This is a genomic window from Microcoleus sp. S28C3 (genome assembly GCF_036700785.1).
Classification (GTDB): Bacteria; Cyanobacteriota; Cyanobacteriia; order Cyanobacteriales; family Microcoleaceae; genus Microcoleus; species Microcoleus asticus.
Map to the genome: position 1 here is coordinate 1 of NZ_JAUBPO010000001.1, position 57,671 is coordinate 57,671.

Consider the following 57,671-nt stretch of genomic DNA (forward strand, 5'->3'; position numbering starts at 1 on the left):
AATACGTGAATACCACGTTTTCTATAGTTGTTTTTTTGTCAAGTACAATTTATACCAAATTAGATGAGCTTACCCTGCCTCTGCTTTGAGATTCGCATCGTCAGCAATAATGACTCTCAGACCTTTGCCGTTAATAGCTTTGGCTTCGATCGAGCTTTGACCGGGAAAGTTTTGATTCCTCTCAGTAGCAGCGATTAATCCTAAATTAACTTCGGTTTGGGCTTGGGCAACGCCGCGCAAAAGTTCTTTTGCCGAATCAGCATTAACGGCAGAACCTGACTGATTTTTCAGGATTGGAACGGCAACAGCAATTGTGTAATAATCAGCATTTTTGTTTTTCAAAAAAGCATTGTTCATGTAAATTAAAGTTTCTGGATCGATGCTGTCTTCTTCGTTCCAGGATTTTTTGAATAAATCAAAAGCAGATTGATAATTTGATTTAGCAAACTCCTCAACTCCCTTTTGCTTTAACCGAGGTGAAGAAGTTTTGACGAGGATTTCTTCGCCGCAACTCAAAGCATCTCCCTGGATTAAAGGACAAGTTTTAGGTGTAATTGTGTGTAAAAAAATAGGGGCTGCCAGTCCCGCTGTCATTCCCGCAACTGCCAATGGTAACAAGCTAAAGATCGATCGAGAAAACAGCCTGCGTTTCGGCGGTGGTGAGTGCAACGCTGTTAGCGAACTCAAATCCTGCAACACTTCAGCAACAGATTGGTAGCGGTCGTTAAAGTGGTAGCGCACCATCTTATTTAAAACTTTTTCCAGTTGGTCGCTAATTTGTACCATCGGGCGATCGTCACTTGAGTAGCGCCAGATGAGTTCGCCAGTTTTTTTATCATTAAAAAAGTCTTCAATATCTAACCCTGCGATCGCTTGAATGCCGATGATTCCCGCAGCATAGATATCGCTGTTCAATCTGGGCTGATTTTTCCACTGTTCGGCTGGCATATAACCGTCTGTACCAACCGCGCGAGTTTGAGTTATTTGACCGTTCTCGATCGGCAAAGTGCCGATCGCTTTTACTGCCCCAAAGTCAATTAACACAATTTTGCCGTCAAGCTTGCGCCGGATTAAGTTTGACGGTTTCAGATCGCGGTGAATAATACCTTGAGAGTGGACGCAATCTAAAACTGACAAAATATCTTGCAATAAATCAATAACTTCTGACTCCTGAAACTGCCTGAGAGATGCGAGTTCTTTGTTGAGCGGATTTCCTTCGATGTATTCTTGAATTAAGTAAAATTTTCCATTTTCCAGAAAGCGATCGATCAACTTGGGAATCTGCGGACACTTATCGAGATACTTCAGAGTTTTAGCTTCTTTTTCAAATTGGTGCTGTGCTTCCTCCAACAGCCGCCCATCGTTAGATTCAGGAGGCGGAATTTCCTTGACGACGCACACGGGATTTCCAGGGCTGCCCAAAGCGTCGTTAGCCGTATAGGTTCTGGCAAACCCTCCCTCACCTAATTGACCGATTATTTGGTAGCGATCGCGCAGAATATCCCCTGGCTGTAGGCACATAGATTCTCCCATTCACCGACTCGATCTGTTAGTTAATATTGATTTTGCCGCATATTTGGTTACTCTCTATGAAGATTTGGGCGAAATCAAGACTTGCGTTGCCAATTTTATGAAATTGGCAACGCAAGTCTACTCTTTGCAACATATTTTTACACATATGAATTTTATGAACTCAAGGTTATAAATTTTATGAAATCAATCCAATGAATATATGAATTGACTTTCTAAGTCGCTTATTTAATCATGTTGACATCCGAGATTTTACGGAGAAAATATTTTATGGCTTTACAAACAGATCCATCAGGAGTACCCCGATTAATTGGCGAAAACACCTCCGAATACAGTGACTTACGGTTCGGAAGTGTCGGTATTTCCTCTGGGGGAGTTTTGATGCTGGGAGGTGACGATACAGTCGATGGCGCACAAACCAACGATTTGATCTTTGGCAATGAAGGGGAAGATATTCTCAGAGGGAATTTTGGTAACGATTCTTTATTGGGGGGAAAAGGGAAAGACGCAATATTGGGAGGGGACGGAAATGACTCTATCAACGGCGGTCAAGATGGAGATGTGATTTTTGGTGATGGTGGAAATGATATTTTAGTAGGCGGTAAAGGCAATGATTTTTTAGTTAGCGGTAGCGGAAATGACACTCTAGTGGGAGGTGTTGGTCGAGACTTTTTAGCAGGTTTTGATGATAATAATTACCTCAAAATCGGGGGCAGCAACTTGTACGTCCTCCAAGCAGAACCCGGAGTTACAGATGTCAATAATGCCGATATCATTGTAAATTTCCGACCTGCTTTCGATAAAATTGGATTAGCAGACGGTTTGACGATTAACGATGTAGTTTTGGAAAGCTTGACAAATGTGTCCATTACAGTACAGTTTGAATTTCCGCAAGCTGCGGGCTCTTTTATCCCGCCAGATCAATTAAGACCCCTATCGGCCGTGACTTCAGGGACTGCGATCAAACTCAGGAATTCAGGAGAATTCATCGGTTTTGTGGAGGCTGTAACGCCTGCTCAACTGCAAAACAGCATTCTCAACAGCATTATCTCGGTTCAGGGATTCTAAGCTGTAGGATGCGCTGCAATGCCTCCTGCAAAAGCTTAAATCGAAGATTGGATAGAGAAATGGTAATCTGCAACCAGCGGTACAAAAATACTAATTATCGATCGCTAGCTGCTGTTTCCAATTTCTCCCCAATCCTCGGTTCAGTACCATTCAACAGCCGCTGAATATTGCTCCGATGCCGCACAATTACAAATACCCCGCCCGCAATTCCAAACAATACATAAGCTAGTGGCTGATCTAAAGCAAACATCAATCCCGCCACGCTAATTGCTCCGATAATCGAGCTTAAAGAAACAATTCGCGACACCGCAAACACGATTCCGAAAATTCCGAAAGTTCCCAAACCAACAGGCCAGTACAAACCGAGCAAAACTCCCAAACTCGTAGCCACAGATTTACCGCCGGTAAACCCCAGCCAGATTGATTTGCTGTGGCCCAAAATAGCAGAAAAACCAGCCAAAGTTGCCATCCAAGGGATGACTGTTGCAGTATTTTCTAAACCTGCGGCGGTTGCTAGCTGCTGGGTAAAATTGAGCGAGTAAATGTAACGAATCAGGACGATCGCACTTACCCCCTTCAACACGTCAACCAGCAACACCCCCAACCCCGGCCACTTCCCCAAAGTCCTCAGTACGTTAGTCGCACCCGTCGAACCCGAACCAACCTCTCGAATATCAATTCCCAGCATCCATTTCCCCAAGGCGTACCCAGTAGGAATCGATCCCAGCAGATAAGCTGCTATTAACAGTGCGCCATTTAAAATTATCCAGCTAGCCATTTTTTAATTTGATATTTTGTGTACTTTTAAAATTTGCCACCTTTCTACTAGCATAATTAGCAATTAGCAATTAGCAATTACCGATTACCAATTACCAATTACCAATTACCCAATCAAAAATCCTTAGCAGTCGTCAAAGTTTGCGGGTCAGAAGCAAAGGCCAACCACAGCGGAAATTGCAGCATTGACAAACTAATTAAATCCTCAGTTTCATCAATGACAATTAGCGGCAATTTGCCATCTTTCACCAGTCGATCGGCTTTTTGAGCCAAAGCTTCCGCCGACTCAAACATAATAATCCCCCTTTCCGGGCCAAAATCGCTGCGAGTAATGCCCAAACAGTCCTGCAAACCCCGGCGCCACTCTCCCAAACGTTCGGGACTGTTGGCGAGCACCAAAGTCCGCACCCGTCCACCGTAGACGCTTCTGAGTACAGAAATAATTGTCGAAGTAATCAAGATATTTTGTAAGCGCGAACCCATAGTCCGCAAAGCGCCCCTTCCTCCTTGGGTGAAAAACCAGTTAGAAACTCGTTCCGCGTGGATGGGTTCAAAAGTGCGGCGGAGTTGCCAGGGCGGGCCGTAGTAGTCCGGGAGAGTGCGGTATTGATCGAGGGTGCGCCGAATTTGTTTGGCTTGTTCTTGAAATCCCTGTTCAGAAAATCTGGGATTTATCGGTGCTGAGGATTGAGACTCCTCAGCAGGAATTTGCTTGGGCGTTTCTTGCACCGGCGGGGTTAAATCTAAGAGTTCGGCGGTAGCCGCCAAATCCTGCAAACTGCCTACTAGATAGTCTTTGAAACCCTGGACTCGAATTGCTAAATCTTGGGAAACGCCGGCAAAAGTTGTGCGCATTTCCTTTTGAATTCGATCGCGCCGGCGTTCGAGTTTTTCTACTTCGATTTGCAGCGCTTGTTTGCGCTGATCTAGTTGAATCAAGCCGTCTTGTACCAAACGCCCGATCGATGCTTGAGCCTCGCCCAACGCTTCTATAGCATTGGCTTTGTCGGCTTCCAAGGCGGCAATTCTTTCTGTCAAATTTTGTTCTTGCTGCTGCAATTGTTTGACTCTCTCTGCCAACTGTTCGGTAACATTTTCTGGGATGGGAGTTACCGTTTCTGCGGTTGCTGTTGGCTGGGAGTCGGTTGGAGGGTCGATTTGAGCGATCGGACTTTCTGATTCGCCATCGTCGGTGTTGAGCGGGATTTGGGCCTGGGCGCCTGCTTCGTCCACGAATTCGGCGATTTCAGCATCTTCCCCGCCCAGCGGCGGGTCTGTTTCTGGCGGGAGTTGGGCTGGCAGTTCATTTTCGTCGATCCACAAATCCCGTGTTTGAGATAAAAGTTGGTACTCCCTCTCATTCACGGGTAAATCGACTTCGCCTTCACCGGTTGGTGCGGCTGGTTGTGCTTGCGGTTCTTGGGTTGGAGATTCGTCTGAATTCATGGGAAATTTTGTTCGGCGTGGGGCACGGAAAAGTTAAAAATTTAAAATTAACAACTTTTTTAGTCTTGACGGGGACAGCGCTGTTCTAAGCAGGTCTGTAGCATTTTACGATCGAACAGAACCGGCAGAAAGTGAATGCTGTTAATTTCTTTGAAATAGAACAAAATCGGCACCGCGGGCCAAAATATCCGCCAATTTTGCCATTCGCGGTAAGGAAAGCGGCGGATTAAATTGGACGATCGATAAATGTCCAAATCGGTTGGGGTAAATTGCAGCCGGATGGTGGCGGCTTGGTACATCAGAAACAAGCCGAACAGCGAAAGCGACAAACTCGCCCACTTCTGCACGAACAGCAGCGGTACGCCCGCCAGTACCAAAGCTAGGGGAAGCGCATAACTCGGAGCGAGTTCGATCGTACTTGTCGGCGCAGTTGAAGAGGCAGTTGTAGTCACGGGTTTAAGTTAAACGAATTTTGTCAATACTTTATATTTTACCGTTTCCTAGCTTACAAGCCTTTGAGTACGCTAGAGCCCGTCCCCTGAAACATCAGCCAAGTCAGGAAAAAGTTCACAATAAAAATAGCCAGTAAAGCCGTCACCACCGCCGTAGTAGTCGATTGACCGACGCCTTTTGCCCCGCCGGTGGTGGTCAAACCCCAGCTAGTGCCGATTACAGCAATCAAACCACCGAATACAAAAGCCTTAATTGCCGCGCTGCAAATATCCCACAGACTCAGGAAATTGCGGACTGATTCTAAAAACACGCTTTGAGAAATGCCGTACATCGCCGTAGCAATCAGCAGTCCGCCGAGGATGCCGGTGACGAGACACATGATGGTTAAAATTGGCAGCATCAAGCAGCAAGCAAGGACGCGGGGAATTACTAAATAGTCGATCGGGTCTGTTCTGAGCATCAGCAGGGCATCTATCTGCTCTGTTACCTGCATCGTGCCGATTTCCGCTGCAAAAGCCGAACCTACCCGTCCCGTCACGATCACGGCTGTTAAGACGGGGCCGAGTTCGCGAGTCAAAGACAAAGCCAAAACGCCGCCGACGACATTGCCGGCCCCGAGGTTAATAAACTCCCTCGCTACCTGAATAGTAAATACCATGCCGACAAAACCCGCTGTCAGCAAAGCAATCAGCAGAGATTCCGGGCCGACTGCTGCCATTTGGTCGAGCGTGTTGCGGCGGTGAATTTTGCCCTTCAGCAAGTGCAGCATGACTTGACCGCCCAATAAAATTGCTGCCAGCAACCGCTGACTCCACAAACTGAGGCTCGAAGATGTAGTGGTACTCAAGGGGATTTCGAGTATAGAACAACTGCCAAAAATGAAATCTATCTACAAATCTTAAACAAGTTTTTTCTATAACATTTAAGATTTCTGACAGAACCGACCACTGAGGGCGATCGCTGCCTATCGTAGAAAAGGACAAGTTTTGTTTACTTGCACCTTTCGGCAGTTTAGCTGAATTTACTGACTCTTATGAGCATTTTCCCCAATTTTCTTCGCTCTGTACTGCTGACCAGCCTGTTGAGCTTTGTCGCCCCCTTATTGTTAATCGGTGGGGGATTGACTAGCTTTTCGCTGCTCGGCCTCGTGCCTGCTCTCCAAGGAGTTGGTCGTTCTGGAGAAGACCTGATTTTGCAGTTTTTAACTACTTTCGGCAGCGGCTGTCCCCTCCAGGGTTTTTTCGTAATCGGCTTAACTTTTAGTTTGGTGGGTGTTTTGTTTGATACCTACGCTTCTTATCAGCATTCGCGGTGGAGTTAATTTTGTTTCGTTATATGTGGGATTTGAGATTTTAGGTTGGGAATTCTAAATTCAATCTAAAATCTCAAATTGTTGCGTTGCGGTGCGATCGAATAGCGCCACCTGCAATGACTTCGCCGAAAAACAGATACTTGCTAGCAGACAGGAGTGGTGGCGAGCAAAAAATTTTAGACTGAGGTTCAAACTTCCAGATTCATCTGTGGAGTCAATCTCAAATCTCAAATCTCAAATCTTAAACATCAAATCGACTGACTCAACATTATCGATCGCGAATGTTCGGAAAAGCGATCGCCCTTTTTTCGGAAAACCGAATCCCCCAATTTCGGGAGCTGGAATATATTAAATACAGGTTGAGTCAAGTGTTTCTCAACCTAAAAACTTCAGATAGTCGAGGTATTAGTTATGGCACTTATTCGTTGGGAACCTTTGCGGGAAATGGACTCCTTGCAGCGAGAAATGAATCGGTTGTTTGATAGCTTGACACCGGCAACCGATCGCGCATCTAACGGTGTTGCTTTTGTACCCCCCGCCGAACTCGATGAAACTCCCGAAGCCATCCACCTTAAGTTAGAAATTCCGGGCATGGAAGCTAAGGATTTGGACGTACAAGTAACCGCAGAAGCTGTTGCTATCAGTGGTGAACGCCGTCACGAAACTAAGAGTGAATATAAAGGCATGACTCGCTCTGAGTTCCGCTACGGTTCGTTCCGCCGGGTGATTCCCCTACCCGCACGGGTTCAAAATGACAGCGTAGAAGCTGAGTACAAAAATGGGGTTTTAAACCTGAATTTGCCCAAAGCAGAAGCCGAAAAAAATCGCGTGGTTAAAGTTCAACTCGGCTAAGAAATAATTGTTGGCTAATTGCTGATAGATAGGGCGTGCGGTGCGCGCCCTATTTGTTTTGGGAATTGCGAATTGGTAATTGCTAATTGGGTCGAAAAGCATTGGGCATTGGTAATTAGCCATTGCGAGTTTGAGGAATGATTCTTCCTTTTTCCTTCTTCCTTCTTCCATCCATCCATCCATCCGTTACATCCTCAGAAAGCGAATCCGTTGCCGAACTTCCTTGTTCCGATTCTTCAACCGTGCTAAACTCCAATAAGCAATGGTTGGTGAGGAGACTTGCGTGCCGAGTCAGGGAGTGGGAGGAAATGGAATTGCATCTGAGTTTGGAGACTTAACCGGGATGACTCGCCAAGAAGTCGATGACTTCTTGCGCGGACTGGGTGCTAAGGTAAAAAGTTCTTCAGGAAATTATGTTGAATACAAATTTTCTGACAGGTCAAAAGTCATAATCCGCACTAATAGTGAAGTTGTTCGCCTGCCAGCACCGCGATATGGCTCAGATGGTAGAAGAATAAACTGGGGTTTGCGTCTTGACAAAGATGGTAGCGTACTCCAAACACGCGATGAATTTGGCAATCAGATTCCTGATACGCACATTACTGGAGAAAAAGTGAGTAATTAATATGCCTGATGACTACAACTTGCTTAATTTAGGTGGACTTACATCCCTAGTGAAAAATGTCAATGTGTCTTTGTGGGGGAATGAAGTATTACTGGAATGTATCTACGATCCTACAGGCGATAAATTGCCTTACTCTTTAGTTTTTCAAGACTGCCGAGAAATTATGTGGGAGGTGCATGATGAAGAGGAAGTAAAAGAACCATTAGCTGATTTGATTGGCATTCATTTGGGTGAAAACGCGCACCGGAAAGCGGCTTTGATTCATACGGATATTTTTGAAATTTCAATTTTGTACGGCAGTTTTAGCATTCACAAGGGAGAAAACCTAAATGCTGAAGTAGCAGATTTAGAAACAGAGGTTTTGGTATCACAATCGCCAGCAGTCTTGTAGCAATTTCAAAGCACCGCGCGGTTAAATTGCCAAGCGGTTCATAATATTATATCTGCTAAAATAACTATTACAGGACTTGCGCACTCCGACTCCTCGAAACAGGGTTTTTTACCTAATATGCGGGTTTTCGTAAAAAACCCGGTTTCTGGGCCCCCATATGTAAGTCCTATATTATTAGCTTTGTAGTGACGACTGAAGTCCTCATCAAAAATCTGAGGATTGAAGTCTTCACTACAAAAGAATTACCAATTTTTCAAAAAAGAGAGTAGGTATTGTTGCCCGCCTCAGTTTACGATACTTAATAGAACTTTTTTCCCAGATGAGGTAAAACACAATGCCTGATATTGTTGATATTGCCGTAGGTGCGGGTTCGTTCCAAACCCTCGTAACAGCCGTGCAAGTAGCTAATTTAGTAGACGCGCTCAAAAGTCCGGGCCCTTTTACTGTCTTTGCACCCAATGACGATGCTTTTGCGAAATTGCCGCCAGGAACTATCACAACCCTAGTGCAGAACGTTCCCCAATTGACCAGGATTTTGATGTTTCACGTTGTCTCTGGCAAATTTATGAAAGCTGATTTGGCAAAACTCGGTTTTGTTACTTCCTTGGAAGGTTCGCCGATTAAAATTGATTGTTCTGAAGGTTTTGAGGTGAAAAATGCTACTGTTGTCGCTGCGGATATCGAAGCTGATAACGGCGTCATCCATGTAATCGATAACGTGATTTTAATGGGGTAGTTTCACCGTCCATCGATTTTCGATTTTCAATTTTCGATTGACTCTAAAGATGAATTTGAGGCTTTGAACTTTGGTCTAAAATTTTCTAAATTTTACCACGAAAGTCGGGAGCTTGCATCTGTCTTTGGGTGTAAGGTTAAGTCGGGCAATGGGAGCGAAAGCTTGCATAGAGCAGTGTCTCTTTGCTCCCGATCGCGCCCTTGTTTTTTAGCGGTTGAAGGTAATATCAATATAAATAACGTTGTCTTTTCGCCGCATATCTTTTAGAATCATTGTTTACAAAAGTTTGAAAATCAATAATTATAATATAAGCAAACCAGTGTGGTGAGCACTATGCAAATCCTAGCCGCCAGCCTCAAAGCAAAAGTCCGCCAGCGTACCTTGGAACTGCAAGTTCTCAACGAACTTACTGCGAAATTACAACTCGCCACTTGCGCTGATGAAATTTGGTCTGCGTGTTTGACACATCTCGATCGCCTGATTCCGGGCGCGGCGATCGCAATTTTGACGCCACCGGACGATCGACTATACCTGCAACACTTACAGCCCTTAACTGCTAGCGCCAGAGCCGAAATTGAAGGCCGATTGCAGGCAGCTCGCGTTGAATGGCTCGCTGGAAATCGAGACTGGGCAGATCACATCGATCCGCCACCAATTGCTCAGTTTCAGTCGGTCTTGATGGCACCCGCTAACCCGGATGAAAGTGAAGAATTGTTGGGAGTAGTTTTCATTGGTGCAGAGCAAGCAACGGCTTTTAATTTGGAACACCTTTGTTTGCTCCACACAGTCGCTCAAATTTGTGCCAAATCGTTAATTAGCCTAGCAGCAAAAACGACCAATGTCAAGGGGAAAGGTCAAAATAATTTGGCTCTGGATGCGGAAAGTCAAGAACTGTTGTTGCGGGCTTTAATGGACGGTGCGCCGGACAGAGTTTTTGCGAAAGATAGAAACTTTAGATACATTTTAGTAAATCAAAGTTTTGCGGCATATTTGGGGAAAAATGTTGAGGAAATTATCGGCAAAGATGATATTGAATTAGGGTTTTCAGCCGAATTAGTATTTGGCGATCGCAACGGCCGGGTTAGGGGCATCCGCGATGAGGATCGAGCTGTGCTGGCCGGAGAGATTGTTCGCAATCCCTACCAGACGATCGCCTTTGGAGGCGGCAAAGAGCACATCTTTGACACGCAAAAACTGCCGCTGTGCGATGCCGAGGGCAATATATTTGCGGTTTTGGGTTTTTCTCGGGAGATTGGTCAATTGCAGGCCACAGATGAAGCCAGGAATCAAAGCCAAGCCAAACTGCAAAAAATTACTGCTAGCGTACCCGGTACGGTATATCAAATTGACTTGCATCCAGACGGCTCAATGGCTTTCTCGTTTGTCAGCGCCGGCTGCCGAGAATTGTATGAAATAGAACCAGAGGCTGCTCAGCAGGATTTTAATGTAATTGTTGACATGATTCATCCCGAAGATCGAGATGATTTTCTCAACTCGGTCACGCTTTCTGCTGAAAATTTGCAGCCTTGGCGCTGGGAAGGAAGAATTGTCACTCCGTCAGGAAAACTTAAATGGGTGCAAGGAGCTTCTCAGCCAGAATTGCAAGCATCGGGGGAGATAGTTTACTACGGCTTGTTCACGGATATTAGCGCCCGGAAACAAGCGGAATTGAAGCTGCAACTTTATCAACAAATCTTTTTGAAATCCAACGATGCGATCGCCATTTTAGACCCCCAAGGCTATTACTTAGAAACAAATCAAGCTCACACAGCTTTGCTGGGTTACAGTTCGTCGAAATTGTGGGGGAAAACGCCTGCAACTGGGATGGGAGAACAGGCATTTGCGTCGGTACTGCAAAGCTTGGCAGAAACTGGGAGTTACCGAGGCGAAATGACCTTTATTAAGGCTTTGCAAGGGGGAACAGTTGAGGTGGAGCTTTCGGCTTTTGCGGTTCTCAATGATGCTGGGGATGTAGTCTGTTACGTAAACGTCAAAAGGGACATCACCGAACGCAAGCGAGCTGAGGAAAAACTCAAACTTTACCGAGAAATATTTTTAAACTCCAACGATGCGATCGTCATTATCAATGCTGACGGGTTTTTCCTCGAACAAAATCGCGCTCACCAATCGCTTCTAGAATACACAGACGCGGAATTACAAGCAGAAGCGTCGCCGCTAGTTGCGGGGGAGCGCTTTTCGGCAATTGCCAAAAGTTTAGCGAAAACAGGAAATTTTCGGGGCGAAATTACTAACTCCACTAAAAATGGTCGCACGCTGGCGATCGACGTTGCGGCATACTCTGTGATTAACAACGCCGACGATGTAATTTGTCATGTCTGCGTCAAGCGCGACATTACCGAACGGATAAAAGGAGAAGAAGAACGCCAAAAATTTGTGTCGCTGATTGAAAACAGCAGTGATTTTATCGGTATGGCTACCCTAAAAGGCAAAACGCTGTTTGTGAACGAAGCCGGACGAAAACTGGTGGGCTTAGAAAATATTTCGGAACAGCTTTATACGGAGATATGGGATTATTTCGCCCCAACTTTTAAACAGGAATTTAGTCAAGAGATTTTGCCAATAATTATCAGTCAGGGTCAGTGGCAAGGAGAAGGTCAAATGCAGCACTTGCACACCGGAAGAAGCATTGATGTTGTGATGAATGCTTTTCTGGTCAAGCACCCTCAAAGCAGCGAACCGCTGTGCTTGGCTGCGGTAATTCGCAATGTCACCCAACGCAAGCAAGCTGAGAAAAGGCTGCGGGAACAAGCAGAACAAGAACGGCTGGTTTCGGCGATCGCCCAGCGAGTCCGGCAGTCTCTCAACCTCACTCAAACTCTGAGCACTGCCGTACAAGAAGTGCGGCAGTTGCTGGCAACTGACCGCGCGGTAATTTATCGTTTTGATTCCGAGGAAACAGCGAGTGTTGTTGTGGAATCTGTAGGGGATGATTGGATTCCGTTGCTGGGCATAAAAGTTCCAGAAATATCTTTTGGCGAAAATGATCTATCGCTATACCGCGCCGGAAAAATTCAAGCAAGGGCAGATATTTATACGGCCAGTTTGAGCGACATCCACCGAGATTTCCTTGTTAGTTTCCAAGTAAGGGCTAATTTAGTTGTACCAATTTTTATCGGCGATGAAAGTCAGGAGTTGGCAACAGAATATTCGCCGGAAACTCCCGGAATTGAGTCGCCTATGGGGAGTTTGGAAGCGAGTCAAAATCGATTGTGGGGATTGCTGGTTGCCCACCAGTGCAGCGCTCCGCGTGTTTGGACTGATTCTGAGATTGATTTGCTGGGAAGGTTGAGCGTGCAGTTGGCGATCGCCATTCAGCAATCTACTTTGTTTGAACAAGCGCAGCAAGCCCGAGAAGCGGCCCTAGAAGCATCTCGAATGAAGTCGCTATTTTTAGCAAATATGAGTCACGAAATCCGCACTCCGATGAATGGAGTGATGGGGATGACTGATTTGCTCCTGAAAACGAATCTTACTCCCGAACAACTCGACTTTGTGCAGACGCTAAAACTCAGCGGCCAAAATTTGCTATCCATCATTAACGATATTCTCGACCTCTCCAAACTGGAAGCAGGAGAAATGCGCTTAGAAACAATCGAATTTAACCTCAGTATCTGTGTGGATGATGTGCTAGATTTGTTGGCAACTCCCGCCCAAGAAAAAGGTATAGAATTGGTAGCGCTGATTGACAGCGACGTGCCACTGCAAATTAAAGGAGATGCAGCGCGGTTGCGGCAAATACTCACTAATTTGATTAACAATGCAATTAAGTTTACAGAAGCTGGAGAAGTGGTAATTGAGGTTTCTCTTGGCACGGCTCAGGGGTTATTGGCAGACAGCGACGAGCAGAAAGTTGTAGAGAATATCCAACCGTTAGAACTCGGAAGTAATGGCTCGACATTCCTGCTTTTTAAAGTCACAGATACAGGAATAGGGATTTCTCAAGAAGACCAAAAAAAGCTATTTCAATCTTTTACTCAAGTTGATGCTTCTACGACGAGAAAGTACGGTGGCACAGGTTTGGGTCTGGCTATTTGTAAGCAGTTAGTAGAGTTAATTGGGGGTCAAATCGGTGCGGAAAGTACCCCTGGCAGAGGCTCGACTTTTTGGTTTACTGTGCCGGCAGTCGAGGAAAATTTAACTGCTGTAGGAACGGCGTGCAAAGTGAATTTGCAAACGGTGCTGGCGGGGCGAAAAATGTTAGTTGCTAGCGATAAGCCGACAGTGCGAAAAGTGCTGCTGAGAATGGCTGTTTTGTGGGGAATGGAAGTTGAGGAGGTTGAGAACGGTTGGATGGCGATCGCATCTCTGTACAAAGCTGTCAGCGTTAATTGCCCTTACGATATTGTTTTGGTTGATATTCAGTTGCCGGAAATGGTGGCGGGAAGCCTGGAACGGTTGATGGTTTCTGAGCCGACAATGCAGCATACAAAGTGGGTGGTGCTGACTTCAATTACTCAGATATCGGAGGCGAAACGTTTGGTAAATAGCGGTTTTAGCGGTTATTTAACTAAACCTGTGAAAGCTCATCGGCTGTTTGATTGCTTGGTGAAGGCGATCGCCCCGGGTGCGGCTATGGATCGGCAGGTGGCAAATCCCAAGTCCAATGGAGCCTCAGCTATGGACAACCGGGAGTTAGCCAACTTAAAGATTTTGTTAGTTGAAGATACCCCGATCAATCAAAAAGTTGGTCTGAATCAACTCAGAGTTTTGGGATGCACGGCGGATGTCGCGAATAACGGCGCAGAGGCGCTATCGATGGTTGCTATCAAAAAGTATGACATTGTGTTGATGGACTGTCAGATGCCGGTTTTGGACGGTTACGAAGCGACGCAGGAATTGCGCCGCCTGGAAGCGGCAAATGCTGCTGCTGGTTCGATCGAGCCACATCAAAAGACGGTGGTGATTGCGATGACGGCGAGTGCTTTGAAGGGCGATCGCGAAAAGTGTCTGGCGGCGGGCATGGACGATTATATTAGCAAACCTATTTCGATCGAAAAGTTAAAATCAGTCCTAGAAAATTGGTCTGGCCAGTTAAAAATTGAAAGTCCAAAGTTTAATGGCGAGGAACTCAAAAACTCTTCAGAGGATATTCAATCTTTAGTGGATATGCCGCGTTTGCGCGAAATTGCTGGTGCTGATTTAGAGTTTGAGCGGGAAATACTGCAAGCTTTTGTGGTTGATACTGGCAGTTATTTAGAAGCGGCTAAGGTAGCGATCGCCTCGGCAGATGTCCAGACATTGGCCCGCCGCGCGCATCAAATTAAAGGTGTCAGTGCTACGGCGGCGGTGCGGTTAATGCCCGAGATGGCAGATCGGCTTCAAAGTCTTGGCGAATCAAACGATTGGGAGGAGGCCACGAAAATCATCGCTGAATTAGAAATAATTCTCGCGGGGGTTCAAAAGTGGGTGGCCCCTGAGTAAGCTGCTGCTATGTTCGAGAGGGAGAAGGTGAGAGGGGGACAAAATTTGATGACTTTTTGGGGAATACGGCATTGAAATATACAATTTAAATGCGCAACAGCTTAATTAATTTTCTGGCGAACCGGGCAGGAGTGCCCGATCCCGGACAGATCCTGGCAGCCCCCACGAGCTATAGTATGTAAAGATTTTTAATTTTTTATCAAGATTTTTATCTCAATGTGACAGAATTCGGAACTCTTATAACATCTTGTGTGTTGTAGCTTGTGACACTACTTTATTGAGTTATTGTGGTCAAATATAAAAAAATCATTAAGCCGATGGCTATGACGGTGCTTTTCGTCTATCGGCTTGAGAGACAAAGACCAAGTTTTCGCCCAGTCCGCCCATTAACTGCGTCTTTACGCTCCAGGAGGTTTTATGACTCCCATCATGTTACGTCAACTTTGGTCGTTAATTGAGACCACCCAAGCTACTCTGTTAGTGAATTTGGACGATGCCACCCTGGTACAGTGGCTGCTGAAGCAGTTGAAGATGAACTCTGCGCTTAATGGCAAAGAAGCAGATTTGTTGAACGAGTACATCGAGTCTCGGCTGTCCCTAATCCGCGATTTAGCTGAGCAGCGCCTAGCACCATAGGTACAGTGAGCGCATTCAATCAAAATCGGATAAATATTCCAGGGAAGGGCGATCGCCGCGGGCAAAAATAGCCGCAAACAAACCGGGTTTCTATGATAAATCTTGGGTTGGACGGCGGCGCCTCCAGCCACAAACCGGGTTTCTCGCTCTCCGCGCCCTGCTTGCTGAAAAAAACACAGGCGGGTAGCTGATGCAGTTGCCACAGTGCAGCACCGGATGCAAAACGGCTAATTTGAAGCCGGAGGCTGTTGTGCGCCACAGTTCTCGACATCTACAAGGTAGGATGATCAGGAAAGCGTTCTACTAAAATCTATGCGTAAATGGGGATTTCTGCTGCTAGCAAGCGTGTTATTTGCGGCACCGTTGGCATCTTGTAGGGATCGATCTGCACAAATCGGACAAACACCAGCAACAAATGCTGCGGGTGGCAACTCGCAACAAGGTTCGAGCCGGATAGATACAATTGTCAGCCGCGGCAAACTGATTTGTGGTGTCAGCGGCGAACTGCCGGGTTTTAGCTTTGTAGACGAAAAAGGCAAATATTCGGGACTGGATGTGGATGTGTGCAGGGCTGTCGCGGCGGCAATATTTGACGATCCCGAAAAAGTCGAGTACCGAAAGCTCAATGCTAAAGATAGATTTACAGTTTTGCAGGCTGGAGAAATCGACATTCTCAGCCGAAATACCACCTACACGGCAAGTCGCGACAGCACTACCGGACTGGAATTTGCCCCGGTGATCTTTTATGACTCTCAAAGCATCATGGTCAAAAAAGACAGCGGCATCAAAACTTTAAAAGATTTTGCGGGCAAATCTATCTGCGTGCAGACAGGTACGAGCACCGAACAAAATTTGTCCGACCAAATGCGAAAATTAGGAATTAAATACACTCCTGTGGTGTTTGAAGATGTGAATACTACCTTTGCTACCTATCAAGAAGGTCGCTGTCAAGGTATTACTGCCGATCGATCGCAACTTGTTTCTAAGCGGACAACTCTGCCGAATTCCGAGAATAATGTTGTTTTGCCGGTAGTGATGTCAAAAGAACCTTTAGCCCCAGCGGTGAAAAGCGGCGATCCTAAATGGTCGGACGCCGTGAAATGGATTATTTTCGCGGCGATTGAAGCTGAGGATTTGGGAATTAATTCGGGAAATGTAGACAAAATTGTGGCAAGCACTACAGACCCGAATGTCAAACGTTTGCTAGGAACAGAAGGAGATTTAGGTAAAGGTTTGGGACTCCCGAACGACTACGCAGTCCGCGTTGTTAAGAAAGTGGGGAATTACGGAGAAATGTACGATCGCAACCTCGGCCCCAAAAGTACACTTAAGTTAGAACGGGGTCAAAACAGACTCTGGAAAGATGGCGGTTTGCTTTATTCGCCGCCGTTCCGCTAATTTTAGTTAACTGTTGACTGTTAACTGTTGACCGTTGAGTGTTAACAGTTAACCAACCAGATATTTTAGACAGCAAGGTACTCCGCGCTTACCCGACTTGTAAGGTGCTTGCTAGGTGCACCCTACAAGATATTTTAGGCAGGCTAAAGTTAGGTATAGTTCGATCTACATTAAACAGTTATGAACCCAGAACCTCAACCGGGCAAATCGCAGAAATTTCCCAAATTTAAAGATCTATCAAAACTGCTGCGGGACGATCGCTTCTGGAAAATAGCCGGACAGGCGATCGCCCTAATTTTAGTAATAGTTGTTATCGCGATTCTCTGGGACAATCTCAGTGCCAATTACTCGCAACTGGGGATTGCCTTTGGATTTGATTTTCTCAATTCCCAAGCATCTTTTGATATCGGCGAAAGTGTCATTCCCTACAGTCCCGAAAACAGTTACAGACAAGCTTATTTTGTCGGTTTAATCAACTCGCTGCGGGTAATGGGTATCGGCATTGTTTTCGCAACAGTTGCGGGTTTGACTGTAGGAATTGCGCGCCTTTCCGACAATTGGTTGCTGCGGAGTTTGGCTGGTTTGTATGTAGAAATTCTGCGAAATACACCTTTATTGCTGCAATTATTTTTCTGGTATTTTGCAGTTTTCATTTCCCTGCCAAAACTGGAAGACAATCAGCAGGTGAGGGGGCCGATTTACTTGACAAATCGCGGCATTGCTGTACCTTGGCCTGTGGCTTTGCCGGGTTTTGAGATTTGGTTGATTTTGCTAACTATCGGAGTTTTGGCGGCTGCGGGGCTGTGGATGTGGCGGGCGCGAGTGATGTTGGAAGAAGCTAAGCCGGGAAGACAGTTGTTTTGGGCTGTAGGTGCGATCGGGCTGAGTGTAATCTTAGCTTTGATTATTACCAAAAATCTGCCTTTTCGTCTAGATTTCCCCCGCCTGACACCAGCATTGCAACTAGAAGGAGGATTAAAAGTTACTCCAGAATTTGCAGCCTTGGTGACAGGGCTCAGCTTGTATACTGGCAGTTACATTGCAGAAATTGTCCGGGCCGGAATTCAGTCAGTATCGAGAGGCCAGTGGGAAGCCGGAAAGTCTTTAGGGCTGAAGTCTGGAACAATGATGCGGATGGTAATTTTGCCGCAAGCTTTGCGGGTGATTGTGCCGCCTTTAACCAGTCAGTATTTGAATTTAGCTAAGAATTCGAGTTTAGCGGTTGCGGTTGCTTATCCCGATGTTTATTTTGTGGTGGGAGCTCCGACGTTGAATCAGACCGGTCGGGCGATCGAAGCAATGTTAATTATCATGGTAACATATCTAACAATTAGTTTGATAGTTTCTCTGTTCATGAATTGGTACAATAAAACCGTACAAATCAAGGAAAGGTAACTGCTGAATATTGGAGATTTTTGATTTAGGATTAAAGGAGAATAAATGGCATACAGTGATTTTAGTTTAGCAAAAGTATCTAAAACTTTTGAACTTAAAATTTTAGATGCAGTTAATATGTTTTCTGCTATTCCAGAGTTAGAAAGTAGTAACTTTTTAGAAGAAACCCTTCTATATACTGTGCCATTAGCTATTAGCAGTAATACAGAAAAAGCTCGCTCCGAAATGATTATTGCACCAATTTTGATCGAACTGAGAAAACAGTTAAATTCTGAAATTAGCTTTTTTTCAGGAATAGACTTTACAATCGATCCCGAAAAAGGATTAAATGGAAATTGCGATTTTCTGATTAGTCGTTCTCCAGAATTATTAATTCTTACCGCACCAGTAATTATCATTGTAGAAGCCAAAAAGGAAAATATCAATGGCGGATTGGGACAGTGCGTAGCAGAAATGCTAGGCGCTAGAATATTTAATGAACGTGAAGGCAACGATATTCCTGCGATTTTTGGCGCTGTCACTAGCGGGACTAACTGGAGATTTCTAAAATTAAAAGACCAAGTAATTGAAATAGATTTAACAGAGTATTACCTCAGAGATGTTAATAAAATTTTAGGAATATTAGCGAACAGTATTAGAAATTAATAATAACTAAAAACTGATGGAAACAATACCTGTATTACCGCCCCCAGCCACCGAATCGCCTACCCCTTGGAATTGGGCGCGCAAAAATTTATTTAGTACCTGGTACAACAGCATTCTGACAGTAGTTTGCCTAATTATCACCTTCCAAGCGATTAGAGGAATTATCGTTTGGGCAACAACAAAAGCTCAATGGCACGTGTTAGAAGCCAACTTGCCGCTATTTTTCGCAGGCAGATTTCCCCGCGACTCCTACTGGAGGCTGTGGATAGTAACGGGGATAATTGCCTTGTTGGGAGGATTAACTTGGGGAAACATTCAGCGGCAAGAACGTCTTTGGAATCCGCCTTTACTAATTATACTCGGTGCTGCGGTTGTGGGTGCGGTCATTTCGCCGATCGACCTCACCTCTCGCCTCTACCTCTTAGGAATTATTATCGCAGCCGCCGCCAGCTATGTGATAGGAAGGCAAATTAACTCAAAAATTATGGACTGGATGCCGGCAATTTGGGCTCTTTCCTTCCCCATAATTTTGTGGCTAATTAAAGGCGGGTTGGGTTTGACAGAAGTGTCAACAAATGATTGGGGTGGTTTAGTATTGACGCTGTTTTTAGCAGTTATTAGTATTGTGCTTTCCTTTCCTTTGGGAGTATTGCTAGCACTCGGCAGGCAAAGTTCTTTGCCAGTTGTAAGACTGTTATCAACATTATACATTGAAATTATTCGCGGTTTACCATTAATTGGCATTTTGTTTTTAGGTCAAGTGATGCTGCAACTCTTCTTGCCGCCCGAATATCCGAAATTGGATAGAGTGATTAGAGCCATTGCTGGATTAACGTTATTTAGTGCGGCATACTTGGCGGAAAACGTGCGCGGTGGCTTGCAGGCCGTGCCCAGGGGACAGATAGAAGCAGCGAGGTCGATCGGGCTAAATACACCCCTACTCACAATTCTCATTGTACTGCCTCAAGCACTGCGAATAGTCATTCCGGCGATCGGCGGTCAATTCATCGGATTATTTATGGATACATCCCTACTGTCTCTATTCGGAATGTTAGAATTAATCGGAATATCCCGCGCAGTTTTAGCAAATCCATCCTATATCGGTAGATACGCCGAAGTTTACATATTCGTCGGGATAATTTATTGGATATTTTGCTACTCAATGTCCCTAGCAAGCCGCAAAATAGAGCGAACTTTAGGCGTAGGTCAAAGGTAAAAAAAATCTGCGTTCATCCGCGTTCATCAGCGGTTTAAAAACAAAAAAATATGGAAACTAAACCCACAATCTCAGAAAAAGTAATCGTAGCAGAAAACGTCCACAAATGGTACGGACAATTTCACGTACTGCGCGGCGTCAGCATGACCGTCAACCGTGGCGAAGTCGTGGTCGTGATGGGGCCATCTGGTTCGGGAAAATCGACGTTTATTCGCACATTCAACGCATTAGAAGAATATCAACAAGGTAAAATTACGATCGACGGAATCGAACTTTCCCACGACTTGCGCAACATCGAGACAATTCGGCGCGAAGTAGGAATGGTGTTTCAGCAATTCAACCTGTTTCCCCACTTATCTGTGTTGCAAAATGTCATGCTAGCGCCAGTATGGGTGCGCCGCTGGCCGAAGAAAAAAGCTGAAGAAGTGGCGATGCAACTGTTAGAAAGAGTGGGAATTTTGGAACAAGCACAAAAATATCCCGGACAGTTGTCTGGGGGACAGCAGCAGCGGGTCGCTATTGCACGTTCTCTAGCCATGCAGCCTAAAATCATGCTGTTTGATGAACCGACATCAGCATTAGACCCGGAGATGGTGCGGGAAGTTTTAGATGTAATGCGAAATTTGGCTCAAACAGGAATTACAATGGTGGTGGTGACTCACGAAGTCGGGTTTGCGCGCGAAGTTGCCGATCGCATTGTATTGATGGATGGCGGCGTTTTAGTTGAAGAAGCGAAGCCGGAACAGTTTTTTCAGCACCCGAAGGAAGAACGCACGCGCAAGTTTTTATCTCAAATATTGTAACTGATTTTCAAGTTTAGTCCGTGGGTTTGCGACGGTAGCCGCCGTAAAAGTCCGCACAATTAAGGTAAAATAAAAGAGTGTACAATAACTCTCTATTTTGCTGAGATAGCTTGCAATGCCATCCACAAAAACTCTGCCGTTAGTTAAAGACTCGGAACGCCTAGAAAGTCGCCTCAAAGAAATTCCGGCGGTTCCTGGTGTATATTTAATGCGCGATGAGAGCGATCGCATCCTTTACATCGGCAAATCCAAAAAACTCCGAAACCGCGTCCGTTCCTACTTCCGCGAAAGCCAAAATCTCAGTCCCCGCATCGCGATGATGGTGCAGCAAGTGCGCGAAATTGAATTCATCGCCACCGACACAGAAGCAGAAGCTTTAGCCTTAGAAGCAAACCTCGTAAAACAGCACCAACCTTACTTTAATGTACTCCTCAAAGATGATAAAAAATATCCTTATTTGTGCATAACTTGGTCGGAAGAATACCCGCGCATTTTTATCACCCGCAAACGCCGCGCAGGAAGTGCAAAAGACCGCTATTACGGCCCTTACGTCGATACAGGGGCGCTGCGGAGTACGCTGCATTTAATTAAGCGAATTTTCCCGCTGCGGCAGCGCCCTCAACCGCTGTTTAAAGACCGTCCGTGTTTGAACTACGACATCGGGCGCTGCGTTGGCGTTTGTCAAGGGTTAACTTCGCCTGAAGAATATCGAAAAATCATCCAAAAAGTAGCGATGATTTTCCAGGGAAGGACTCAGGAATTGCTCGATATCCTGGAGCCGCAAATGCAACAAGCTGCCGAAGATTTAAACTTTGAAACTGCGGCGCGCCTTCGCGATCAAATTAAGGGTTTGGAGTCTTTGAGTGCGGGTCAAAAAGTGTCTTTGCCCGACGATACGGTTTCCAGAGATGCGATCGCACTTGCGGCCGATAGTCAGCACGCTTGCGTTCAATTGTTCCAAATTCGCGCCGGTCAATTGGTCGGAAGATTGGGATTTATGGCGGAAATACCCTCCCAACCCAGGGCGGGCACGGAGGCACCGCCCCTACAATCGGGGGAGCAACAGTTATCTCAACTTTCTCTTTCCTCCACACCTTGGCAAGGGGGGGTAGAGGCCGGAGCGATTTTGCAGCGCGTGTTGGAAGAACATTATCAAAATGTCGAATCTGTAGAAATTCCCAGCGAAATTTCAGTGCAGTACGAATTGCCAGAAGCGGAAATATTAGCAGATTGGTTGAGCAATCGTAAGGGGCGAAAAGTTACCATTTTGACCCCGCAACGGCAAACTAAGGCTGAATTGATTGAGATGGTGGAACGCAACGCTGAGTATGAATTGGCGAGAATGCAAAGATTGAGCGATCGCAATTCTCAAGCAATGGAAGATTTAGCAGAAATTCTCGATTTGCCTGAAGTTCCTCGCCGCATTGAAGGTTACGATATTTCTCATATTCAAGGTTCTGACGCCGTAGCTTCCCGCGTCGTATTTATTGACGGTTTGCCGGCTAATCAACACTACCGCCATTACAAAATTAAAAATCCTGAAATTAAATCAGGGCATTCTGATGATTTTGCTAGTTTAGCAGAAGTTATCGGTCGCCGATTCCGAGGATTGAAGGAAGAAGAAAGAGGGAAGATGGAAGATGGGTTTAGCGATTTAGAAGAACCGAAAGAACTCAGCAATTTATCCTCAGATTCTCCTACTATTTCCGACAAACCAGACTTAATTATGATAGATGGCGGCAAAGGTCAACTGTCAGCAGTTGTGGCTGTTTTGCGGGAGATGAATTTGCTAGAAGAGTTGCGCGTTGTCAGTTTGGCCAAGCAGCGAGAGGAGATATTTTTGCCGGGGGAATCTTTGCCGCTGCCAACTAATTCTGAGCAGCCTGGGGTACAATTATTGCGCCGGGTGCGGGATGAGGCGCACAGGTTTGCTGTGAGTTTTCACCGGGATCGAAGAAGCGAGAGAATGAAGCGATCGCGCCTTGATGAAATTCCCGGATTGGGACACCACCGACAAAAACAATTGTTGGCACATTTTCGGTCGATCGACTACCTGCGTTTAGCAACTCCCGAACAGTTGGCAGAAGTTTCTGGAATTGGCCCGCGTCTGGCGCAGCAAATTTACGATTATTTCCACCCGTAAAGTCTTACGCAGCATGGGAGACGGGGATTTTTTGGGCGAGGGGGCGATCGGGCCGCAAGTCGCGATTGAGCCACTGTGAGGGAGGTATTCAAAAATTTTGCACAGGCCTATTGCAATCCCCAGAGACTTGTGGTATGTTTAGTTTCTGTGCGCGGGCATAGTTTAGTGGTAAAACTTTAGCCTTCCAAGCTAACTATGCGGGTTCGATTCCCGCTGCCCGCTTGCGCCTACAAAAACCTCAAACCAACGATAAGTCAACGGTTTGAGGTTTTTTATTGCCCAGAATAGGGGTGAGTCGGGGCTCCAAGTGACTAGAAATTGACTACGATTTGACTACGGAATGACTATCAAATGACCTTTTTGGATACAATTTGGAGACAATGTGACTAGAATTTGACTAGAAATATGCAGCCCATACTCAATAGCGGTAAGGTGCGCGGCAGAAGAGCACCCAACCTAATTAGGTTCTGTGTAAGTCCTGTATCTGCAAGAATAATTGGTTAACATAGAGTTCCCTGATTTGACAAGCTTGCCGAGCACACTCAGCTTGAGTTATGACTGATTCGGAGTCGCATCAGTCACAAGGAGATCCCGTGAAATATTTTTCAGTAGTAATGTATTTGCTGCGGGAACGGCAACAGTTTCTCGAAGAAATTCGCCAAGGTGTCAAGCTCAAATCTAAAATTTTCGGTTTGTTGATTTCTAGTACCATATTTTTTGGCATTTACGGAGCGATATTAGGTGCATCGAGTACGTGGATGCAATGTCTAGTTTCAGCAATTAAGCTGCCAGCACTTTACTTGCTGACGCTGATTATCTGCTTTCCCACACTGTACTTTTTTAATGTCATGTTTGGTTCAAAACGAACTTTTGAGCAGTATTTGACATTGTTGATGACAGCGATGGCGATGATTAGCGTTTTGCTATTTGGATTTGCACCGGTCAGTCTGTTTTTTCTCCTAAGCAGTACCAATTACAATTTTTATCTGGTGTTGAATGTTGCTATTATGGCAATCACAGGATTTTTGGGCGTAAGTTTCATTTATCAAGGAATGCACTTTCTGTCCGAACAAGATGCGGAAGGCAAAGACCTCAGGCTAAATATTTTGCGCTTTTGGTTGGGACTTTATGCGTTTGTAGGCAGTCAGTTGGGATGGACGCTGAGACCGTTTTTTGGCGCACCTGGACAAGCTTTTCAACTGTTCAGAAACCGAGAAAGCAATTTTTATCTGAGTCTGTGGGATTCAATTAGGTCGATTGGAGGGTTTTAATTAATGTCAAGTTAAGGAGATTTGAAATAGTGATACAAGCGGATTTGGATGAGTTGACAATTCCGGAAAGAGAGTTAGAGGATTTGAGCGGAATAGCTTTGAGCGACGGTTTTGCAGCCGACTTTTACCGATCTGCGGCACTCCTGAACGGGAAAAAGCTGTTCTCTCTTTTGTTGAATGAGTTGCTGATATTTTGCGTGACATTAGTTGTTTCACTGCCTGTTGCTTTACTGGCTAATCAACATAATGTTGGTTCATTTAGCGATGCTGAGATATTTGTCCGGGTTTTACAAATAACTTTGGGTTTATCGCTGGCGATTACTGTTGCTTGGAATATCTATAAATGGGTTAAGGCAAAGCCTCTGGCAACGCTGGCGGGTCTGCTAGATGAAGTTGAGAAGTATCATGAGGTGATTCAGGCTTTAGATATTATCGATCGCCTAACGGCTGCTGGCAATTTACAAGCCAATTTAATTAACCGAGCAGATGCAATTGAGGCATTAAAAATTACTAGAGAAAGTTTAGTCTGTGCTTTGAAAACAGAAAGGATTCTCAGGGAAAATCAGCAATTTATCGGCCGCCGTTACGAGTTATTTGCTAATATTGAAAGTAATTTGGCTGCTTTGATGGCGGTGGATGTGAGCGATCGGGCGACTGAATACGGGCGGTTGTTGAATGAGGCTTTGGAAATTGGGATGAGCGTGCACAAAGAGGTAAGAAAGTTGCAAAATGGGCGTTAGAGTTGCTGGTTTGTAGTAAAAGTAGTAACTTCTATATTGCACCATGCTCAAGAACAGGCAGGATGCCTGTTCCACAAAAATTAAATTTTATTGTGGGGCGGGCAGGATGCCCGCCCCTGAAAGGCTTATTGAAAATGGTGCAATATAGAAGTTACTACAATTTTTTTTACACCGCAAATTTCAATCCTCAAAAATATCCAACTGTTCGCCCTCCGACTCTTTTTTACCATCTTTTTTAACACCCTTTCGGAGCCCGATCGCAATTTTGCTATGTTTCTCAATCTGCTTCATCACCTGTCTCGCCCTGTCAATCACCGAGGGCGGTAAACCAGCTAATCTGCCCGCTTCAATTCCGTAAGATTTGTCAGCACCTCCCGGCTGAACTTGGTGCAAAAATACGATTTGATCCGGCAATTCTTTGACTGTCACCTGATAATTTGCGACATTATCCAAAATAGAAGCTAACTCATTCAATTCGTGATAGTGAGTAGCAAAAATTGTCCGCGCCCGAATCTCAGTTGCTAAATATTCCGCTACAGACCAAGCAATCGACAGTCCGTCAAACGTCGCCGTTCCCCTGCCAATTTCATCTAACAACACCAATGATTGCGGCGTCGCGTGATTGAGAATATTTGCAGTTTCGTTCATTTCCACCATAAACGTAGATTGACCGGTTGCCAAATCATCTACTGCGCCGACGCGGGTAAAAATGCGATCGCAAATTCCCAAACTCGCAGCTTTCGCGGGCACAAAACTGCCCATTTGCGCCATTAACTGGATCAAACCCACCTGCCGCAAATAACAACTCTTCCCGCTAGCATTCGGGCCGGTTAAAATAATTAAATCTGGGCGGTTTAACGATTCTTCCCGGCCCAAAAAAGCAGAATTAGGTACAAAGAATCCCGGCGGCAAAGACTTTTCCACCACAGGATGACAACCTTCAATAATTTTAATTTCCCGACTTTCTGTCATAGTCGGGCGACAGTAATTCTGGTAAACTGCTACTTCTGACAAACCGCACAAAACATCGGCCGCCGCCACGGCGCGGGAAACATTGCGAATAATTTCGGCGTGTTCTCCTACCTCCGATCGCACTTTAGCAAAAATATCGTATTCCAATTGATTTAAATCTTCCCGCGCCGTCAGAATTCGCACTTCCCTTTCTTTTAATTCTTCAGTGCTGTAGCGTTCTTCATTGGTGAGAGTTTGCTTGCGGGTGTAGTCGTTCGGCACTTGGTCTACTTTCGACTTGGTAATGCTGATGTAATAGCCGAAAGCTTTATTGTAGCCAACTTTTAAATTAGAAATTCCCGTGCGTTTTCTCTCAGTTGCTTCTAAATTTGCAATCCATTCTTGGTCGGCTGATGCAGTGTGGCGCATTTCATCTAGCATGGGATTGATTCCCGAGCGAATCAAACCTCCTTCTTTTAAATGAATCGGCGGTTCATCAACTAAATGAGCGTGAATCTTAGTTGATAATTCTTCTAAAATTGGCGGTACATTTTGCAGCGCTTTCAAATAGGGCGATCGCCCTTGGGCTGCGATCGAGGCTAATGCCGGCAGTTTTCCCAGAGAATCAGCTAAAGCGACCAAATCCCGCGCGCTAGCTGTTCCAGAACCGGCGCGGCCTGTCAGTCTTTCGATGTCGTAAATTTGGCGCAGCAACTGCTGCAAATCTTGGCGCAGGGCGTTATTTTCTACTAATTCTTGAATCGTGTCGTGTCGGGCGCCAATGCCTTTAATGTTGAGCAAAGGTTGCAGCACCCAGCGGCGCAAAGCGCGGCCTCCCATTGCGGTGCTGGTTTTGTCTATAGCCCACAGCAGCGAACCGTGAAAAACCCCATCTCTGACTGTTTGAGTAATTTCGAGATTGCGGCGGGTTTGGTAGTCGAGTACGAGAAAATCGGTGAGAGTGTAAGTGTGCAATCTTTGCAAAGAAACTGCTTTTTCCTTTTGAGTTTCTTCGAGATATTGCAGCAAACCGCCGGCGGCGCGCACTGCTAGGGAAAGGTGTCCGCATCCCATACCTTCGAGCGATCGCACTTTGAACTTTTGCAGGATTCTCTGTTTCGCTTCGGACAAAGTAAACGGAACTTGCGATCGCAAAGAATAGCAAAACGAATTCGGCAAACAATCGGGTAAATGCTCGGATTTCTCTCCGGGCCTTAACATAGTCACCAAATCCGGCGCATTAGTCGGTACCAAGACTTCCGAAGGTTGCAAGCGCAGCAATTCTAAGGTTAATTGTTCTAAACTGTCTGCTTGGGTAGTGACGAATTCTCCCGTAGAAATATCTGTATAAGCCAATCCCCAATGTTCCCCAGCGATGACGACTGCTGCTAAAAAATTATTTTGTCTGGGTTTGAGCATTCCGTCATCAGTCAAAGTTCCGGGAGTGAGAATGCGGGTAATTTCGCGCTTGACTTGGCGGCCTTCTTTAGCAGCAATCGACGCATCTTCCACTTGGTCGCAAACTACTACAGCATAGCCTTTTTCTACTAACATTGAGGTGTAGCGGTCGACGGCGTGGTGCGGCACTCCTGTCATCGGCACTCTGCCAATTTCCTTGCCGCTTTCTTTGCTAGTACAAACAAGTTCTAATTCCTGCGAAATAGTAACTGCATCTTGGAAAAAACACTCAAAAAAATCTCCGACTCGAAACAATAAAAGTGCGTGGGGATACTGTTCTTTCACTTCCACATACCGCTGCATCATCGGCGTTAGCTTGGTGAATTCTAATAGGCGGTGGTCGGCATTGCGGATGTTGGGTTGATTGGGGTCTGTTGGGGTAGATGCAGTGTAAGGCATAAAAGGCGATCGATAAATTTTAATCTTTAACAACTTTAGCGCAAGCTCGGCTTTTAGCTATAACTAATATACAATATTTGACGATTAATCCTTCTTAAGCAGGGTGCGTGATTCTCAATATTGGGGCATGGTGTTGAGCTATACAAAAGTCACGCACCCTACTTAATAATCGATAAACCCGCTTTTAGTTGAGAAGTTTTCGGTCGCTATTTATCTAATGTGAGCTTAAGCCTCCGCTATAGTGAGATTAAGTGCGAAGGTTTTATTTATTGTGAGAGAAGAGCGATCGCCGATCGACAAAAACAATCTCAGCTATGTAGTTCTTAGCTGTTATAGCAGATGTTGAAGGAAGAAAGAACAAGGAAAAACGAAAAAGGAAAAAGGCTTTAGTTATCTAGAAGAGAAGGAATAAGGCTTTAGTTATCTAGTAGAGAAGAAAGAAGCAATTTTCGGCAACGGTTTCAGCAATTAAGAACGTTCTAACCGTCGGGCGCGGTTGCTATAACTGTTGGGGCTTAACAGAAGAATGTGAAATCTCCCGCACTTTAGCTGGAGGATAAGCTTTACATTTTTGTTATTGAAAACAGCCGGAAGATAGATTTATAAATTATACCTACGATAGAGATAAAATTTATTTTATCGGGTTAAAGTAAAAATTATCCAAGTAAGTGATTTATCAGCGTAGTAAATTTAAGATTTACATCAAAAATCTACTAGCTAGTAGTTAACTAGAGGAAAAAAATAATGAAAGCTCTTTGCTGGCACGGAGCAAATGATGTGCGAGTTGATAATGTACCAGACCCAACAATTATCAATCCGCGCGATGCAATAGTTAAAATCACGTCTACAGCAATCTGCGGCTCAGATTTGCACCTCTACGATGGCTTCATCCCGACAATGCAATCGGGCGACATCATGGGGCACGAATTCATGGGGGAAGTAGTCGAACTCGGCAGCCAAGTCAAGAACTTAAAAAAGGGCGATCGCGTCGTCATTCCTTTTACTATTTCTTGCGGCAGTTGCTTCTTTTGCAACCGCGATTTGTGGTCGCTGTGCGACAACTCCAACCCCAATGCTGGGCTGGCTGAAAAAATCTACGGTCATTCGCCGGCGGGACTGTTTGGCTACTCGCATTTAACGGGTGGCTATGCAGGAGGCCAAGCAGAATACGCGCGGGTTCCGTTTGCAGATGTCGGCCCTTTAAAAATTCCCGACGGACTTTCTGACGAACAAGTATTGTTCCTCACCGATATCTTTCCTACCGGTTACATGGCCGCCGAAAACTGCGACATTCAGCCGGGGGATACTGTAGCAGTTTGGGGATGCGGGCCGGTCGGACAATTTGCGATCAGAAGCGCGTTTATGCTGGGGGCCGATCGAGTAATTGCGATCGACCGCGTACCGGAACGCTTGCAAATGGCGGCCGCGGCAAAAGCTGAAATCATCAATTACGAAGAAATGGACGCCGGGGAAGCCGTCACCGAAATGACCGGGGGACGCGGGCCCGACTCTTGCATCGACGCGGTGGGAATGGAAGCCCACGGCACCGGTCTCGACGCTTTGTACGACAAAGCCAAGCAAGCCGTGCGGTTGGAGAGCGATCGACCTACGGCCCTGCGACAAGTGATCCTCGCGTGTCGCAAGGGTGGTACAGTGTCAATTCCCGGCGTTTACGGCGGCTTCGTTGACAAAGTGCCATTAGGTGCAGCTTTCAACAAAGGTTTGACCATGAAAATGGGACAGACGCACGTTCACCGCTATTTGCGGCCTTTGCTCGATCGCGTTCAAAAAGGCGAAATTGACCCGTCATTCGTAATTACGCACCGAATGAAATTGGATGAAGCGCCCCACGCTTACGAGATTTTCAAACAGAAAAAAGACAACTGCATCAAAGTTGTCCTCAAACCCTAACTCGCATTTAGCCTTCAAGGAAAAACTATGCTTTTACAAGAAAAAGAATCAGGCGACTTGATTGAAATCCTCGATGTAGATGCTTTAATCAGCCCTACAAAAAATGAAGTGCCGGGAAAAAATCAAGCTGGTGAAGAAGAGCAAGAGAAAGCAAATTTTCCAAAAAGTAAATTAGTGTTTCCTTCCGGTGAAGCTCTACCGCGTTGTTGGACTGAGGAAAACTATAAAACTAGCTGATTCAAGACATTCCTCCTAGCCCCCCCTTGTTAAGGGGGGGACTGGAAGCTAGGGCTAGGGACACGGCACATAGGTGTCGGCTAAACCCGAAAAACCGCTCTCCCACAGGGGTTAAAACCTCTGCCGGAGGGCGGTTTTGACGTGTTTTTTGACACCCGGAAGACACAGCGCTGTGTTTGTTTAAATAGAATGTACGATCGACTAAATTTAATAGAGTCTTTAGTTCGCAGGCGCGAAAAACCGCATTAAACTAAAGTGATAAAGATAACCGGGTTTGATTGAGTTTCTTTATGACTAAAAGCTGATTTCCTCCCTCACGGGCAGCGTTACAAATAAGGGAAGTTAATCAAACAACCCTGGGAGGAATTCCCCATGTTTTACCATAAGAAGCCACTACAGTATTACAAAAGACCAGAAAAGCCAGATGCCGTTTACGCCAAGAAAATACAAGAACTAATTGGCGGTACATTTGGCGAAATGACAGTGATGATGCAGTACCTATTTCAAGGTTGGAACTGCCGAGGCCCTGCCAAATATCGCGATATGCTGCTTGATGTCGGTACAGAAGAAATCGGGCATATCGAGATGCTAGCAACTATGATTGCTCACTTGTTAGATAAAGCTCCTGTATCTATGCAAGAAGACGGTTTCAAGGATGCTGTGGTGGGTGCTGTGATGGGTGGAAACAGCCCGCGAGATGCGATCGCCGCCAGCATGAATCCGCAGCACGCAATTGTATCGGGTTTGGGCGCACTTCCTAGCGACAGCGTAGGGTATCCCTGGAACGGCCGTTATATCGTTGCTAGCGGCAATCTTTTAGCAGATTTTCGCTCGAATTTGCACGCCGAATCGCAAGGAAGATTGCAGGCTGTGCGGATGTATGAAATGTCAGACGATGCGGGCGTGAAAGACACCCTGAGTTTTATGATCGCCCGCGACACGATGCACCAAAATTTGTGGCTGGCGGCGATCGAAGATTTAGAAAGTTCGGGAATGGAAACAACACCCGTTCCGAGTTCCTTCCCGCAGGAGTTGGAAAAGTCACAATTTGCTTATCAGTTTTGGAATCATTCTGAAGGTTCCGAAAGTAGCCAGGGACGCTGGGCGAAAGGCAAATCAATGGACGGCAAAGGCGAGTTTGAATATGTCGCCAATCCCCAACCGTTAGGGCCAGAAATAGTACCGCCGCAGCCCGAACCAAAATTGCACGGCACCGGGATGAAATAGCCAATCAAAAAGTTAATAGTAAGCTGGTCAGTCCCAGATTAACTTAACTAATTAAGGACTAAAATGCTTACTCCTAACCTAACACAAACGAAAGTTCTTACTACAAACCTTTGGTTAGTAGTAAGAACTTTCATCGCTGATTTGCTAATTAATTAGTTAAGGACTGAAGTCCTTACTACAAACCAGGTTTTGACAATAAGTCTAATAACTAACAACAAATAAGTTATGCAATTGCAAGCAGTAATTCTCGATATTGACGGTACTCTGACGCTCAGCAATGACGCCCACGCTCAAGCTTGGGTAGAGGCATTTGCGGCTTACGGCTACGAGGTGCCGTTCGAGAAAGTTCGCCCGCTAATTGGCATGGGAGGCGACAAAGTTATACCCAAAATGGTATCAGGACTTTCCGACGAAGCAGGCGACGGGAAAAAGATTGCACAGCGGCGCAAAGAACTGATTGTTAACCGCGCTCCCGAACTTTCTCCAACCCCCGGTTCGCGGGATTTACTGTTAAAAATGCAGCAAGAAGGATTGCAGCTAATTATTGCTACTTCATCTACCACCGAAGAACTTTCCGGTTTGCTGAAAGCTGCACAAGTTGACGATTTATTGGATCGAGCCACGACATCTAGCGATGCGGAAGCTTCTAAACCGGAACCGGATATTGTGGAAGCTGCTTTGAGCAAATTGCAGGTGGAAGCGAGTCAGACTGTGATGTTAGCTGATACTCCTTACGATATCGAAGCTGCGGGCAAGTGCGGGGTGCCAGTAATTGCTTTTCGGTGCGGAGGTTTCGATGATACTTCGCTGGCAAATGCTGCGGAAATTTACGATCACCCTGCTGATTTGTTGGCGCATTATGACGATTCTATTTTAGGGAAAAAGGAGCTGGTAGCGCGTTGAAGTAATATAGCTAACTGAGGGGAATCGCCCCTAAAGTAGCCTGAGTGGCTACGATCCACTCGACTTGATGGGCTTCTGTGATATCTGGAATATCCAGCCGCGCAGCTAATTTGCGAATGACTGCTTCGGGTACTGTTGCTGTGCGCGATCGATTCCGCTGCAATATTTCTTCTAGAGGTACTTCCAGATAAACAATGCGAATTCGCGCTTGATAAGCAGCAAAAAAATCAATTAATTGCTGCCGCATTTGTTTAGTGGTATTCGTGGCGTTCCACACAAAAGAACGCCCCTCACTCATGTATTCGCGCGCTTTTTGTTTGGCTGCTGTGACCACATTTCCAGGGGTTTCGTCGGGAGGGACATTCATCTCTTTTCGCAGTGCATCCAGCGAGATTACTGGCAAATCTGGGAGATTTTTCCGAACCCAATAATCTTTACCGCTTCCTGGCAAGCCAGACATCAAAATTACTTCGCATTTAGTGTCGTCAAATGCTTCGTAATCCGGGTTTCCGTTCTCTTTGCGGAAGTAGATAAATCGGCTGTGTGCTGATGGGAATTGTCGGGGAGAATCCAAACATTTATTTTCTTGACAAAACTCCCGAAATAGTTGTATTTTATCGAGCAGTTCTTGTTTGTCGGCGCAGTGGCGGCCGCGCACGTCTGCTTCTGCTAAAAGTGCGAGGAAATCGCAGCGGACAACTTGACTAACTTTAATTACTGACTGCTGCGGGTTGGGTTTGTCGATCAGCCAGATGGGTAAACTGCCGAATTTGACGATCGCCACAACTGTTTCGCGAATGTCAAACTGCACAGGTGGCTCGAATTGAGATAAAATTTGTCTGACCATTCTCGCACCTTGGCGGGCGTGACCTTTTGAGCTAATTCTGCCATTTTCTTCTGTCTTTGTAAAGGCAGGTTTTGCGACATCGTGCAGCAAAGCGGCGGCAAAAAGCATCGATCGGTCTTTTTCGGGAAGTTGCCGCCAATTTGGGGAAGATATTAAGGCTTCACAGACCATTTTGGTGTGAATAAAAACATCTCCTTCGGCGTGGTAAATCGGGTCTTGCTGACATCCTTTGAGGCTGTCAATCCAGTCGAAATGCGTTTGAATACCGTCCCAATCCAGGAACCAATCGGGCGGTTCGGGACAAAAGGGAAAAGTCCAAGGCGGCGAGGGCGATAACAGTGTATTCATAAATTCACCTGCTAGTTAACTAAAATTAAATAAATCTGCGCCGGGACGCAGAATATTGGGTATAATTGGGCGATTTAGCCAATGTCCTTCGGCATTTTTAATAGCAGTCAAAAAACTGGCACGCACGTATTTGTAACGCGCCTTTACTATCCCATCTTCTTCGACTTTAATGTACAGACCCTCCATGCGATCGCTCTTGTCAGTCTCTTTCAAACACCGTTCTTCATCTAATCCCAATTCCCGACAGTACAAACGCAAGCTTTCCAAATGTCCGGGTTGAATAAAATTAGATTTGTCCATAAACTGCATCATTTGCTTGGGAGATTTCAACACTCCCGAAAACAGCACGGGAACGGACACGAACGGCAGTCCGCTTAACAAATTGCGGCGGGATTCTGTACTCAAAAATTGATTGGTTTCTAAGTCGAGCACATCGTATTCCATGAAATAGTGCGGCAAAAAATCATAAAAGACAGTGTGTTTGGCATAAAGCCATTCACCGTAAAGAATATAGCGATTTCCCAGGACTTTTCCCAGGGTTCCGCTGAGACTGAAAGCCCACTGTTTGAATAAGTTAAAATGTTTTTCCCTCGGCCCGCCGGTGAGATAGTGGCCGCGACTTTGCAGCAGCATTTGTCCGTCTGGTGCGAAGCTGATGCCTGTATTAGCGCCGTCTACCTTTTCTTCAATCACTGTAGGGCGATCGCTAAGGGCGCTAAATGGCACGCTATCGAGGTCTTCATCGCCTGGTTGGAAACGCGAACCTTCGATGTGATAAGTTCTAGGATATTTAACAATTTTGAGCATCAGCCCATCCATTTTAGATTTAAGATTTCAGAGGCAACCCCATCCATTTTAGATTGTAATTTTAGATTTGAGACTTTAGAGGCGACCCAATCTATTTAACCATTATAATGAAATGAGCACAAAGGAGCGTGTAAGTTGAAAAATCAAAGTTTTCAGAGCATATCATCAGCACTCGCTGGGATTCTATTAGTAGGCGCGCTACTCATCGGTTTAAACTCTTTTGTTGTCATCAATCCAGGCGAAGCAGGGGTAGTCAGCGTTTTAGGAAAAGCCAAAGATGGAGCATTGTTAGAGGGGTTTCACCTCAGACCCCCGCTGATATCTAAGGTAGATGTGTACGATGTAACAGTGCAAAAATTTGAAGTTCCCGCCCAGAGTGCTACTAAAGACCTTCAGGATTTAAATGCTAGTTTTGCGATCAATTTTCGCCTTGATGCTGAGAGAATAGTTGAGATCAGAAGAACTCAAGTAACTTTGGAGAATATAGTCTCAAAAATTATTGCTCCTCAGACTCAAGAAGCATTTAAAACAGCGGCTGCACTCAGAACCGCCGAACAATCTATTACTCAAAGAAGTGAACTGAAGAGAGACTTTGATACTGCGCTGAAGGACAGGCTATCAAAGTATGATGTAATCGTCCTCGATACGAGCGTTGTTAACATTCGATTCTCCACAGATTTTGCAAAAGCGGTTGAGGAGAAACAGGTTGCTGAACAGCGGGCGCAAAGGGCGGTTTATGTGGCTCAGGAAGCAGAGCAACAGGCTCAAGCTGACATTAACCGCGCTCAAGGTAGGGCGGAAGCTCAAAGGCTGTTGGCTGAAACTTTGAAGGCTCAGGGCGGCAATTTAGTTCTGCAAAAAGAGGCGATCGAAGCTTGGAGAAGCGGGGGCGCTCAGATGCCAAAAGTGTTGGTGATGGGCAGCGGTTCGAGTCGGGTTCCTTTCATTTTTAATATGAGCGATATTCAAGAAGAACCCGATCGCCCGCAAGTGACCAACAATTAAAATATGACTGAGGGTAACAAACTCGGTGTCTCCGAAAATATTGGCTTTGCTAAGCAGAAATCTCGCCATAAACCGAGTTTCCTCAGAAAGCGCACATAAGTCCTATGAGAGTTGCCGGAATATGCTACACTTCTGAAAGCCACAATATAACGACAGTTTGAAACCTGTCGCTATAAAAGCGAAGTCCGCAATTAACACGCAGGCAACACACTCATTTTAGGAAGCAAGGAAAAATCATGACCCGCGCTATTATGGAAACCGACAAAGGCACAATCAATTTGGAATTGTTCGATGCGGATGCGCCTAACACAGTGAAGAATTTTGTTGACTTGGCGGAAAAAGGTTTTTACGATGGATTGGCTTTTCACCGAGTCATTCCTAACTTTATGATTCAAGGTGGCTGTCCAAAAGGCAATGGAACCGGCGGCCCCGGCTACAAAATCAAGTGCGAAATCAACTCCAACAAACATTTGGCAGGAACTTTATCGATGGCTCACGCAGGTAAAGATACGGGTGGTAGCCAATTCTTTATTTGCCATTCTCCCCAGTCTCATTTAGATGGAGTTCACACAACTTTTGGCAAAACTGAGGATATGTCTGTCGTCAATGCTATCCGCCAAGGTGACAAGATTCTTTCGCTGAAAATTGAGCATTAATTTCCTCTAATTAGTTGCGTTTGTAGTAAGGACTTTAAGTCCTTATTGCAAACAAAACGTGTGAAAGTTAAGAGTTTTAAAATCTACAATTTATGACAATAATTTCTTGATGGTACAAGCCCCCGGATTTATCCGTGGAATCAATCCAAAATCCAAAATCCTTGCATCCTCAAGCCCCCGGATTTATCCGTGGTGTCAATCTAAAATCTAAAATCTAAAATCGAATGACTGTTATCAATGATTCTGCTGTGGTGGCTGAGTTAACTGAACTATATTTAAAATACGAAAAAGCTCTTTGTACGAACGATATTGAAACTCTCGATAATTTGTTCTGGGATGCGCCGGAAGTCGTGCGGTTTGGGGTGACGGAGAACCTGTACGGGAGCGATGAGGTGAGGGCTTTTCGCCAAGGGCGATCGCCTGTAAATGTCGATCGAGAAATTTTCAACCTCAAAGTCGTGACATTCAATGCAGACACGGCGGCTGTGACGCTGGAATTTCGCCGTGTAATGGATGGAGTGGTGCGGCTGGGGCGGCAGAGTCAGATGTGGCGAAAGTTTCCTCAAGGGTGGAAGATTGTTTCCGCTCACGTTTCTTTGTTGCCGGGGGAGGGATGAGCGGTGATACACCTCCGATTAAGGTGATATAATTTCCCCTGTAGGCATTTGAATTTGATTATTGTTGAGCCATTTAATTCCGCAGATATTCTTTTTTTTCTTTAGTATTAGTGCTTCTGCTTTGTCACCTGCCTTCTTCATAGGCGAAGGTGGCACCTCAGGTTCGTTTTCATTTTCATTGACTCTAAAATAAAGCTCTTGCCCATCAGAAGAGAAGATTTTTTTTTCAATAAAAGGCATTAACTTGTATCTTAACCTCAGACTGCATGAACCTGTGGTATCATCGCGATCGTTCAACATGAAATCTCCGTTGTAGTAGCTGTAAACAGATTTTAATTGATTGGGTGATTGTACAACTTGTACGAGTTCTCCTCTTTCTCCAAAAATCACTATACCAATCACATATTCGGGTAATTTACCCAAATAATAAAGTAGGGTGCAGGTAGAAATAATTAAGGAAAAAGCGACTATTCTTACAGCTAACTTGTCGGGATTTTGTACGAATGTTTCTGGGTCTAAAAATACATAAAAAACATATATTAACAAAAAACATATACCAAATAATCCCGCCCACACGTCAAGATCCACACCTGCTAAAGAATAGGGACAGAGTACGATAATTAAATTTAATATATTAAAAATTATCGCGCCCCACACTATAAATTTTGATTTCATATTTTTAGAGGCTGTAAATGAAAATGATTCTAAAGCGGTATCCAAAAGCTCAATTTAACTATAGCCGGAGCAATTCTACCATAGCTGCACGTCTTTCTTGGTTATCCACTTTTGCAGTAGCTGGGTCATTACCGCAATTTTCCGGATCCTCTCCCCTAATACAGTTCATATTTGAGCAAAGTACACGGAATCGATCCATTAAAAACCGGAATTCGCCGCGATGTCCTGAGTCCCACCTTTTTACCCAACTCCTTATTCCCAGTCAAAATAAACGCATTCCAACCTTTAAAACGATTTTTGAAAATATCCCCCAACATCTTGTACAAATCTCCCAATTCGCTAGCATCTCCCAGGCGCTCTCCGTAGGGAGGATTGCAAATCAAAACGCCTCTGTCTGCGGGTGCTTCCAACTGGGATAGCTCGGTTTGAGCAAACTGAATCTTACCGGAAATACCGGCTTGCTGCGCGTTCGTGCGAGCTTGGGTTAACATATCGGAATCGCGATCGCACCCAGCAACCACTTGCTGAAGCTCCGGTAACTCACTATTTTCAGCTTCTGCCCACAATTTATCCCACAAAGGTTCGTCAAAATCCCGCCAAGTCATAAATCCAAACTTTTCTCGAAACAATCCCGGTGCAATATTCAAAGCCTTTAAACTCGCTTCCAAAGGCAAAGTTCCAGAACCGCACATCGGGTCTAAAAACGGCAAATCTGGCGTCCATTCTGCCATCTCCAACAAAGCCGCAGCTAGGGTTTCTTTGAGGGGAGCAAGCCCCATCGCCGGTCGATATCCCCGGCGGTGCAAACTGCCGCCAGAACTGTCTAAACTTAAAATAGCTCTATCTTGATGAATGTGAATGTTAATTAGCAAATCGGGATGCTCTACATCAACATTAGAACGCTTGTTAAATTGAAGGCGCTGTTGGTCGGCGATCGCATTTTTGACCTGCAAAGCTGTATAGTGAGTGTGGTTCAACTTTTCGTTGCCGCCGGTGCAGTTTACTGCTAAAGTATTTTCGGGATACAAGTATTCGTCCCAAGGGATTTTCTGCACTTCGCGGTAGAGCATATCTGAGTTGTAACACCGGAATTCAGCGATCGGCATTAGCACTCGAAAAATTGTTCTCGACCAAAGATTGACGCGGTACAATAAAGTGCGATCGCCCGCAAAGTAAACCCCAGTAAAATCTGGCTTGACATCCTGAGCCCCTAAACGTTCTAATTCTTGGGCGGCAATAGTTTCTAAACCGCGCGCAACTGTAGCAAAATATTGATTCATTTGTTAATGGTTAATGGTAATGGTTAATTGTTAATTGTTAATTGTTAGTGGTTACTACTGACAACTGATAACTGACCGATCACCATAGTAGCTGGTTTTAATCATAAGTCTCAAAAAAATAATCTACCTTCAGGCAGATGCGTCGGTTCACCCATGCTAGCTTATTAAGAATAATATTCAACAAGTTCTCGCATTTCCATCCCTCTATTTATAGCGCTGACCGCGGCAACATAGGCGGTAAACCTTAAAACTCTTACTTTCACAGGACTTCAGCTCTCATGCTCAACTTGATATCTCATTCTTGCGGATGAGCTTTCTTCTCAACTCTTGAAAATCTTTATTAACTACTTGCGCAATTTATTGACTTTATGCTAAGGTACTTAGAGCTTGAGATTGAACCCTCAACACAATTGTTAAGGAACATCTGAGCTAGATCGGTTTACTACATTTGGAGACATTTATGTCAAAGCAAATTGACGGATCGACTTTCAAACAATCCCGTGCCAGCAAAATTCAAGTTGAAGTCAAGGAAATTGCCAAGCAGGTAACAGCTAAAAACCTCTCATCTCATCTGAATGTTGATGCTGATGGTAGCGATGTTAGCAACGAATAATTAAAAGTCTTTTCTGTTAGACTTCGATCCCCAAGCAAGAAGTAATAGATTGTACTCCTTGCTTGCGGGATAACTATAGGGGCATTGCCTCTGAAGATTAATTTTTTCAAATTTTATTGAGAAAAATTGTCATAAAGAATTATGCGATCGATCGCCAACCTATTGCAACCATACAATCTCAAAGATTTTCTAGATGACAACTGGACAACCAAAGCAGTTGTAATTCCCAGCGAAGGCAAAAAAGACTTTTCACATTTATTTTCCTGGGAAAAACTGAACTACCTTCTCAACTTTCACGAATTAAAATACCCCGACATCCGCTTAGCAATAGGAGGAAAAGTCCTCGATGAAAGCGCCAATGAAAACCTCATCAAATCCTGCCAATCTGGAGCAACTTTAATTATAAATGAAGTACACAAACTAATTCCAGAAATCGCTCACTTTGCTGCGGAAATAAAATCAGATTTTGGCTATGGAAATCAAGTAAATGCCTACTGTTCCTGGCCGGAAAAACAAGGCTTTTTTTCCCATTATGACACCCACGAAGTTTTTATATTGCAAGTAGATGGAATCAAGCAATGGTATGTATTTGAAGACACAATTAAGTATCCGCTGAAAGATCAAAAATCCTCATCTTTTCCACCACCAGAAACCGAAGCATATTTAAGCTGTATTTTACATCCAGGGGATGTGCTTTACATACCGCGCGGACATTGGCATTATGCAGTTGCTTGCGAAGAACCATCGCTGCATTTAACATTAGGAATACATTGCAAAACCGGAATTGACTTTTTAGAATGGTTGGTTGGCGAATTGCGCGAACAATCAGATTGGCGCAAAAGTTTACCGCTACGAACAAACGCAGATTCTATCAATGCAAATGTCAACAGTTTAATTGCCCAATTGCACCGCTACGCAAACAATAAAAATCTTGCAGATGAGTATAGCAGTTATCTGGACAGTTTAGGAAAACCTGTTGCCAAATATTCTTTGCCTCATCAAGCAGGATTCAATATTTTTCCCTGTGGTGTGCAAACCAAGTTTAGAATTCCCAAGTTTCAGCGGGTGAGAATTCACGAATTATCTGATGGTGGCGGATACAAAATAGTTGTTGCAGGTAAAGAAGTATCCCTGAGAGGAGTCACAGCTAAATTTACGGACAATTTATTTAGTACGGAGTTTTTTACTGGGGAAGATGTTATGGATTGGTTGCCGGATTATGATTGGGAAATAGATGTAGTGCCACTTTTGTCGAAGCTGGTAGTTGAAGGAATTATTTTTGTTGGTTAAAATTGGAGAAGAAAATGAGTTCTTATAAATGGGTTGTAAAAAGACCAATTTCTGACACATACAATGAGTTAAACAATGATGGATAAGTTTTTTTGTGCTGATGCTTCTAAATGCGTTGAAGAGGATATTATTGGCAGCGGTAGTAATTACCAAACCTATATATTAATTGAATGTTGTTTACCTTGGGAATCTGAAGCGTTTAATTCTAAACAAATTTCCCAAAATCTCAAGGATTTGGTAGAGGAAGTAGAACGTTCAAAACAGAAAATCAGATTTTTGTTGATAAATAACGATCGAACCAAATGTTCTAATCAGCGCAAAGTTTTGATTTATGAAAATAAAGAACAGGAACTTTTTGGCGGTTACGAAAAGCATGAATTTAATGTAGATAGTTTTGATAAAGTAGCGGGAGTTGTCAAAAGTTATTTAGCTGGAGAAGTCCCTAATTGCGAAACCGAAAACAAGCAAACTAGAGATATTTTGGTTTGCACTCACGGCAGTCACGATATGTGTTGTGCGAGATACGGCAATCCTTTTTATGCCCAAGCAACTGCTTTAGCTTCTGAGTTAGAATTGAATGATGTTCGCGTTTGGAGATCCAGTCACTTTGGGGGACACCGCTTTGCACCGACTGCGATCGATTTGCCTGATGGCAGATATTACGGAAATCTCGATCGCGCGTCATTCCAATCAATTTTAACGCGAACTGGCGATATCGAATGCTTGAATAAAGTTTATCGTGGTTGGGGAATTTTGCCAAATCCTATCCAAGTTTTGGAAAGAGAATTGATTGTGCTTTACGGGTGGGATTGGTTTAACTACAAAGTCGCCAGCAAAATTCTCGATTTAGAGACAAAAAATGATGCTTTTTTAGCTGAAATTACCTTTGAAAAAGCCGACGGTACGTACACCTATCGTGCCGATTTGGTAAAAGATGAAGCCAAAACTGTTCGACTCAAAGGTTCCTGCGGTGCTAAAAAAGAGTCGGAATTTGTCAAATATTCTGTAGAAAATATCCATTTTTACTCGAAAAAGGAGGAGTTAAAGTTTGCAATCTCTCCTTCAGTTTCGCTGCCAAAGTTGGTCGAAACTGTGTAAAAGCGTGTCCGATCTATCGTGCATAATACATAGGCGGGGGCGGGTTTTTGAGATTGTCGGTTTTTGACAAATATTGTTGGTGAACCCGCCCCTACAGGAATCATGGTTGAATGTCTAACTGCATAAATATGTGCGGGATTCCCAGGTAATCAAAGGGATTTTCTTGTTCGGAAAATCCGAGCTTTTGGTAAAACTTAATGGCATTAATGCGAGACATAAGTCTCAAAGTTTTGAGATTTTTTTGCTGAGCTTTTGCTATTAAATTTTTAATCAATTTAGTGCCGATTCCCCGATTTTGAAATTCAGGAAGCACTGCAACGTAGCTGATGCTTCCTAATTCTAGGGATAATTGGCGCAGTCGGGCTGAAGCAATGATTTTGCGATCGCACATGGCAATTAAATGCAAAGCACCCTCTTCGTGATTATCCCTTTCGCTACCAATCTCCATTCCTAGAGGCGATCGCAAAACCAGCCACCGCTGGTAAAACAACTCTTCTAATTCTTGTTTGTTTCTAACCGGGCGTATATCTAGTTGAGGCATTTTTATCTTGTAGGGTGCATCGCCGCCAGATTTTAGATTTAATTTGCAGATTGTAGGATGCCGACGCACCCTACGGTATAATGTGCGAGTTACAAACTGTCAGTAATACTGGTGAAATTAAAAGCTTTCACGCGCACTCCGGGCACGACACAACCGCCGTAACGCTTCACCGCACTAACTGCATCCACATCGCGCAACATATCAGGTAAAACTTGATTGAAACGCAGGTTTTTAATCGGGTAAGCAATCTTGCCATCCTCAATCCAAAAAGTACCGTCGCGAGTCATTCCCGTTACTTCCAATGTTTTCGGATTCACGTAGCGCACGTACCAAGCTCGACTGACAAAAATTCCTCGCTCGGTTTGAGCAATTAAATCTGCTAAACTTTGGTCGGAACCTGTCATCACGATCGGGTAATAAGCACCTTTCGCCTCTTTCCCTTTTTGTGCTGCCCAGTAGCGGGAATAAGACAAACTTTGAGGTACGCCATCTTTGATGATTTCCAAATAGTTATTGCTCAATCCGTCGCCGAAAAAAGTATTCGATCGCAGCAAAGGATGAGCCGGATCGCGCTGCACTTGCACTAACGGGCTAAAAAGTTGTTCTCCCGCGCGGTTTCCCTCTGCGTCGGCGATCGACATAAACGATCGCCCCTCATCCGCCGCCCTCGCATCCAAACTCCAAATTACCCACGGTAGCAAATCTGCAAAAGCAGCACCGTCAAAGATTACAGGATAAATGCCGGGAGTGACTTCGCGGGGGTTGCGGGATGCGATCGCCCGATCGAGCACTTGTTCTGCTAATTGGGCGATCGGCAATTCGTTGATACTCCAAGCAGTGCTCTGAGCCCAGCTAGAACCGTTGTCAATGCGAGCAGTAAAGCTGAAATCTGCCTCTGTAGATTGGTTGCAGGCGCGGAGTCCGGTTGACGAGGCGATCGCGTACAGCGACGCCTCAGCGCTCAAAGTACCCGAACCGTCAGCCCCCCCCTGTCCGGCAATGGCGCAAGCTTGCTGCACCATTTTGGCCCGCGCTAGAGGCGATACAGTTGCCGTTGCTGCGTCGAATGCGGGCGATCGCAAATCGTAGGTTTGAGGCGGCAGCAGCGGGATCCATTCGGGGTCTGCCGGCGCAATTCTGGCCAATTCTTCCGATCGCTTGACTGCGGAGGCGATCGCATCTTCATCAAATTCTGTAACAGCAGCAGAGGCGCTTTTGTTGCCAAAATAGCTAGTAATGCTCAGGTTAAATACAGTTTTGCTGATATTTTGGCTGATTTGATTTTCCGAGAATCGGGAAAGAGATTCTTCGCCAGTATAAAGACTGACAAATACTCCTTCCGCCGATGACATTTTAACTGTTGAATCGAGCAGAGAGAGTGCTCTGTCTTCGCTTAAAAGTGCAGGCGATGTTGTTGCAATCATAATTGATAATCGGATGGCAATTTGTTTTTACTTGAGAATTGCTTTAGCAGTCCTGGACGCAAAACCTCTATATGTAAGGTACACGGCCCAAGAGCACGTTACCGCTTATTCTTGAGTCTCTCTGCGCTAGGGCTTCCTTTGTGTAGGAGCGGTTTCAAAGGCTGAGTTTTATAAAGAGCGTTTTTAACTCTTCGCCTCTTTTTTATTCTGAAAAACTAAGCTCCTCCCCCAATTTGAATATCCCTCACTCGCACCGGCACACAAGCGTGAGTCATCTGAGCAACCTGCATCGGCTCGCCCTTTCCGCATATATTAGTACCGCACTGAACCAGCTCCGAAGCTGGCCCGATCGCATCTATTTGATTCCAGAAATCAGTAGTCATCGCCTGATAAGTTACATCCTTCAACATACCGACAACTTTACCTTTTTCCACCTTCCAAAAAGCATCGCCGCCGAATTGAAAATTGCGCCGCTGCTGGTCGATCGAATAACTACCAATACCGTCGATTAAAATCCCATCTTCGGTATCAGCAATCATCTGTGCCAAAGTAGCAGTATGGCTGCCGCCATCCGGGCCCGGCTCCAATCCCAAATTGGGAATTCTCACCATCGGCACGCTCGACCAACTGTCAGCGTAAGCAGAACCGTTGCTGCTACCGCGTCCGAGACGATAAGCCGTCTCTCTGTCAGTGAGATAATCAACTAAAATTCCATCCTTGACAACGTACCAATCTTGTGATTTTACGCCCTCATCATCGTAACCCATTGTACCGCGACCGCCTGGTTGAGTGCGATCGCACTTAAAATTCACCCAAGATGCAGCGTATTGCAGTTTATTTAACTTATCAGTAGTAGCAAAGCTCGTGCCAGCAAAATTAGATTCGTAGCCGTACACCCGGTCTAATTCAGTTGGATGACCGACAGATTCGTGGATTGTCAAAAACAAATTTGTCGGCTTAAGAATCAGGGATTTGCAAATACCAGCAGGGATTTTAGGAGCGCGGACTTTCTCAATAGCTTCAGCCGCAACTCTTTCGACTTGACTCAACAAATCATCTGGATTAATATGTTCGTAACCGATATTCAGGGGCGGGCGTTCGTAACTGCGACTTTGGGCATCGCCGCCCGCAATTGCCGTACAGTCAAAACCCGGATAGCTGCGGTAGATTGTTTGTTCGATTAGCGAGCCTTCTGTAGAAGCAAAAACCTTATCTTCGCGGCTGGACTGCAAAAAAGAATCAGCTTTTTTGATGCCTTGTGCGCCGTGTGCTAGCAGCTTCTCGTTGATAGTTAGCAGCAGTTCGGCTTTGTCAGCAACGGGTACAGAAAAAGGGTCAATGGCGATGGGAGTAATGTAGGTATCGACATATTTTTCGACAGGCACTAACCGCACAGGTTCCTTCTGAGTTAGGCGGCTGCCTTTAGCGATTTCTACAGCCAAAGCGACTATTCTTGCAACCTCTGCCGGCGTTTTGCTGTGACTGGCGGCAAACCCCCAAGCGCCGTCGAGAAGCACCCGCACGCCAAAACCGGAACTTACATTATCTGACAGTTGACTTAAAGATCGATCGCGCGCGTAAAGATTCTGCTTTCGGTAAGTGCAAAAACGCACATCACCGTACTCGCAACCTGTTTTCCGAATCAAATCTACAGCCAAATTTGCCAACTCGTTAGCAGAGATTTTTGCAGTTAATTGCACCATAGTTATTCGTCATTAGTCGTTAGTTGTCAATTATTATAGCGCTTTTCTATTTTTTGAACGAACCGCGAAGAACAGGAAGGAAGAACAGCATCTTCTTCTTTCTCATCCTTCGCGCCCTTCGCGCCTTCGCGGTTCATTTCCTCTGATATCTTGCACCATTATCTATAACTCTTTTATGGGCGGGGAGGATGCCCACCCACAAGAAATTTACTGTTTGTGGAACAGGCATCTTGCCTGTTAATGTGGAACAGGCATCTTGCCTGTTAATGTGGAACAGGCATCTTGCTTGTTAAGCGAGAATGGTGCAAAATCTCATTTTAATCCTACTCCATCTCCTGCAAAACCCCTGTCAAAATTTCCACAAGGCGATCGATATGTTCCTTCTCAATAATCAGCGGTGGCGACAAAGCAATAATATCACCAGTCGTGCGAATTAGCAACCCTTTTTCATAGCATTGCAAGAAACAATCAAAAGCCCGTTTCCCCGGCTTCCCAGCAATAGATTCCAACTCAATTCCCGCCACAAGTCCCAGATTGCGAACATCAATTACGTGCCGCACGCCCTTCAAAGAATGAACCGCATTCTCCCAGTAACCAGCCATCTTATCTGCCCGTTCAAATAACCTTTCTTCCTCATAAATATCCAGCGTCGCCAAAGCAGCCGCACAAGCCAGAGGATGACCAGAATAAGTATAACCGTGAAAAAGCTCGACCGCATTTTCAGGAGCATTCATAAAAGCGTCGTAAATCCCCTCTTTCACAAACACCGCCCCCATTGGCACCGTACCGTTAGTTATCCCTTTCGCCGCCGTCACAATATCGGGAACCACCCCAAAATATTCCGTTGCAAAACTGGAACCTAGCCGCCCGAATCCGGTAATTACCTCATCAAAAATCAGCAGAATTCCGTATTTGTCGCAAATCGCCCGCAGCCGCTCTAAATAACCTTTCGGCGGAATCAAAACCCCTGTAGAACCAGCCACCGGTTCCACAATTACCGCTGCAATATTCGACGCATCGTGCAAAGCGACAATCCGCTCCAATTCATCCGCCAAATGCGCTCCCCATTCCGGTTGTTGGCGGCTGAAAGCATTGTGTTCGAGATTGTGAGTGTGAGGCAAATGATCGACTCCCGTGAGCAAACTGCCAAAAAACTTGCGGTTTGTACCGATACCCCCTACAGAAATTCCCCCAAAACCAACGCCGTGATAGCCGCGTTCCCTGCCGATCAATCTTTGGCGAGTTCCTTCACCTTTCACCCGGTGATAAGCAATCGCAATTTTTAACGCTGTTTCTACAGATTCCGACCCCGAATTAGTAAAGAAAACGCGATCGAAATTGCCCGGAATCATCTTTACCAAACGTTCCGCCAATTCAAAAGCCCCCGGATGTCCCATCTGAAAAGCCGGGGAGTAATCCAAACGCAAAACCTGCTGTTTAACTGCTTCGGCAATTGTCTCACGCGCGTGTCCTGCATTCACGCACCAAAGCCCCGCAGTACCATCTAAAATTGAGCGGTTATCATCGCTTGTAAAGTGCATATCTTTGGCAGAAACCAACATTCGCGGATTCGCTTTAAACTGTCGGTTGGCAGTGAATGGCATCCAGTAAGCGTCCATATTTGTCATGTTTTTTTATCCTTTTATATTGATGCTTCTGCATCCAAACTATAGCTTGCTACCGCTTGTCTATCGCCAGACGCTTATTATAACTTTACAAATAGATATTGGCTGTTTTAATTAAAGCTTAGTTAACGAATCAAACCTTTCTATATACTCGTTACTAAACTCTGCCTGGTAACGCATATCCGGCGGCTCTGCCTCCAATTTTCCGGCTGGGAAAGCGAGGCTCTTCCTCTGGACATCGGTTCCTAGGCAGAGCCTAGAAACCAGTTAAAAATAGATGCGCCTCAGCTTAATTCACGATCGCCGGTACAGACTCATGGTGTAACAAACCGGTCAGCATTTTCACAGGCCTCTCGTCATATGGCCACGCGAAAGCATGGCGAAAAGCGGCCTCTTGACACGCTTGCAACTGCCGAAAATCAATGATATCCAAAGTTAACAAATTCTCGTACTCAAAAGGCAGCCGCACGTTGTGCAATCCCGCGTTGTCAGTACAAATGGCAATATCGACACCAGCTTCAAAACATCGATCGAACACAACCTTCAATTCGCGCATATCCTGCAACGTCCCCGTTTTGAGATAGGTAGTCGGGCAAACTTCTAAGCATTGACCCCTGCGCGCGACTTCTGGCAGCAATTCGGGATATTTTAAGGGAATTTGAATCCCGTGGCCGATACGCATCAGATAGGGCAAAAGTTCGGGATAACAGCCAGAGGTAGTTTCGTAGAGGTGGCCGGTAGTTTTGATGCCGATGGACCTCGCGTACTGGTACAATCCGACAAACTCCTCCAAACGCTCGCCAATACAATCATCGCCGCCAGCTATATCGATCGCGCAAACATATTCTCCCATTTGCGCCGCCAAATCTACGATCGCCCGATTCACCTCATAGGGTAAACGCGAGTGCATACACAAAATTTGGCTGGTAACAATCGGACAATCGCTAATTTGACTTGCCTTGCCCACAACCTTTACAATTTCTGCCATCAAATCAATGCGTTCTGACTGAGCCAAATGTTCTGGAGTACGCAAATAAGGCGTATAGCGCAACTCCAAATAAGCCAGATTTTCAAACACGTAAGCGCCCCGCATCAACCGATAGATAAAATAAGGCAAAGTCTCAACAGTTTGAACGCTTTCTACCAGCGTGTGCAGTTCCAAATACTCATTCAGAGTATTGCGCGGGCGAGTGTAAAAATCCTCAAACTCCGAGTATTTCTGAAATCGATTAACCATCTCAGCATTGTGGCGATCGAAATACCGCCACAGCACCCTAGGAACGACAGAACCACCCAGATGGCGGTGCAACTCAGCGTGTAAAGTCATGGCAACAAAGCCTCTATTTTCTCAATGTTAACAAAAATTAATTTGACCGAAAACAATCGGGTCTGTTGCCTCCGGACTCGTCTGTGGATCGGCTCTCACTAATTTGCGTATCCGATCGACCTGTGAACCGATGTATCAGTGGTCTAGCCTCTAAAATCTAAAATCCAAAATCTAAAATCTAAAATTGATTGACATTTCGGACGCATTCGTCCATAATCGGAGATTGTGTCAACCTGAACTGAACGCGAGAAACCCTTGGCTAACGTAGTTGTGATCGGCGCCCAGTGGGGCGATGAAGGAAAAGGCAAAATTACCGATTTGCTCAGCAAATCCGCAGATATCGTTGTCCGCTACCAAGGGGGCGTCAACGCCGGTCACACCGTGGTAGTAAACGGTCAGACTTTCAAGCTGCACTTAATTCCGTCCGGAATTCTCTACCCTGATAAAGAGTGTATCATCGGCTGCGGTACGGTCATCGACCCTAAAGTTTTAATTGCAGAGTTAGACCAGTTAGAAGAACTGAATATTTCGACAGCCTCCCTGATGATTTCGGAGACGGCTCACGTAACGATGCCCTATCATCGATTAATTGATGTAGCATCGGAAACGCAGCGGGGAAATTATAAAATCGGGACCACGGGACGCGGCATCGGCCCTACTTACGCCGACAAGTCGGAACGCACTGGCATTCGGATGCTCGATTTAATGGACTTGGAAGGGTTGCAAGAACAATTGGAATGGACGATTAATTGTAAAAATGTCCTTCTCGAAAAACTCTACAATTTGCCGCCTTTAAATCCGCAAGACGTAATTGATGAATATCGAGTTTATGCGGAACGTTTGCGACCGCACGTAGTAGATAGTTCCCTGAAGATTTATGAGGGAATTCACAAGCGGAAAAATATTCTGTTTGAAGGCGCGCAAGGCACTTTATTAGACTTAGACCACGGTACTTATCCTTACGTTACTTCCAGCAATCCCATCGCTGGTGGGGCTTGTGTGGGAACCGGAGTCGGCCCGACAGCGATCGATCGCGTAATTGGCGTAGCAAAAGCTTATACAACCCGCGTCGGGGAAGGCCCGTTCCCTACCGAAATGGTAGATGGAATAGGCGAAATTTTGGGCGATCGAGGTGCCGAATTCGGCACGACAACCGGCCGCAAACGCCGCTGCGGCTGGTTCGATGCGGTAATCGGCCGCTACGCAGTCCGCATCAACGGCCTTGACTGTCTGGCAATTACCAAACTAGATGTTTTGGATGAATTAGAAGAAATAAAAGTTTGCGTTGCTTACGAAATTGACGGCGAAAAATGTGTTGATTTCCCCAAAAGTTCCCGGATATTTGCTCGGTGCAAACCTATTTACGAAACCCTTCCCGGTTGGAAACAGTCCACGGAAGAGTGCCGCAATTTGGAAGATTTGCCACAGCAAGCATTGGATTATCTGAAGTTTTTGGCAGACTTGATGGAAGTGCCGATCGCGATCGTTTCTCTCGGTGCGAGCCGCGACCAAACTATTATTGTAGAAGACCCGATTCACGGGCCGAAACGCGCTTTGCTCTCTGCTGACGGCCATCCCGCCAAACCATTTTAGGTTTGAGATTTTAGATTGGGAAAGAGTCATGGGGAGATGGAGAGATTTGGAGAGGCCCAGAGTCGGAGAATAGCCAAATTCCCAATTCCCAATTCCCAATTATTATCAAATATTCAGCGAATTTAATTAAGTTCGATCGCTGTAGCATAAATTTGATAAAATGTGAAAACAATCAACAGAAAGTCATAAAATGGAACTCGCAGTAGAATGTCAAAAGCGGGCAGAAGGCAGCAAACCTAACGCCCTCCGCCGCTCTGGATTGATTCCCGCCGTCCTCTACGGTCACAAAGGATCTGAATCCATTTCCCTTACCATCAAAGCCAAAACAGTTGAAAACCTGCTCAAAAAGCACGTAGTCAACAATGCCCTAATTGACCTCAGCATTCCCGACCTCTCTTGGAGCGGAAAAACCTTACTGCGGGAAGTTCAAGTTCATCCTTGGAAGGGCTATCCTTACCACCTGAGCTTTTTCTCCGTGGCAACTCAAGACAGTCTGGAAGTTGAAGTGTCCCTGAATTTTGTCGGCGAAGCTGTCGGCGTCAAGTTAGAAGGCGGCATCTTGGATACCGTACTGACGCAACTAGCAGTTAAGTGCAAACCAGACAGCATTCCTGAAGCAATTGAAGTAGATATTTCTAATTTAAAGGTAGGGGATGCGGTGCACATTCACGAATTAGTTTTGCCTGCGGGAGTGGTAGCTCTCGGCGAACCCGATCAGGTGGTTGTTACAGTGCTGGGAATTCAAGCAGGTTCTGAAGCCGAAGACGCAGAAGAAGACGCAGAGGCAGCAGCTTGATTAGTAATTGCTAATAGTTGTTAACTAATTAATTGTTGAAAAAAAAGGGCGATCGCTTTCTCCCAAAAGGGCGATCGTTTTTTGCTAAAAAGGCTATTCTCGTTTGGGTTCGATCGCACATCTTTCACCCGGCTCAAAAACAGGCTTTCGGGCCTGTTCCACAAAGAATGAATTTCTTTCTTGTGGGCCGTTGCTCCTAGCCCGCCGGTAAAAATCCTGTATAAAAGGGTGCAATCTTCCTTACCCAATCAACAAGAAAGCATCCCACCAGCAAGCACTGGCAGTGTTTACTTTTATTTACACAAGGGGCGATCGACCCGAAGGTACAAAAGTCTGGACTGGCGCGCAAATCTCCCAGAAACCGCGCTGATTCTTAGAGATTTAGCCGTAAAATCAAAAAAATCAGCCGAGAATCCCGGTTCCTCCCCAGCACCGAGAGTCAAAAAAATTAAGAATTGGGGGAACAAGCCCGCTACTCTTAGTGTCAAACGCGAGTATAATTGTGAAACGTTTTGACTACCCTATTTAATTCCTGCCTCTGGAGCCGCCGCCCATATGCCATCAACAGTGAGTACAGAATCAACAGCGGTTCAATTTAACCAACAGGGAGAAATATACTTATCCCAAGGAAAATTAGAAGAAGCGATCGCCTCTTGCGAACAAGCTTTGAAAATTCACCCCAATTTTGCACCGGCTTACAAGACTTTGGGCAACGCGCTGCAAGCTCAAGGCAGGATGGAAGAGGCGCGGCACTGGTACGCTAAAGCGATTGAAATAGAACCGAATTTTGCGGAAGTATACGCGAATTTGGGCAGCCTTGGCGCGCAGCAGCAAAAATGGCAGGAGGCGATCGGATTTTATCAAAAGGCGATCGCGATTAAGCCGAATTTCGCGGGAGTGTACCGGAATTTAGCAAAAGTATTCGGACAAATTAGCAAACCGGAAGAAGCCCAGCAGTGCTGGTATCAAGCATTTAGTTTGGAACCGGAAAAAGTAGCGCCTGTGGAACACTTGAATATGGGTGACGCTTTTTTTCGGCAGGAAAAATTCCCCGAAGCGATCGCTTGTTACGATCGCGCCATAAAATTAAATCCTAATGTGGCGACTCCTTACCAAAATTTGGGCGAAGCGCTCAAAAAACAAGGCAAGTTAGAGGAAGCGACAGCATATTATCGCAAAGCTATTGAACTCAACGCAGCTAATGCGAGAAACGGCAGCGAGGGACAGCAAACTTTGGCGGGTGCAACTGCCACAAACGGTGCAGTTAAGCAGCAGCCCGCAGCAACCGCAGTTAAGCCACCAGTGCAGCAGCCAGTTAAGCCGCCAGTTCAGCAGGCAGTTAATTCTACAATTAATATAGAAGATCCAGAAGCATACAAAATACTGGCAGAAGGCTATTTTGCTCAGGGCAAATTGGAACAGGCGATCGCAGCTTGCAAGAAGGCGCTGCAAATTAAGCCGGAAGCGCCGCTTTACAAAATGCTGGGCAACGCCCTGCAAGCTGGTGGCAAAATTGATGAAGCTAAAAGTTGCTATGTCAAAGCAATAGAAATTAACCCAAATTTTGCCGAAGCTTATGCGAATTACGGCAGCATTTGCGCGCAGCAAGAACAGTGGCAGCAAGCGGTTTCTGCTTACGAAAAGGCGATCGCCCTCAAGCCGGATTTTGCCGGTGCTTTCCGCAATTTTGCGAAACTGTTGACGCAGTTAGGCAAGTCGGAGGAGGCGGCTGAGGCTTGGTATCGGGCATATGCGATCGACCCCAAGTCGGGCACCGCTGAGGAACACGAAAATTTAGCCAAAACTTTGATCGAGCAAGGTAAGGTAGATAAGGGAATTGAGTGTTACCGGCGCGCGGTGGCATTGAACCCAAATGCTGGCGCAGCTTATCACGAATTGGGCGAAATTCTCAGAAATCAAGAACAGTGGGAAGCGGCGGTAGATGCTTACAGCAACGCTATTAGAAATAATCCCGAACTTTCTTGGTCGCACAACAATTTAGCTGAGTCGCTGGTTAAGTTGGAAAGGTGGGAAGAAGCTGTAAATGCTTACCGCAAGGCGATCGAATTAAATCCAGATTTTAGCTGGTCTCACAACAATTTAGCTGATGTGTTGCTGAAGTTGGAACGGTGGGAAGAATCTGTAGAGTCTTACCGGAAAGCAACAGAATTAAATCCAGATTTCAGTTGGTCGCACAACTATTTAGCTGACGCGCTGATTAAACTGGGAAGGTGGGAAGAGGCAATTTCGGCTTACCAAAGGTCGATCGAACTCAATCCGGACCATTTTTGGGCGCACAACAATTTAGCAGAAGCGCTGGTGAATTTGGAACGGTGGGATGAGGCGGTTGTTGCGTACCGGCGTGCTAACGAAATCAATCCGAATTTCTTCTGGTCGCAGAGCAAGTTAGGCGACGTGTTGCTAGAAATGGAAAGGTGGGAGGAAGCGATCGATGTTTACCGGCGCGCGGCAGAGTTGAATCGTGATTTTCCTTGGACTTATTACAACATGGGAACGGCTTTTGAGAAGCTGGAACGGTGGGATGAGTCGATCGCCGCTTACCGCCATGCTGTGCAAATTCAGGCGGATTTGCCGTGGATTTCGCAAAAGTTGGCCGATGCTTTGAGGATGCGCTCGCAGTGGGATTTGAAGGAGGCGATGCGTTTGTACGGGCGGGCGATTCAGGAGAATCGTGATGACGTGCAGTTGTATCACAAGGCGCTGGAGATTGCGCCGAATGATGCTGACCTTTATGTTGGTTTGGCTGATGCTTTGGTGCGGAAGAATTGGCCGGATGGGGCGATCGTCTTTTATCAGATGGCGTTGCAGGTAAATCCCGAATGCGGTGAGGCGCAATTGCAGTTGGGGTTGATATTCGCGCAAAAGAATGATACAGATCGGGCGATCGCTTGTTACCGCCGCGCTATTGAGGTTCAACCAAATGAGTATAAACCTTACCAATTGTTAGGCGATGCTTTGAGTGCAAAAGGTCAGCGGGAGGAAGCGATGAACTGTTACCGCCGCGCGATAGAGTTAAAACCTGACGATCCGTATATCCATAACAATTTAGGGGATATGCTGCGACATCAAGGAGATTTGGAGGGAGCGATCGCTTGTTACCGCCGCGCGATCGAACTTAAGTCAGATTTCTCTTGGTTCCACTATAATTTAGGGGAAGTATTGACCAAAAAAGGGCGAATAGATGAAGCAAGTTCTTGTTACCGTCACGCCTTAGAGTTAGAACCCAAGATTTTCTAATTTAGATTGCGATGTGGTCTACATTTCGTAGTGTAATGTCGGATAATCAATATTATTACCCTACAAAAGTCAATCGAAATTAGAGAAACCCAAATGACACCGGAAGAAGCTCAGCGTCTAGAATCAAATATCCAAAAGACTTTCTCTATTCATGCTAAAAGCGACAAGAGTTATCTCTGGATGGCCTATTGGGTAATTTTTGAGCGGGAAGCTGACCCTGAAGGAGTAGAAGGTTGGTTAAACGATATCAAGGCAGGTTTGAATCGAGCTGATGTCATCAAAAAGATGGTTGAGTCAAGTGAATTTCAAAAACGCCTTTCAGGTGTAACAAGCTTAGAAGTCACTCCAAATTAGAGGGAGATCCATGAAACCGGAACAAGAAAAACGTCTGCAAGAAAGTATCCAAAATACTTTATCCGCTCATGCTAAGAGCGACAAAAGTTATCTCTGGATGGCATATTGGGTAATATTTGAGCGGGAAGCTGATCCTGATGGGCTGGAAGGTTGGTTAAACGAACTAAATACAGGTGCGTCTCGAGCTACTGTTATAAAAAAAATGGTTGAGGCGCATGAATTTCAACAAAAGCTGACAGGTGAAGAAGGTGGCAATCATGGCTTTACTGAAGAAAATATCAACTCTATGTTGGACAATAAACTTCATAGTGCTCGCATGAAAATGGTTAGAACCCTTCTACCGCCTGCTAATGCGATATTAGATTTGGGAGGTTATTCTGCATCAGATCAAAGAGGAGCTCTATTACAGCTCGGCTATCCTCATCTTCCAGAAAATTTATATATTAGAGATTTTCCGCCAGACAAAATGATGTTTCCCGGGCCAGATTGGTCAAGAAAAGTTAAGCACCAAAATTGCAATATTGAATATGTTTATGGAAGCATGACAGACTTAAGCTGCTTTCAAGAAAATAGTTTTGACTTAGTTTGGTCCGGAGAGTCAATCGAACACATCACCACAGAAGAAGCAGAAAAACTATTGGACCAAGTTTATAAATTATTAAAGTCTGGTGGTAAGTTGGCTCTTGACACTCCTAATAGGAAAGCTACCAAGCTACAGTTTCCCAATAATTATATTCATCCTGAACACAAGCTAGAATACTATTTCGATGATTTGTGCAAGCTTTTGGAGAAGCATAATTTCAAAATAGTGGAGACGAAGGGTATTATTGATCTCTCACAATCGATTGAAACTTCAAGCCAGGAAACTCTCAACCATGAATTTCTTCACAGCCAACTTTTAAATGATAATCCCGATAATTCTTATTGTTTCTACATTTGCTGTATGCGAGCGGAAGATTTGTAGGCTAATTTATCAGAAGACGCATAATAAATAATCCCTGATGCCAGCCAGTTGCTAATATCAAAATTGAAGCCTTGCTCTGTCTAGTTCTCTCTGAGATTGCAGCGCCGCTTGCTTCCACGCTTGAGCTTGCGATTCAACCAACTTTTTCTCTTCTATTGCCCTCATAATATATTCCAGGCGATGTCTAATTTTTTGACCAATAACCTCTGGATTGAATAAAGACCTAATCTCCTTAGCTGCTCTCGCTCCTACTTCCTGTGCTTCCGAATAATTTTCAAAAACATACTGCATAAGCGAAGTTGTATGATCGATATCCGGCTCAGCCCAGATACTACCTTTTGGGTAAAGTCCATAAGCTTCAGTAGTTGCCACTAGATCGTATTTCACCAAAAAACTATTGCCGACATTCATAAAATCGGTATTTGATGAATAAGCGGTAGCTATAACTGGCTTGCCGTAATACATTGCCTCCGCCATAGTCAAACCAAAACCCTCAGCCCGATGTAGCGATACATAGCAGTTACAATTATCTACTAAGCCATGAACCTCTTCCTTGCTCAAATGCCCTTCGATAAGTTGAATAGATGGCCAGTCTTCTGTCATTGCTTTTAGTTGATCGTACTGATTTTGATAGTAAGGATGAGGTCGAAACTTAATAATCAGTAAAACATCTTCATTAGACTGACCAAAAGCTTTTTTAAACGCCTCAATGGTAGCAAAAGGATTTTTTCGCTCAAAACCGCTACCCATGTCGAACATGAACAGGAAAATAAATTTTTCTTTAGGTAGTCCTAAAGATTCTCTCCCCAACTCGTTGGGCGCTAAATAAATGCTAGGTGGTAATTTGACAACGGGAAGAGGCGATACATCTGAAATCGTTTGGGCAGTATAATTACTGTAAGTCCACACCTCATCAAATCGATTAAAAGCTCCCATGAAAAAATCAGGAAATACCGGAAGTTCCCAAATCCAAAAACCAATATTATAGCGATTATTAAAATATTCAGGATCGATAGAATTCAACAAGGACTCGTGAGGGTTGGTATGGACGATATTAATGGGATAAGAATGATCGCTGGAAAAATTGGTGTATGTAGAATCTAAGTTGCGTTGCGAATCTTCTTTCATATCCTTGATTGTGAAAGGAATGTTAGCTGCTTCCATCGCTCTGATCGTCCCTCGCACACCCCCGCCCAAGCCAAACTCGCCACTCACATGACCGATAATATTAACTCCAAACTTAAAACTTGTGTTGTTGGACATAACTGAACTCCTCATAAGAAATATCTACAGTAAAGCAAATAAATTTTTTAAGTCTTAGCAAACCGTTGGTATTGCGCTAGCTCCGATTGAATTTGCTGTGTTGTCTGCCGCCAAACTTGGATTTGAGAATGAGCCAAAGCCGTCTCTTTATGAATTTGATGGATGCCAGTTGACCAGTTTTTAGATTGGTTCATTCTGTTTCTAATTATTTCCAACCGATTTTTAATTTTGATGCCTTGAAGTTGAGGACTCAGTAAAGACTTGATTTCCTGAGCAGCTCTCGCTCCTACTTGTTGTGCTTCCTGGGGATTTTCAACAACATACTGCATTAATGATGCTGCATGATCTATATGGGGATCTGCCCAGTAATTACCTTTAAAGTAAGGCCCATAATCTTCTGTCAGCGTCACTATGTCATATTTTACTGGAAAACTATTGCCGACATTCATAAATTCCATATTAGATGAGTAGCCAGTCGCGATTACGGGTTTGCCGTAGTACATCGCTTCCGCCATTGTCAAACCAAAACCTTCGGCCCGGTGCAGGGAAACATAGCAGTCGCAATTGGCAACTAAAGCATGAAGTTCTTCTCTCTTTAAATGCCCATCTATAAAGTGAACTGGCCAGCCTGCAGCTTGCGCTTTGAGTTGGTCTCGCTCTTTGGGGAAAAAGCTGCCATTAGAAAACTTGAGTACCAGTAAGACATCTTTATTCGATTGAGCAAAAGCTCGCTTAAATGCCTCCAAAGTAGCAAAGGGATTTTTGCGACCTATGGTACTGTGGAAGTCAAACATGAACAAAAAAATAAATTTGTCTTGGGGTAATCCTAATTGTTCTCTATCAAATGACGGTTCGGGAAATTCAAGGCTGGACATCATCTTAATCACAGGGACGGGGGATACGGGCGCGATCGCTTCAGCGCAGTAATTGCTATAAGTCCATATCTCGTCAAATAGTGAAAAAGCGTACAGCCACCCTGATGGAAATATCGGCAGTTCCCAAGCCCAGAAGCCAATATTGTATCGACCTTTAAAGCATTCGCGATCGACCATGTTGAAAACCATGGGTTCTGGCAGAGTGTGGATCAGGTTAATAGGATAGGGATTTTGCTCGGAAAAACTTGTGTAGCTGCTATCTAAATTTCGATGCCAATGTACCTTAATATCTTTCAGTGCAAAGGGAATGCCAGCAGCTTCGATCGCTCTGAGAGTGGCCCTCGAACCTTCTCCCAGACCATATTCACCGCTCAGGTGTCCTATAAAGTTGACGCCGAAATTAGGATCTAGGGTTGGATTTAACATTGTTCGTCTTTTACTTAAGAAATATCGAGAATAAATAAATGCTTGACAATTCAGCGCTATTGTCGTTGAAATTAAGAGTATTTTGCTAACTCTTTCTGTACCTGTAATGCTGTCTGTCTCCAAGCTTGGGCTTGACGAGCCAATAGATCTCTTTCTGTCTGAAGTTCATGGAACCGATTTGACAACTGGGTATGATTGAGATGTGCCCTGATAAATTCAAGGCGATTTTTTATTTTTATACCTACAGCTTGAGGATTTAATAAAGACCTGATTTCCTTGGCTGCTATTTTTCCTATTTTCTGAGCTTCCTTATAATCCTCA

The 57,671-nt window shown here is 45.1% G+C and carries 50 protein-coding genes and 1 tRNA gene (1 of these 51 running past the window's edge); 32 read left to right on the forward strand and 19 right to left on the reverse strand.

Going from position 1 to position 57,671, the window contains the following annotated elements; translation table 11 throughout:
* Window positions 1-69: 69 nt before the first annotated feature.
* On the reverse strand, window positions 70-1,521 hold the full coding sequence (locus tag QUA13_RS00005) for a bifunctional serine/threonine-protein kinase/ABC transporter substrate-binding protein (protein ID WP_333195663.1): 1,452 nt from the start codon (window positions 1,519-1,521) through the stop codon (window positions 70-72).
* Window positions 1,522-1,800: 279 nt separating this feature from the next.
* Here QUA13_RS00005 and QUA13_RS00010 point away from each other — a divergent pair, with 279 nt between their 5' ends.
* The gene (locus QUA13_RS00010) at window positions 1,801-2,598 is read left to right on the forward strand and encodes a calcium-binding protein (RefSeq protein WP_333195665.1); all 798 of its coding nucleotides are present in this window, start codon (window positions 1,801-1,803) and stop codon (window positions 2,596-2,598) included.
* A gap of 94 nt (window positions 2,599-2,692) precedes the next feature.
* Here QUA13_RS00010 and plsY read toward each other — a convergent pair whose 3' ends face one another.
* From plsY to QUA13_RS00030, 4 genes are all read right to left on the reverse strand, one after another.
* On the reverse strand, window positions 2,693-3,376 hold the full coding sequence (gene plsY, locus QUA13_RS00015; RefSeq protein WP_333195666.1) for a glycerol-3-phosphate 1-O-acyltransferase PlsY: 684 nt from the start codon (window positions 3,374-3,376) through the stop codon (window positions 2,693-2,695).
* Window positions 3,377-3,489: 113 nt separating this feature from the next.
* Complete coding sequence (locus tag QUA13_RS00020) at window positions 3,490-4,821, reverse strand: DUF3086 domain-containing protein (protein ID WP_333195668.1); 1,332 nt, start codon at window positions 4,819-4,821, stop codon at window positions 3,490-3,492.
* A 59-nt stretch (window positions 4,822-4,880) separates the two neighbouring features.
* The gene (locus QUA13_RS00025) at window positions 4,881-5,273 is read right to left on the reverse strand and encodes a DUF3119 family protein (RefSeq protein WP_333195669.1); all 393 of its coding nucleotides are present in this window, start codon (window positions 5,271-5,273) and stop codon (window positions 4,881-4,883) included.
* A gap of 53 nt (window positions 5,274-5,326) precedes the next feature.
* The gene (locus QUA13_RS00030; protein ID WP_172190284.1) at window positions 5,327-6,121 is read right to left on the reverse strand and encodes an MlaE family lipid ABC transporter permease subunit; all 795 of its coding nucleotides are present in this window, start codon (window positions 6,119-6,121) and stop codon (window positions 5,327-5,329) included.
* A 186-nt stretch (window positions 6,122-6,307) separates the two neighbouring features.
* On the opposite strand from QUA13_RS00030, the gene QUA13_RS00035 reads away from it, so the two are divergent.
* Both QUA13_RS00035 and QUA13_RS00040 read left to right on the forward strand, forming a co-directional pair.
* On the forward strand, window positions 6,308-6,595 hold the full coding sequence (locus QUA13_RS00035; RefSeq protein ID WP_333191503.1) for a hypothetical protein: 288 nt from the start codon (window positions 6,308-6,310) through the stop codon (window positions 6,593-6,595).
* 402 nt (window positions 6,596-6,997) lie between these two features.
* Window positions 6,998-7,438, forward strand: a complete 441-nt coding sequence (locus QUA13_RS00040) for an Hsp20/alpha crystallin family protein (protein WP_333195671.1) — start codon at window positions 6,998-7,000, stop codon at window positions 7,436-7,438.
* A gap of 115 nt (window positions 7,439-7,553) precedes the next feature.
* Here the strand turns inward: QUA13_RS00040 and QUA13_RS00045 are convergent, their stop codons facing one another.
* Window positions 7,554-7,694, reverse strand: coding sequence for a hypothetical protein (locus QUA13_RS00045; protein WP_333195672.1), 141 nt, complete (start codon window positions 7,692-7,694; stop codon window positions 7,554-7,556).
* A gap of 6 nt (window positions 7,695-7,700) precedes the next feature.
* Here QUA13_RS00045 and QUA13_RS00050 point away from each other — a divergent pair, with 6 nt between their 5' ends.
* The 14 genes from QUA13_RS00050 (at window position 7,701) to QUA13_RS00115 (ending at window position 24,879) form a co-directional block, all read left to right on the forward strand.
* Window positions 7,701-8,063, forward strand: a complete 363-nt coding sequence (locus tag QUA13_RS00050; RefSeq protein WP_333036735.1) for a hypothetical protein — start codon at window positions 7,701-7,703, stop codon at window positions 8,061-8,063.
* Between the two features lies 1 nt (window position 8,064).
* On the forward strand, window positions 8,065-8,454 hold the full coding sequence (locus QUA13_RS00055; RefSeq protein WP_333195673.1) for a hypothetical protein: 390 nt from the start codon (window positions 8,065-8,067) through the stop codon (window positions 8,452-8,454).
* 334 nt (window positions 8,455-8,788) lie between these two features.
* Window positions 8,789-9,190: a fasciclin domain-containing protein gene (locus QUA13_RS00060; RefSeq protein ID WP_333195675.1), complete on the forward strand. Its 402-nt coding sequence runs from the start codon at window positions 8,789-8,791 to the stop codon at window positions 9,188-9,190.
* 333 nt (window positions 9,191-9,523) lie between these two features.
* The gene (locus tag QUA13_RS00065) at window positions 9,524-14,632 is read left to right on the forward strand and encodes a PAS domain S-box protein (protein ID WP_333195677.1); all 5,109 of its coding nucleotides are present in this window, start codon (window positions 9,524-9,526) and stop codon (window positions 14,630-14,632) included.
* 417 nt (window positions 14,633-15,049) lie between these two features.
* The gene (locus QUA13_RS00070) at window positions 15,050-15,268 is read left to right on the forward strand and encodes a hypothetical protein (protein WP_172185839.1); all 219 of its coding nucleotides are present in this window, start codon (window positions 15,050-15,052) and stop codon (window positions 15,266-15,268) included.
* Between the two features lie 312 nt (window positions 15,269-15,580).
* On the forward strand, window positions 15,581-16,666 hold the full coding sequence (locus QUA13_RS00075) for an amino acid ABC transporter substrate-binding protein (RefSeq protein WP_172185838.1): 1,086 nt from the start codon (window positions 15,581-15,583) through the stop codon (window positions 16,664-16,666).
* A gap of 180 nt (window positions 16,667-16,846) precedes the next feature.
* Entirely contained in the window at window positions 16,847-18,061 is a 1,215-nt protein-coding gene (locus tag QUA13_RS00080) for an ABC transporter permease subunit (RefSeq protein WP_333195679.1), read from the forward strand.
* A 45-nt stretch (window positions 18,062-18,106) separates the two neighbouring features.
* Window positions 18,107-18,706, forward strand: coding sequence for a hypothetical protein (locus QUA13_RS00085; RefSeq protein ID WP_333195680.1), 600 nt, complete (start codon window positions 18,107-18,109; stop codon window positions 18,704-18,706).
* 16 nt (window positions 18,707-18,722) lie between these two features.
* Window positions 18,723-19,922, forward strand: coding sequence for an amino acid ABC transporter permease (locus QUA13_RS00090; RefSeq protein ID WP_333195681.1), 1,200 nt, complete (start codon window positions 18,723-18,725; stop codon window positions 19,920-19,922).
* A 50-nt stretch (window positions 19,923-19,972) separates the two neighbouring features.
* Window positions 19,973-20,725, forward strand: a complete 753-nt coding sequence (locus QUA13_RS00095) for an amino acid ABC transporter ATP-binding protein (protein WP_333195682.1) — start codon at window positions 19,973-19,975, stop codon at window positions 20,723-20,725.
* A 115-nt stretch (window positions 20,726-20,840) separates the two neighbouring features.
* Window positions 20,841-22,868: an excinuclease ABC subunit UvrC gene (gene uvrC, locus QUA13_RS00100; protein WP_333195684.1), complete on the forward strand. Its 2,028-nt coding sequence runs from the start codon at window positions 20,841-20,843 to the stop codon at window positions 22,866-22,868.
* Between the two features lie 151 nt (window positions 22,869-23,019).
* Window positions 23,020-23,090: transfer RNA gene (locus QUA13_RS00105), tRNA-Gly, on the forward strand.
* A gap of 371 nt (window positions 23,091-23,461) precedes the next feature.
* A complete protein-coding gene (locus QUA13_RS00110) occupies window positions 23,462-24,139 on the forward strand; it encodes an actin-binding WH2 domain-containing protein (protein ID WP_333195686.1) in 678 nt (225 codons plus the stop codon).
* A 29-nt stretch (window positions 24,140-24,168) separates the two neighbouring features.
* Window positions 24,169-24,879, forward strand: a complete 711-nt coding sequence (locus tag QUA13_RS00115) for a hypothetical protein (RefSeq protein ID WP_172185831.1) — start codon at window positions 24,169-24,171, stop codon at window positions 24,877-24,879.
* A gap of 180 nt (window positions 24,880-25,059) precedes the next feature.
* On the opposite strand, the gene mutS is transcribed toward QUA13_RS00115, so the two are convergent.
* Complete coding sequence (gene mutS / locus QUA13_RS00120) at window positions 25,060-27,687, reverse strand: DNA mismatch repair protein MutS (protein ID WP_333195687.1); 2,628 nt, start codon at window positions 27,685-27,687, stop codon at window positions 25,060-25,062.
* 744 nt (window positions 27,688-28,431) lie between these two features.
* Here mutS and QUA13_RS00125 point away from each other — a divergent pair.
* From QUA13_RS00125 to QUA13_RS00140, 4 genes are all read left to right on the forward strand, one after another.
* Window positions 28,432-29,598, forward strand: coding sequence for a zinc-dependent alcohol dehydrogenase (locus tag QUA13_RS00125; protein WP_333191471.1), 1,167 nt, complete (start codon window positions 28,432-28,434; stop codon window positions 29,596-29,598).
* Window positions 29,599-29,625: 27 nt separating this feature from the next.
* On the forward strand, window positions 29,626-29,835 hold the full coding sequence (locus QUA13_RS00130) for an acetyltransferase (protein WP_172185828.1): 210 nt from the start codon (window positions 29,626-29,628) through the stop codon (window positions 29,833-29,835).
* Window positions 29,836-30,207: 372 nt separating this feature from the next.
* Complete coding sequence (locus QUA13_RS00135) at window positions 30,208-31,062, forward strand: manganese catalase family protein (protein ID WP_333195689.1); 855 nt, start codon at window positions 30,208-30,210, stop codon at window positions 31,060-31,062.
* 225 nt (window positions 31,063-31,287) lie between these two features.
* Complete coding sequence (locus QUA13_RS00140) at window positions 31,288-31,965, forward strand: HAD family hydrolase (protein ID WP_333195690.1); 678 nt, start codon at window positions 31,288-31,290, stop codon at window positions 31,963-31,965.
* Window positions 31,966-31,975: 10 nt separating this feature from the next.
* On the opposite strand, the gene QUA13_RS00145 is transcribed toward QUA13_RS00140, so the two are convergent.
* Window positions 31,976-33,160 carry an AAA family ATPase gene (locus QUA13_RS00145; RefSeq protein WP_333195691.1) on the reverse strand — a complete coding sequence of 395 codons (1,185 nt, stop codon included), beginning with the start codon at window positions 33,158-33,160 and terminating at the stop codon, window positions 31,976-31,978.
* Between the two features lie 15 nt (window positions 33,161-33,175).
* A complete protein-coding gene (locus QUA13_RS00150) occupies window positions 33,176-33,967 on the reverse strand; it encodes an RNA ligase family protein (protein ID WP_333195693.1) in 792 nt (263 codons plus the stop codon).
* A 135-nt stretch (window positions 33,968-34,102) separates the two neighbouring features.
* Here QUA13_RS00150 and QUA13_RS00155 point away from each other — a divergent pair, with 135 nt between their 5' ends.
* From QUA13_RS00155 to hpxZ, 3 genes are all read left to right on the forward strand, one after another.
* Window positions 34,103-34,972 carry a prohibitin family protein gene (locus tag QUA13_RS00155; RefSeq protein ID WP_333195694.1) on the forward strand — a complete coding sequence of 290 codons (870 nt, stop codon included), beginning with the start codon at window positions 34,103-34,105 and terminating at the stop codon, window positions 34,970-34,972.
* A 236-nt stretch (window positions 34,973-35,208) separates the two neighbouring features.
* Window positions 35,209-35,628 carry a peptidylprolyl isomerase gene (locus QUA13_RS00160; RefSeq protein ID WP_172185822.1) on the forward strand — a complete coding sequence of 140 codons (420 nt, stop codon included), beginning with the start codon at window positions 35,209-35,211 and terminating at the stop codon, window positions 35,626-35,628.
* Between the two features lie 224 nt (window positions 35,629-35,852).
* Window positions 35,853-36,245 carry an oxalurate catabolism protein HpxZ gene (hpxZ, locus tag QUA13_RS00165; RefSeq protein ID WP_333195696.1) on the forward strand — a complete coding sequence of 131 codons (393 nt, stop codon included), beginning with the start codon at window positions 35,853-35,855 and terminating at the stop codon, window positions 36,243-36,245.
* 18 nt (window positions 36,246-36,263) lie between these two features.
* Here hpxZ and QUA13_RS00170 read toward each other — a convergent pair whose 3' ends face one another.
* Together QUA13_RS00170 and QUA13_RS00175 are read right to left on the reverse strand one after the other, a co-directional pair.
* The gene (locus QUA13_RS00170; RefSeq protein ID WP_333195698.1) at window positions 36,264-36,965 is read right to left on the reverse strand and encodes a hypothetical protein; all 702 of its coding nucleotides are present in this window, start codon (window positions 36,963-36,965) and stop codon (window positions 36,264-36,266) included.
* Window positions 36,966-37,075: 110 nt separating this feature from the next.
* Complete coding sequence (locus QUA13_RS00175) at window positions 37,076-38,200, reverse strand: THUMP domain-containing protein (protein ID WP_333195700.1); 1,125 nt, start codon at window positions 38,198-38,200, stop codon at window positions 37,076-37,078.
* Between the two features lie 460 nt (window positions 38,201-38,660).
* Between QUA13_RS00175 and QUA13_RS00180 the strand changes: the two genes are divergently transcribed.
* The 3 genes from QUA13_RS00180 (at window position 38,661) to QUA13_RS00190 (ending at window position 41,201) form a co-directional block, all read left to right on the forward strand.
* The gene (locus QUA13_RS00180; RefSeq protein ID WP_333024559.1) at window positions 38,661-38,813 is read left to right on the forward strand and encodes a hypothetical protein; all 153 of its coding nucleotides are present in this window, start codon (window positions 38,661-38,663) and stop codon (window positions 38,811-38,813) included.
* A 141-nt stretch (window positions 38,814-38,954) separates the two neighbouring features.
* Entirely contained in the window at window positions 38,955-40,103 is a 1,149-nt protein-coding gene (locus QUA13_RS00185; protein WP_333195701.1) for a JmjC domain-containing protein, read from the forward strand.
* Between the two features lie 75 nt (window positions 40,104-40,178).
* A complete protein-coding gene (locus tag QUA13_RS00190) occupies window positions 40,179-41,201 on the forward strand; it encodes a sucrase ferredoxin (protein WP_333195702.1) in 1,023 nt (340 codons plus the stop codon).
* 100 nt (window positions 41,202-41,301) lie between these two features.
* Here the strand turns inward: QUA13_RS00190 and QUA13_RS00195 are convergent, their stop codons facing one another.
* From QUA13_RS00195 to QUA13_RS00215, 5 genes are all read right to left on the reverse strand, one after another.
* Window positions 41,302-41,742: a GNAT family N-acetyltransferase gene (locus QUA13_RS00195; RefSeq protein WP_333195703.1), complete on the reverse strand. Its 441-nt coding sequence runs from the start codon at window positions 41,740-41,742 to the stop codon at window positions 41,302-41,304.
* Between the two features lie 89 nt (window positions 41,743-41,831).
* The gene (locus QUA13_RS00200) at window positions 41,832-43,166 is read right to left on the reverse strand and encodes a TldD/PmbA family protein (protein ID WP_333195704.1); all 1,335 of its coding nucleotides are present in this window, start codon (window positions 43,164-43,166) and stop codon (window positions 41,832-41,834) included.
* Between the two features lie 215 nt (window positions 43,167-43,381).
* On the reverse strand, window positions 43,382-44,869 hold the full coding sequence (locus QUA13_RS00205) for a TldD/PmbA family protein (protein ID WP_333195706.1): 1,488 nt from the start codon (window positions 44,867-44,869) through the stop codon (window positions 43,382-43,384).
* Window positions 44,870-45,192: 323 nt separating this feature from the next.
* Window positions 45,193-46,497, reverse strand: a complete 1,305-nt coding sequence (locus QUA13_RS00210; RefSeq protein ID WP_333195707.1) for an aspartate aminotransferase family protein — start codon at window positions 46,495-46,497, stop codon at window positions 45,193-45,195.
* A 286-nt stretch (window positions 46,498-46,783) separates the two neighbouring features.
* A complete protein-coding gene (locus tag QUA13_RS00215; protein ID WP_333195709.1) occupies window positions 46,784-47,821 on the reverse strand; it encodes an adenosine deaminase in 1,038 nt (345 codons plus the stop codon).
* A 255-nt stretch (window positions 47,822-48,076) separates the two neighbouring features.
* Between QUA13_RS00215 and QUA13_RS00220 the strand changes: the two genes are divergently transcribed.
* From QUA13_RS00220 to QUA13_RS00240, 5 genes are all read left to right on the forward strand, one after another.
* Window positions 48,077-49,414: an adenylosuccinate synthase gene (locus QUA13_RS00220; protein WP_333195711.1), complete on the forward strand. Its 1,338-nt coding sequence runs from the start codon at window positions 48,077-48,079 to the stop codon at window positions 49,412-49,414.
* A gap of 190 nt (window positions 49,415-49,604) precedes the next feature.
* A complete protein-coding gene (locus tag QUA13_RS00225; RefSeq protein WP_172185805.1) occupies window positions 49,605-50,210 on the forward strand; it encodes a 50S ribosomal protein L25/general stress protein Ctc in 606 nt (201 codons plus the stop codon).
* A gap of 555 nt (window positions 50,211-50,765) precedes the next feature.
* Window positions 50,766-53,468, forward strand: coding sequence for a tetratricopeptide repeat protein (locus QUA13_RS00230; protein WP_333195713.1), 2,703 nt, complete (start codon window positions 50,766-50,768; stop codon window positions 53,466-53,468).
* Window positions 53,469-53,561: 93 nt separating this feature from the next.
* A complete protein-coding gene (locus QUA13_RS00235) occupies window positions 53,562-53,822 on the forward strand; it encodes a DUF4214 domain-containing protein (protein ID WP_333195715.1) in 261 nt (86 codons plus the stop codon).
* A 10-nt stretch (window positions 53,823-53,832) separates the two neighbouring features.
* Complete coding sequence (locus QUA13_RS00240; protein WP_333195717.1) at window positions 53,833-54,786, forward strand: methyltransferase domain-containing protein; 954 nt, start codon at window positions 53,833-53,835, stop codon at window positions 54,784-54,786.
* A gap of 57 nt (window positions 54,787-54,843) precedes the next feature.
* Here the strand turns inward: QUA13_RS00240 and QUA13_RS00245 are convergent, their stop codons facing one another.
* From QUA13_RS00245 to QUA13_RS00255, 3 genes are all read right to left on the reverse strand, one after another.
* Complete coding sequence (locus tag QUA13_RS00245) at window positions 54,844-56,049, reverse strand: glycosyltransferase (RefSeq protein ID WP_333195719.1); 1,206 nt, start codon at window positions 56,047-56,049, stop codon at window positions 54,844-54,846.
* Window positions 56,050-56,096: 47 nt separating this feature from the next.
* Entirely contained in the window at window positions 56,097-57,350 is a 1,254-nt protein-coding gene (locus QUA13_RS00250) for a glycosyltransferase (RefSeq protein WP_333195721.1), read from the reverse strand.
* A gap of 71 nt (window positions 57,351-57,421) precedes the next feature.
* Window positions 57,422-57,671 carry the 3' portion of a glycosyltransferase gene (locus tag QUA13_RS00255; RefSeq protein WP_333195722.1) on the reverse strand. 1,007 nt of this gene lie beyond the right edge of the window, so the window shows 250 of its 1,257 coding nt (coding positions 1,008-1,257); its start codon lies beyond the right edge, outside the window — the gene reads right to left on this strand; its stop codon occupies window positions 57,422-57,424.

Coding starts and splice junctions, on each gene's coding strand:
- QUA13_RS00090 (WP_333195681.1), top strand. CDS start 18,723: ATGGAAACAATACCTGTATTACCGCCCCCAGCCACCGAATCGCCTACC.
- QUA13_RS00065 (WP_333195677.1), top strand. CDS start 9,524: ATGCAAATCCTAGCCGCCAGCCTCAAAGCAAAAGTCCGCCAGCGTACC.
- QUA13_RS00050 (WP_333036735.1), top strand. CDS start 7,701: ATGGTTGGTGAGGAGACTTGCGTGCCGAGTCAGGGAGTGGGAGGAAAT.
- uvrC (WP_333195684.1), top strand. CDS start 20,841: ATGCCATCCACAAAAACTCTGCCGTTAGTTAAAGACTCGGAACGCCTA.
- QUA13_RS00200 (WP_333195704.1), bottom strand. CDS start 43,166: ATGATTGCAACAACATCGCCTGCACTTTTAAGCGAAGACAGAGCACTC.
- QUA13_RS00250 (WP_333195721.1), bottom strand. CDS start 57,350: ATGTTAAATCCAACCCTAGATCCTAATTTCGGCGTCAACTTTATAGGA.
- QUA13_RS00210 (WP_333195707.1), bottom strand. CDS start 46,497: ATGACAAATATGGACGCTTACTGGATGCCATTCACTGCCAACCGACAG.
- QUA13_RS00055 (WP_333195673.1), top strand. CDS start 8,065: ATGCCTGATGACTACAACTTGCTTAATTTAGGTGGACTTACATCCCTA.
- QUA13_RS00130 (WP_172185828.1), top strand. CDS start 29,626: ATGCTTTTACAAGAAAAAGAATCAGGCGACTTGATTGAAATCCTCGAT.
- QUA13_RS00085 (WP_333195680.1), top strand. CDS start 18,107: ATGGCATACAGTGATTTTAGTTTAGCAAAAGTATCTAAAACTTTTGAA.
- QUA13_RS00145 (WP_333195691.1), bottom strand. CDS start 33,160: ATGAATACACTGTTATCGCCCTCGCCGCCTTGGACTTTTCCCTTTTGT.
- QUA13_RS00010 (WP_333195665.1), top strand. CDS start 1,801: ATGGCTTTACAAACAGATCCATCAGGAGTACCCCGATTAATTGGCGAA.
- mutS (WP_333195687.1), bottom strand. CDS start 27,687: ATGCCTTACACTGCATCTACCCCAACAGACCCCAATCAACCCAACATC.
- QUA13_RS00195 (WP_333195703.1), bottom strand. CDS start 41,742: ATGCCTCAACTAGATATACGCCCGGTTAGAAACAAACAAGAATTAGAA.
- QUA13_RS00215 (WP_333195709.1), bottom strand. CDS start 47,821: ATGACTTTACACGCTGAGTTGCACCGCCATCTGGGTGGTTCTGTCGTT.
- QUA13_RS00225 (WP_172185805.1), top strand. CDS start 49,605: ATGGAACTCGCAGTAGAATGTCAAAAGCGGGCAGAAGGCAGCAAACCT.
- QUA13_RS00240 (WP_333195717.1), top strand. CDS start 53,833: ATGAAACCGGAACAAGAAAAACGTCTGCAAGAAAGTATCCAAAATACT.
- QUA13_RS00245 (WP_333195719.1), bottom strand. CDS start 56,049: ATGTCCAACAACACAAGTTTTAAGTTTGGAGTTAATATTATCGGTCAT.
- QUA13_RS00080 (WP_333195679.1), top strand. CDS start 16,847: ATGAACCCAGAACCTCAACCGGGCAAATCGCAGAAATTTCCCAAATTT.
- QUA13_RS00180 (WP_333024559.1), top strand. CDS start 38,661: ATGTCAAAGCAAATTGACGGATCGACTTTCAAACAATCCCGTGCCAGC.
- QUA13_RS00060 (WP_333195675.1), top strand. CDS start 8,789: ATGCCTGATATTGTTGATATTGCCGTAGGTGCGGGTTCGTTCCAAACC.
- QUA13_RS00230 (WP_333195713.1), top strand. CDS start 50,766: ATGCCATCAACAGTGAGTACAGAATCAACAGCGGTTCAATTTAACCAA.
- hpxZ (WP_333195696.1), top strand. CDS start 35,853: ATGACTGTTATCAATGATTCTGCTGTGGTGGCTGAGTTAACTGAACTA.
- QUA13_RS00140 (WP_333195690.1), top strand. CDS start 31,288: ATGCAATTGCAAGCAGTAATTCTCGATATTGACGGTACTCTGACGCTC.
- QUA13_RS00035 (WP_333191503.1), top strand. CDS start 6,308: ATGAGCATTTTCCCCAATTTTCTTCGCTCTGTACTGCTGACCAGCCTG.
- QUA13_RS00020 (WP_333195668.1), bottom strand. CDS start 4,821: ATGAATTCAGACGAATCTCCAACCCAAGAACCGCAAGCACAACCAGCC.
- QUA13_RS00070 (WP_172185839.1), top strand. CDS start 15,050: ATGACTCCCATCATGTTACGTCAACTTTGGTCGTTAATTGAGACCACC.
- QUA13_RS00150 (WP_333195693.1), bottom strand. CDS start 33,967: ATGCTCAAAATTGTTAAATATCCTAGAACTTATCACATCGAAGGTTCG.
- QUA13_RS00040 (WP_333195671.1), top strand. CDS start 6,998: ATGGCACTTATTCGTTGGGAACCTTTGCGGGAAATGGACTCCTTGCAG.
- QUA13_RS00190 (WP_333195702.1), top strand. CDS start 40,179: ATGATGGATAAGTTTTTTTGTGCTGATGCTTCTAAATGCGTTGAAGAG.
- QUA13_RS00135 (WP_333195689.1), top strand. CDS start 30,208: ATGTTTTACCATAAGAAGCCACTACAGTATTACAAAAGACCAGAAAAG.
- QUA13_RS00185 (WP_333195701.1), top strand. CDS start 38,955: ATGCGATCGATCGCCAACCTATTGCAACCATACAATCTCAAAGATTTT.
- QUA13_RS00075 (WP_172185838.1), top strand. CDS start 15,581: ATGCGTAAATGGGGATTTCTGCTGCTAGCAAGCGTGTTATTTGCGGCA.
- QUA13_RS00160 (WP_172185822.1), top strand. CDS start 35,209: ATGACCCGCGCTATTATGGAAACCGACAAAGGCACAATCAATTTGGAA.
- QUA13_RS00005 (WP_333195663.1), bottom strand. CDS start 1,521: ATGTGCCTACAGCCAGGGGATATTCTGCGCGATCGCTACCAAATAATC.
- QUA13_RS00175 (WP_333195700.1), bottom strand. CDS start 38,200: ATGAATCAATATTTTGCTACAGTTGCGCGCGGTTTAGAAACTATTGCC.
- QUA13_RS00235 (WP_333195715.1), top strand. CDS start 53,562: ATGACACCGGAAGAAGCTCAGCGTCTAGAATCAAATATCCAAAAGACT.
- plsY (WP_333195666.1), bottom strand. CDS start 3,376: ATGGCTAGCTGGATAATTTTAAATGGCGCACTGTTAATAGCAGCTTAT.
- QUA13_RS00095 (WP_333195682.1), top strand. CDS start 19,973: ATGGAAACTAAACCCACAATCTCAGAAAAAGTAATCGTAGCAGAAAAC.
- QUA13_RS00205 (WP_333195706.1), bottom strand. CDS start 44,869: ATGGTGCAATTAACTGCAAAAATCTCTGCTAACGAGTTGGCAAATTTG.
- QUA13_RS00125 (WP_333191471.1), top strand. CDS start 28,432: ATGAAAGCTCTTTGCTGGCACGGAGCAAATGATGTGCGAGTTGATAAT.